Source organism: Pseudomonas sp. xss_4 (assembly GCF_043104125.1).
GTDB classification, from domain to species: Bacteria; Pseudomonadota; Gammaproteobacteria; order Pseudomonadales; family Pseudomonadaceae; genus Aquipseudomonas; species Aquipseudomonas parafulva_B.
The window spans coordinates 1-56906 of record NZ_JBICKJ010000061.1; the positions used below are offsets into that span (position 1 = coordinate 1).

Annotated in this window: 40 protein-coding genes, 1 other RNA gene and 2 pseudogenes; 26 read left to right on the forward strand and 17 right to left on the reverse strand. The window is 58.7% G+C overall.

Going from position 1 to position 56906, the window contains the following annotated elements; all coding sequences use genetic code 11:
- The first annotated feature begins 253 nt into the window (after positions 1–253).
- Both ACF8GB_RS10875 and ACF8GB_RS10880 read left to right on the forward strand, forming a co-directional pair.
- Positions 254–946, forward strand: coding sequence for a bacteriorhodopsin (locus ACF8GB_RS10875; protein WP_023534529.1), 693 nt, complete (start codon positions 254–256; stop codon positions 944–946).
- Positions 947–948: 2 nt separating this feature from the next.
- On the forward strand, positions 949–1785 hold the full coding sequence (locus ACF8GB_RS10880) for a beta-carotene 15,15'-dioxygenase, Brp/Blh family (protein ID WP_326384413.1): 837 nt from the start codon (positions 949–951) through the stop codon (positions 1783–1785).
- Positions 1786–1868: 83 nt separating this feature from the next.
- On the opposite strand, the gene ACF8GB_RS10885 is transcribed toward ACF8GB_RS10880, so the two are convergent.
- The 4 genes from ACF8GB_RS10885 to ACF8GB_RS10900 all read right to left on the reverse strand — a co-directional run bounded on the left by ACF8GB_RS10885 (position 1869) and on the right by ACF8GB_RS10900 (position 5822).
- Complete coding sequence (locus tag ACF8GB_RS10885) at positions 1869–3071, reverse strand: hypothetical protein (RefSeq protein WP_326384414.1); 1203 nt, start codon at positions 3069–3071, stop codon at positions 1869–1871.
- A 520-nt stretch (positions 3072–3591) separates the two neighbouring features.
- Positions 3592–3855, reverse strand: a complete 264-nt coding sequence (locus ACF8GB_RS10890) for a DUF3077 domain-containing protein (RefSeq protein WP_392527021.1) — start codon at positions 3853–3855, stop codon at positions 3592–3594.
- An 87-nt stretch (positions 3856–3942) separates the two neighbouring features.
- Positions 3943–4185, reverse strand: a complete 243-nt coding sequence (locus tag ACF8GB_RS10895; protein WP_145128939.1) for a hypothetical protein — start codon at positions 4183–4185, stop codon at positions 3943–3945.
- Positions 4186–4946: 761 nt separating this feature from the next.
- Positions 4947–5822 carry a WYL domain-containing protein gene (locus tag ACF8GB_RS10900; protein ID WP_326384415.1) on the reverse strand — a complete coding sequence of 292 codons (876 nt, stop codon included), beginning with the start codon at positions 5820–5822 and terminating at the stop codon, positions 4947–4949.
- 119 nt (positions 5823–5941) lie between these two features.
- Between ACF8GB_RS10900 and ACF8GB_RS10905 the strand changes: the two genes are divergently transcribed.
- From ACF8GB_RS10905 to ACF8GB_RS10930, 6 genes are all read left to right on the forward strand, one after another.
- Complete coding sequence (locus ACF8GB_RS10905; RefSeq protein WP_326384416.1) at positions 5942–6199, forward strand: hypothetical protein; 258 nt, start codon at positions 5942–5944, stop codon at positions 6197–6199.
- 351 nt (positions 6200–6550) lie between these two features.
- Positions 6551–9574 (forward strand): hypothetical protein, encoded by a 3024-nt coding sequence (locus ACF8GB_RS10910; protein WP_326384417.1) that lies wholly within the window; start codon positions 6551–6553, stop codon positions 9572–9574.
- Positions 9575–9585: 11 nt separating this feature from the next.
- Positions 9586–10284, forward strand: a complete 699-nt coding sequence (locus ACF8GB_RS10915) for a hypothetical protein (protein WP_326384418.1) — start codon at positions 9586–9588, stop codon at positions 10282–10284.
- Positions 10285–10337: 53 nt separating this feature from the next.
- On the forward strand, positions 10338–11093 hold the full coding sequence (locus ACF8GB_RS10920) for a hypothetical protein (RefSeq protein ID WP_326384419.1): 756 nt from the start codon (positions 10338–10340) through the stop codon (positions 11091–11093).
- Positions 11086–11715, forward strand: a complete 630-nt coding sequence (locus ACF8GB_RS10925) for a hypothetical protein (RefSeq protein ID WP_326384420.1) — start codon at positions 11086–11088, stop codon at positions 11713–11715. The genes ACF8GB_RS10920 and ACF8GB_RS10925 overlap by 8 nt, the downstream gene beginning before the upstream one ends.
- Positions 11716–11780: 65 nt before the next feature.
- Positions 11781–14582, forward strand: a complete 2802-nt coding sequence (locus tag ACF8GB_RS10930; RefSeq protein ID WP_326384421.1) for a hypothetical protein — start codon at positions 11781–11783, stop codon at positions 14580–14582.
- 58 nt (positions 14583–14640) lie between these two features.
- Here the strand turns inward: ACF8GB_RS10930 and ACF8GB_RS10935 are convergent, their stop codons facing one another.
- Positions 14641–16101: a DUF726 domain-containing protein gene (locus ACF8GB_RS10935; RefSeq protein WP_392527022.1), complete on the reverse strand. Its 1461-nt coding sequence runs from the start codon at positions 16099–16101 to the stop codon at positions 14641–14643.
- Between the two features lie 537 nt (positions 16102–16638).
- Between ACF8GB_RS10935 and ACF8GB_RS10940 the strand changes: the two genes are divergently transcribed.
- The 12 genes and pseudogenes from ACF8GB_RS10940 to ACF8GB_RS10995 all read left to right on the forward strand — a co-directional run bounded on the left by ACF8GB_RS10940 (position 16639) and on the right by ACF8GB_RS10995 (position 38297).
- A complete protein-coding gene (locus ACF8GB_RS10940; protein WP_298727874.1) occupies positions 16639–17382 on the forward strand; it encodes a hypothetical protein in 744 nt (247 codons plus the stop codon).
- Entirely contained in the window at positions 17379–18899 is a 1521-nt protein-coding gene (locus tag ACF8GB_RS10945) for a DUF262 domain-containing protein (protein ID WP_392527023.1), read from the forward strand. The genes ACF8GB_RS10940 and ACF8GB_RS10945 overlap by 4 nt, the downstream gene beginning before the upstream one ends.
- The gene (locus ACF8GB_RS10950; RefSeq protein ID WP_145128982.1) at positions 18889–20919 is read left to right on the forward strand and encodes a DUF262 domain-containing protein; all 2031 of its coding nucleotides are present in this window, start codon (positions 18889–18891) and stop codon (positions 20917–20919) included. The genes ACF8GB_RS10945 and ACF8GB_RS10950 overlap by 11 nt, the downstream gene beginning before the upstream one ends.
- Positions 20920–21286: 367 nt before the next feature.
- A complete protein-coding gene (gene zorA1 / locus ACF8GB_RS10955) occupies positions 21287–23479 on the forward strand; it encodes a type I Zorya anti-phage system protein ZorA1 (protein WP_145128984.1) in 2193 nt (730 codons plus the stop codon).
- Positions 23480–23492: 13 nt separating this feature from the next.
- Positions 23493–24236 (forward strand): type I Zorya anti-phage system protein ZorB1, encoded by a 744-nt coding sequence (gene zorB1 / locus ACF8GB_RS10960; RefSeq protein WP_015269894.1) that lies wholly within the window; start codon positions 23493–23495, stop codon positions 24234–24236.
- Positions 24233–25861 carry a type I Zorya anti-phage system protein ZorC gene (zorC, locus tag ACF8GB_RS10965; RefSeq protein ID WP_145128986.1) on the forward strand — a complete coding sequence of 543 codons (1629 nt, stop codon included), beginning with the start codon at positions 24233–24235 and terminating at the stop codon, positions 25859–25861. Before zorB1 ends, zorC begins: the two co-directional genes overlap by 4 nt.
- Positions 25861–29109 (forward strand): type I Zorya anti-phage system protein ZorD, encoded by a 3249-nt coding sequence (zorD, locus tag ACF8GB_RS10970; protein WP_196125425.1) that lies wholly within the window; start codon positions 25861–25863, stop codon positions 29107–29109. The genes zorC and zorD overlap by 1 nt, the downstream gene beginning before the upstream one ends.
- Positions 29110–29909: 800 nt before the next feature.
- Complete coding sequence (hsdR, locus tag ACF8GB_RS10975) at positions 29910–32282, forward strand: EcoAI/FtnUII family type I restriction enzme subunit R (protein WP_392527025.1); 2373 nt, start codon at positions 29910–29912, stop codon at positions 32280–32282.
- Between the two features lie 435 nt (positions 32283–32717).
- Positions 32718–33119: pseudogene (locus ACF8GB_RS10980) on the forward strand (HNH endonuclease); the annotation flags it as partial.
- 2 nt (positions 33120–33121) lie between these two features.
- On the forward strand, positions 33122–34606 hold the full coding sequence (locus ACF8GB_RS10985; RefSeq protein ID WP_392527026.1) for an N-6 DNA methylase: 1485 nt from the start codon (positions 33122–33124) through the stop codon (positions 34604–34606).
- The gene (locus ACF8GB_RS10990; RefSeq protein ID WP_392527028.1) at positions 34603–36297 is read left to right on the forward strand and encodes a restriction endonuclease subunit S; all 1695 of its coding nucleotides are present in this window, start codon (positions 34603–34605) and stop codon (positions 36295–36297) included. The genes ACF8GB_RS10985 and ACF8GB_RS10990 overlap by 4 nt, the downstream gene beginning before the upstream one ends.
- Before the next feature lie 29 nt (positions 36298–36326).
- Positions 36327–38297 (forward strand): DUF262 domain-containing protein, encoded by a 1971-nt coding sequence (locus ACF8GB_RS10995; RefSeq protein ID WP_392527029.1) that lies wholly within the window; start codon positions 36327–36329, stop codon positions 38295–38297.
- A gap of 406 nt (positions 38298–38703) precedes the next feature.
- On the opposite strand, the gene ACF8GB_RS11000 is transcribed toward ACF8GB_RS10995, so the two are convergent.
- The 11 genes and pseudogenes from ACF8GB_RS11000 to ACF8GB_RS11050 form a co-directional block, all read right to left on the reverse strand.
- Positions 38704–38979, reverse strand: a complete 276-nt coding sequence (locus tag ACF8GB_RS11000) for a hypothetical protein (RefSeq protein ID WP_012053760.1) — start codon at positions 38977–38979, stop codon at positions 38704–38706.
- Complete coding sequence (locus tag ACF8GB_RS11005) at positions 38976–39956, reverse strand: integrase domain-containing protein (RefSeq protein ID WP_392527030.1); 981 nt, start codon at positions 39954–39956, stop codon at positions 38976–38978. The genes ACF8GB_RS11000 and ACF8GB_RS11005 overlap by 4 nt, the downstream gene beginning before the upstream one ends.
- On the reverse strand, positions 39934–40293 hold the full coding sequence (locus ACF8GB_RS11010; RefSeq protein WP_392527032.1) for a hypothetical protein: 360 nt from the start codon (positions 40291–40293) through the stop codon (positions 39934–39936). Before ACF8GB_RS11010 ends, ACF8GB_RS11005 begins: the two co-directional genes overlap by 23 nt.
- Positions 40277–41673, reverse strand: a pseudogene (locus ACF8GB_RS11015) (YfjI family protein). The gene ACF8GB_RS11010 and the pseudogene ACF8GB_RS11015 overlap by 17 nt, the downstream one beginning before the upstream one ends.
- Positions 41674–42218: 545 nt before the next feature.
- Positions 42219–42610, reverse strand: a transfer-messenger RNA (tmRNA) gene (gene ssrA / locus ACF8GB_RS11020).
- A 98-nt stretch (positions 42611–42708) separates the two neighbouring features.
- The gene (locus tag ACF8GB_RS11025; RefSeq protein ID WP_326384358.1) at positions 42709–42999 is read right to left on the reverse strand and encodes a hypothetical protein; all 291 of its coding nucleotides are present in this window, start codon (positions 42997–42999) and stop codon (positions 42709–42711) included.
- 234 nt (positions 43000–43233) lie between these two features.
- The gene (locus ACF8GB_RS11030; RefSeq protein WP_027915438.1) at positions 43234–43602 is read right to left on the reverse strand and encodes an antibiotic biosynthesis monooxygenase; all 369 of its coding nucleotides are present in this window, start codon (positions 43600–43602) and stop codon (positions 43234–43236) included.
- A 57-nt stretch (positions 43603–43659) separates the two neighbouring features.
- Positions 43660–44355 (reverse strand): glutamine amidotransferase, encoded by a 696-nt coding sequence (locus ACF8GB_RS11035; RefSeq protein ID WP_326384357.1) that lies wholly within the window; start codon positions 44353–44355, stop codon positions 43660–43662.
- Positions 44356–44391: 36 nt separating this feature from the next.
- Positions 44392–45453, reverse strand: coding sequence for an iron-sulfur cluster-binding domain-containing protein (locus ACF8GB_RS11040; protein WP_326384356.1), 1062 nt, complete (start codon positions 45451–45453; stop codon positions 44392–44394).
- Positions 45450–46412 carry a diiron oxygenase gene (locus ACF8GB_RS11045; RefSeq protein ID WP_078477967.1) on the reverse strand — a complete coding sequence of 321 codons (963 nt, stop codon included), beginning with the start codon at positions 46410–46412 and terminating at the stop codon, positions 45450–45452. Before ACF8GB_RS11045 ends, ACF8GB_RS11040 begins: the two co-directional genes overlap by 4 nt.
- A 123-nt stretch (positions 46413–46535) precedes the next feature.
- Positions 46536–47750: an MFS transporter gene (locus ACF8GB_RS11050; RefSeq protein ID WP_326384355.1), complete on the reverse strand. Its 1215-nt coding sequence runs from the start codon at positions 47748–47750 to the stop codon at positions 46536–46538.
- Positions 47751–48006: 256 nt separating this feature from the next.
- On the opposite strand from ACF8GB_RS11050, the gene ACF8GB_RS11055 reads away from it, so the two are divergent.
- Positions 48007–49305 carry a serine hydroxymethyltransferase gene (locus ACF8GB_RS11055; protein WP_058604779.1) on the forward strand — a complete coding sequence of 433 codons (1299 nt, stop codon included), beginning with the start codon at positions 48007–48009 and terminating at the stop codon, positions 49303–49305.
- A gap of 9 nt (positions 49306–49314) precedes the next feature.
- Here ACF8GB_RS11055 and ACF8GB_RS11060 read toward each other — a convergent pair whose 3' ends face one another.
- A complete protein-coding gene (locus ACF8GB_RS11060; protein ID WP_196185697.1) occupies positions 49315–50811 on the reverse strand; it encodes a PLP-dependent aminotransferase family protein in 1497 nt (498 codons plus the stop codon).
- A 131-nt stretch (positions 50812–50942) separates the two neighbouring features.
- On the opposite strand from ACF8GB_RS11060, the gene serC reads away from it, so the two are divergent.
- From serC to glyA, 5 genes are all read left to right on the forward strand, one after another.
- Positions 50943–52025 carry a 3-phosphoserine/phosphohydroxythreonine transaminase gene (gene serC, locus ACF8GB_RS11065; RefSeq protein ID WP_392527035.1) on the forward strand — a complete coding sequence of 361 codons (1083 nt, stop codon included), beginning with the start codon at positions 50943–50945 and terminating at the stop codon, positions 52023–52025.
- Between the two features lie 119 nt (positions 52026–52144).
- The gene (locus tag ACF8GB_RS11070; protein WP_078477972.1) at positions 52145–53392 is read left to right on the forward strand and encodes a benzoate/H(+) symporter BenE family transporter; all 1248 of its coding nucleotides are present in this window, start codon (positions 52145–52147) and stop codon (positions 53390–53392) included.
- The gene (locus tag ACF8GB_RS11075) at positions 53392–54234 is read left to right on the forward strand and encodes a YggS family pyridoxal phosphate-dependent enzyme (protein ID WP_392527036.1); all 843 of its coding nucleotides are present in this window, start codon (positions 53392–53394) and stop codon (positions 54232–54234) included. Before ACF8GB_RS11070 ends, ACF8GB_RS11075 begins: the two co-directional genes overlap by 1 nt.
- Before the next feature lie 23 nt (positions 54235–54257).
- Complete coding sequence (locus tag ACF8GB_RS11080; protein WP_392527037.1) at positions 54258–55439, forward strand: aspartate aminotransferase family protein; 1182 nt, start codon at positions 54258–54260, stop codon at positions 55437–55439.
- A 23-nt stretch (positions 55440–55462) separates the two neighbouring features.
- A complete protein-coding gene (gene glyA, locus ACF8GB_RS11085; RefSeq protein ID WP_078477975.1) occupies positions 55463–56728 on the forward strand; it encodes a serine hydroxymethyltransferase in 1266 nt (421 codons plus the stop codon).
- Positions 56729–56906: the final 178 nt, after the last annotated feature.

Below are 56906 nucleotides of genomic sequence, written 5' to 3' on the forward strand. Positions count from 1 at the left end.
GCATAGCGGCCCCGGCGATTTGAGGTGCGGGCTGAAATCCTGGGGCTGCTGCGCAGCCCATCGCGGCACAAGGCCGCTTCCCACAGTGGGTCGGGTGACCTGGAAAAGATCTCAACCGACCCCCGAAACATTTTGAACCAAAAATCTCACCCCCCTCTCCATCCGTAAACGAAGCGGCTAAAAAAACCGCGGCGAACCCCGGCACCCCCTTGCATGCACCCCGGGCCTTTTACTGCTGGTAGCGGAGCCTCAAATGATCCAAACCCCCTTGCTGATCGGTTTCATCGTCATGGCCCTGGCATCACTGGCCATCTACATCAAAGGCGCACACTACGGTCCGCTGCTAGGCCACACCCTCATCCACGCCGCCGTCCCCTTCATCGCCGCCACCGCCTACCTGTGCATGTACCTGGGCGTCGGTAACCTGATCAAAGTCGACGGCAGCGTCACCTACCTGGCCCGCTACGTAGACTGGGCCTTCACCACCCCACTGCTGTTGGCAGGCGTCGTCAGCTCCGCCTACTACGGCACCCGCGACCTGTACGGCAAAAGCGGCTACATCACCGCCATCGTCACCCTCGACGTCATCATGATCGTCACCGGCCTGATCGCCTCCCTGGCCCCTTATGGCGTGATCAAGTGGGTGTTCTTCGCCTGGTCCTGCGCCGCGTTTGCTGGCGTGCTGTACCTGCTGTGGAAACCCGTCGCCAGCATCGCCAGCCAACAACCCGGCGTCAGCCCCGCCTACCGCCGCAACGTAGGCTTTCTCACCGTGCTGTGGCTGATCTACCCCGTGGTCTTCGCCGTCGGCCCCGAAGGCTTCTGGGCCGTGAGCGATGCCACCACCGTGTGGGTATTCCTGGTGCTCGACGTGCTGGCCAAGGTCGTCTACGCCTTTACCTCGGAACGTAACCTGCGCGCCGTGCCGGTAGGCCGAGGCTACTGAGCATGACCTGCACAGGGCGCAGCTGGCGCGCCCTTGTGGGGCTGGCGATAGCGGCCAGCCTTGCAGGCGGGCTGGCGCCGCTGGCCTACGTGCTGCTGGTCGGGCTCGGGCTTGGCCTGCTGCATGGGGCCAGCGACCTGTACCTGGTCGAGCACGGGCAGCGCAGGCGCTTTGTGCTCAGCTACCTGGGCGTGGCCGTGGTGTGTGCCATGGTCTGGCAAGTGGCGGGGGCGTTGGCGCTTACCGCCTTTTTATTGCTGTCGGTTTGGCACTTCGCCCATGAGGATGAGGTGTTTCAGCGGCGGCATGAGCAGATTGCGCTGGGGCTGTTCATCCTGGGCGGGCCTGCAGTGTTGCACCCTGATGCGGTAGCCGAGTTGCTCAACCTGGCGATGGCGGCCGGTGCCTCTTCTGCCTTGGGTGGATGGCTGGCGGTGACGCTGGCGTGTGCCGGGCTGATTGCGTTCGGTGTGCTGCTGATGAGTGCCTGGCAACGGCGTGACCTGCGCCTGGCGGTGACCTTGCTGCTGGTGGTGGTGACACCGCCGCTGATCGGGTTTGCGCTCGGGTTCTACCTGCTGCATGCCGAACCCCAGACCCGTGTGCGCGAGCGAATGGTAGGTGCCTTGTCGATGGGCGACTACCTGCATCGCACCTGGCCAGTGCTCGCTGGGGCAGCGGTGTTTGCCCTGGTGGGTGGGGCTGTGTTCTGGCAGCAGGAACAGACCGGTATTCGGGCGCTGTTCGTGGTGCTGGCGGCGTTTGCACTGCCGCATATGGTGGTGTTGCCGCGTTTTCTTTCGGGGCGAGCATTGCCTCAGGTGCCGGGCCCGGTTTGAGATCCCCGGCGCGTAGGTGCGCCTGGGGCAGCCCCCCTAAGGCGCGCCGCTGTTCAATCAACAATGAAACGAAGGGTGCCGGATCAATTCGGCTTGGCCTCCGTCACGGCATCGTCGCTTAATACAGGGGCGGCGACATGCACCTTGGCCTCGGACAACGCAATACAGCGATGGACGTAGCTGTCGATCTTTTTCAAACCGACATCTCGGTAGCTCGCAGGACAGATCAATAACGTATCGCCGAAGCGGAACAGACGGAACCCTCTAACACTGTACAAACCATTGGGTCCCTCATAGCTTTCCAGTTGCCACGTGGCGCTACTGAATACCTCTTTCGGGTAGTCCTTTTCGCTTAACACATAGCTAAGCTCGGTATTGTCTCTGATCTTGATCAGATTGGCGGCGGAGTAAACCCACAAGTCCACGAAGGCCGGCAACAGCATTGCATTGACGAAAACGCACCCAAGTAATGTCAATGCGGCTCGACCGATGCGGCCCATCGCATCGCCCTCTGCCCGGTAAAAGACGATGACCGGCGCCAGGTACAGCGTCATGATCAGCAAGCAGAGCACGATAGCACCAATGGCTTCCTCATCGCTCTCTCCGCCTCGCCAGGTCATGATGGCTAGCTGGGCGGGCATGACGCCACTCATCGAAGTGAATGCCAGCAGCACACCGAGCCAGCCAACGACGGCTGTGTAAAAGATTTTGCGATGAGCAGGTTTGCGGGGGCCAGGTGGCAGTTCCAGTACTTTCTCGTGCAGGGGCGGATTGCGGCGAAGCACAATCAGCAGCGCACAAATGGCAGCGGCTACGACGATAGGGAAGAAGTAGGCTGGGGCCATGGTGAAACCAAAGATTGCCCCCAGCAGGTTGAGCGATAGCAGTAAATAGCCCCCGACTACGATCAGGCCAAAGCGTAAGGCGAGCTTCTTTTCCAGCTCTCTGTCAACGTTGCATACAGACATGCTCAGCGTGAAGACCCAAGAGGGCACCGATACGATGATCAGCAGAGAGGCGAGTACCAGCAGGCTGAAGAATAACCAGGCAACCAAGTTTGAGGGGTTACCTAACGAGCTCAAAATCAACTCCGGGTGATGGATTACCCAAAGGTACTTGGTGAGGAGCAAGATTGAGATAAGTGTTGAAGCTACTGGCAGCCACCATTTGATATCGGCAAGCAGTTTGAATACTGCTTGCCGGGCGGAATTGGGGGTAGAGGGGTCGGGCGGTGGGTTGGAGGATTGGTTTTGCTGGACGGTTGTGGACGTAGATTCGGCTGTCATGGGTATGTGTTTCTTCCTTGAGTACAGTTTTGTGCTTAGGGAATGCAAAGACACGTTTAGGTGCTTTACACGTAGCCGCCCTTGATATTCCGCATGTTGGGTAGGCATTAGCGTTTCAGGGCAAGCATGGCGATAGGCAACGACACGCGAGGCTAAGGGTAGGGGCAAGGCACCGCAATAGGTACGGCGGATTTCGTGTGTCTTTGAGAAGCGGACTACAAGGAAAGAAAATAATCTGAAAGTTTCAGCTTGCTTTTGAGGTGGAGGCTGTAGGAACGCTAAACTTTCAGTGCTGAGACTACTGGCATGTTGATGCATCGCAATATCCGCGACGTGGCAGAAGGGCGCCCGCGGTGTCTGGATAGTTGTCGCTTCGCCAGAGTAGAAAGCGATAAGAAACGGTAATTGCTTGGGCTTGGGTCGTTGGATTTCACGGCTCTTTTATGAGATCCCGCAAGCTTCACCCACGAGCCATGTCCCGGCGCGATGAGCAGCCTCATTCCGCCGGGGATCTATAGGCTTAGCGCATCATGCCTAGTTCAGCGTCGTCCAGCAGCGCTTTGCCGAGTGCGCAGAGGTAATGGGCGGCCCAGATCAGTTTGGGTTTGTCTTCCATCAAGCCTTCGAGGGTGAGGTCGCGGGCGTAACCCATCAATTCCGAAGCCTGTTCGCGGGCGTGTTGGCAAGGGATGCCGGGTTCGATGCGGAACAGTGCGTGGGTGTGGTTTTCGCCCTGGTAGAAGACGGTTTGGCCGAGGGTGCGGGGGGTGTCTGGGTTGGACATGGGTGTGGCTCCCTGAAGTTTTTTGGGCTGGCTGTTTGGCTAGGCAAGTTGATGACTGCCGCTTTGCTTGAACCAGGGGCTTGAGGGTTAGTGCGTGGGGTGTCGCGAGGGAGGGTGGTGGATTTGCAGGAGGGCGGATTCCAGCAGGCGGCGCAGGGATTCCAGCTCGTGCATGGAGGCCATGATCAGTGGGGCTGCCGGGGAGCGGGGCTGCATGAGGAGGGCTTGTTGGGCCACGGCTTCGGCGCAGAGGGCGTAGTCGGCGGCTAGGGTTAGGGTGTCTTCCAGGGTGACGGGTGTGGGTGGTGGGTCGGGGACGATCTTCAGCATGTTCTGGTCCTCAGTGGAGCGACCAACGCTTGCTGTCAAACAAGTGGTGGCAGCTGTGCATGGGTTGACAGACCGGTGAAGACCAAACCGGCGCACACGAGGTGCCCCACACACAGCCGCCATAGGCAATCCGCGTGTTTGGTCGTCATCAGCCTGTCAAAGCTAGTCGTTGATGTGCAACGACGTGCTGAGACTAAGGGGGTGGAAACACGACCGCAATGGGAAAGGTGGGTTGGGAGTATCTTTGGGAAATGGACTACAGGGAAGGGGGGGATTCTGAGATTTTGGGTCGGAAGAGCTACTCGTGAACGTGTTTTCAGAGACGTCCGGCCGTTGGCGGTGCTTCACGGAACACGACATCGGGGCTCGTTTCAAGCGATATTGACCTAGCGGTTTCCAGATCCCAGGCACCAACATGCGCATAAAAGTGATCTGAAACTTCGGTGTGCCGGGGTAATCTGAATTAACTCAGTAACATGTTGATTATGTTAGGTGAATTCTATTTTGAATTTCACACTGGAATACCGATTGGAATACTGCTGCAAGGATTCCTGGCCAGCCGTTGATGGCTCGGTCGCCCACTGCAGGGCGACCCATGGCCCAAACGTGATCATTGAGCTAATCGGCCACGGTAACTCACGCCCACCCCAGAATGTGTCCGGGTCATCCAGCATCAGCAGAATAATGACCGGAACCAGCTAGCCTAGCAGGTTGGCGCAGCCCCGCAGTTTATCTCGGTTGACGCTGCGAAGAGCTAAGTGTCAGTACTTCATCAACCACGGCTGCAGTTCCTGGAGGTTGCTCACCACCAGTTGCTGAGCCTCAGGCAGTATCGCCATGCTGCGGTGGTCGATCTGATACCGCTGCAGCACATACTTCACCAATGCCCTGCGGCTGGACACCACCAACTGGCCCAGCGTCATGCCGAAGTCAATTTCGATGATTGCCTTCTGCGCCGCGTTCAAGCGCCAATCAGGCTCGAAGATGATCGGCACTTCGACATTCCAGTCTTCATCCTGCTCGCGCGTGTTCGGCGAGGCGTCGAGAAAGTCTGGCTTCCCGCGCAGGCGGCTGAGGACGAAGTCGCGGTACTGACCGTTCTTTTCGCAGTAGGCCCGCACATGCCAGCGCATGCCGGTGTAGACCAGCGTGTGCGGGGCGATCAGGCGCACCTCGACGTTGGGGGTGTTGAAGGACACGTACTCGGTTTCCAGGCGCAGGCCTTCACGGCAGGCCTTGAGCAAGGGGCGCAGCACCTCGGGCCGAATGGGGCGATCAGGCACCTCCAGTACCCGGGTGTGCGCATAGGCCAGGGCCAGCCCGTCTATGTGCGGGGCGCGCTCATTGTTCTGGTACAACAGGTGCAGGTAGGCGCTGGCGCTGTCGTCGATGAACTGCGGCTCGAACTGGTCGCTGGGTACATAGCCCTTGATCTTCTTGTCATATGTAAGGTTTTCGGGCGCATGTTCGGTGATGTAGGTGTTGATGTCCTTGGACGCCTGCTGGCGGCTGATGCCGAAGCTCTGCATCAGATGCCCCGTAGTCAGCCGGCCTTCCCACCAGGCAACGGTCTCGATCAAACGATAGCGAAGTGCCAGGTCCCAGCGAACCTGCTCGACGGATTGCTTGCGTTTCATACCCTCTCCATGTGCGCGATTACTTTACCTGTATAAGTCTACATTCTGGACGTGTAGCTTTGCATTACATATCTTTAGCGGGTCTTCGGAATACATCGGGGGCAGCAAAGGACATGAGCATGACAATGTCGGAAGTGGTTGCGACGGGCGCTTTGGTGGCGATGGGGATCATCCTGCTGGTGCTGATACAACAGGGGTTGAGGCTGGGCGAGATGGGCAAGAAGGTCGAGCTCTGCCAGAGGGATTTGCGCTGGTTGCAGATCTGGGAGATGGAGAACCGCGAGTTGCGGTCGGCGTTGCGGGCGGAGCGGGAGCATGTAGCGCAGTTGCGGCGAAAGTTGGAGTTGCTGCAGGCGTTGGTGCCGGTTGCGGACTGATGCTGGCCAGCGTTCTACAGGAGTAGGCATTCATGCCGATAAAACCTAAGCCCTTCACATTGGTGTGTGAAGACTGCAAGTGGAAGAAGACCCTCGCGCCGCGTAGCGATGCAATGAGGCCAGGGGAGTGGTTTATGGTGTGCCCGCGGTGCGGTGGTACTGATTTGAAAATGCGTGAGGCCGGGTGGCTGGAGGCTGTTGTGGCGGAGGTTAAGGCGCGGCGGCGGGGGGTGTGATGTGGAAATGAGTGAGGCTGCTGTGGTCAATCATGGCAATATGGCATTATTTGTCAGCGTCCGGGCCTGTCGCAGACCTGTGTGCTGGTTCATCCTCATGGATTGGGAATTTTGAATGAACGCCAAATACGATCCAACGCCTGCAGGCTTGAATGCCCTTGCACCGCTGGCCAACGATTTGCCCCGCATTGATTGGGACGCACCCAATTTCGCTCAGATGGTCCGCTTGCCAAAGCTGCAGGATAGCCAGATCAGCTATCGCATGTTGCATATTAGTGAGATCGGCGAGGGCAAGCCGGATGCTTATCGTCAGGCAATGACCAATGTCATTTCGTGTCTGAACAACACGTCTTGCGCCAGCGTCTACATACTTTCGGGCCGTCCCGAAGGCATCAACCTGTATCTAGGGGTGGCGACATCGTCCGACGATGTCGACATTCCGGACGCAGCAAAAATGCTGCGAGCAACCTTCGAAGGTAACTTCCTTGGTGCTCGACTGGATGACGTCAGGAACGATGACGAACAGTTCAAGCACCTTTATCGAGATAGCCGCCATCTTGGCATGATCACCGGTGTGCCATCATTCAATGATAGCGATCGTACGACTGAAGAAGATTTCCAAGGTGTCGAGCGCTTGGCCAACAGCTTGGTGGGTGAGACGTGGCAACTGACCATCTATGCCGAACCAGGTACGGACGATGAAGTTCGCGCTACACTCGACAGCGTCTACAACCTGTCCACGCTGTTGTCGGCCCATGTCAAACAGTCAGTGCAGCAATCCGAGAACAGTGGCTGGCAGAGCACCCGGACAACTGGAACGTCAAGCAATGACACCAAAGGTACCTCGGAAAATACCACCCGGGGCATCAACAAGAACGCTACCGAAAATGGCAGTAGCGGAAAGAAGTCGATCCAGGAAGGTACCAACAACTCCAAGACCTTCGGTAGGAATGACTCTGAGTCCACGGGTAAAAGCGACTCCATTGCCAACGGAACCAGTGGCGGTCAAAGCCTTGCGATGACGCGTGAGCGCACCGACAAGCGTGCTGAAGAGCTGCAAAAGCACCTGAGCGGGACATTGATCGAGCGTTTCTTGCAGGGACGTAGTAAAGGAATGTACCGCACCGCCATCTATGTGAGTGCCGAGTCTCGAAGCACCTTCGAGCGGCTCTCGCGGGGGTTGATTTCGACATTCCAGGGTAATAGCTCAAGCGTGACGCCCTTGCGTGTTCACAAGTTGCAGTCTGGCGTCAGCTTCAACCTTGCCGAGCTGCTGCAGCTACGCCGACTGAAAAACAAGGGTGTTTCTACCGATAACTGTGTCGCCCACAGTACGCCACTCATGGCGAACGGTGAGTTGCTAGGCGCGACCTGGCTCAACATCGAAGAACTGGCGTTGGTTGCTGGCTTACCGTGTCTGGAGCTGCCAGGGTTGAAAATCCGCAAAAACGTCGATTTCGCGCTTAATACCGGCACGGACCATTTCGCCGTTGATCAAACCCTGAAGATCGGGAACATCATTCAGCATGGGAGGTTGCTCAAGCACAAGCCGGTCAGTCTGCCACTTAAAGAGTTATCCAAGCACGTTTTCGTAACGGGAGTGACTGGTGCGGGAAAAACCACCACATGCATGAACCTTCTGCTTGAGTCCCGCTTGCCATTCATGGTCATCGAGCCGGCCAAAACTGAATACCGAGCACTGTATGGCCGCGGGGTTGATGTCGATTACTACACCTTGGGTCGCGAGGACCTTACTCCGTTTCGTCTGAACCCATTCGAGCTGGTGTCCAGTCGGCAGAATCTGGCGAGTCATATCTCGGTACTGAACGCCACCCTGGCGGCAGTATTTCCCATGGAGGCGGCGATGCCTTCGATTGTGGAAGAGGCGATCATTGAAGCCTACAAGCTCAAAGGATGGGATATACACAGCACTCAGAACTATTTGATTGACGATCCATGGAGCAGTGGCAGCGATGCGTGGCCGACTTTCTCCGACATGATCGCCAGGCTTGACCAGGTGATCAACTCCAAAAAAATGGGCAAAGAGTTCGAAGAGAAATATCGTGGTTCGCTGGTGGCGCGGCTGACCAGCCTGACGCTTGGTGTCAAAGGGCGAATGCTCAACTCGCGCTACTCGATGAATTTTGATCAATTACTTGATCGTCGAGTAGTAATCGAGATGGAGGAAATCAAGGACGAGAAGGACAAGGCCCTTCTGATGGGCCTGATCATCAATCGTCTAGCGGAATGCATGAAGCAGCGGCACCGGGTCCAGCCGGCTTTCCAGCATCTGACATTGATCGAGGAAGCCCATCGCCTGTTGTCGCGCGCAGAGCCTGGCGATGCAGAGTCAAAGAAAATGGGGGTTGAGATGTTCGCGAACCTGCTTGCCGAAGTGCGCAAGTACGGTGAGGGTTTGATCATTGCCGATCAGATTCCGAACAAGTTGATCGCCGATGTAATCAAGAATACCAACACGAAAATTGTTCATCGCCTGTTCGCTGCCGATGACCGCAAGATCATCGGGGATGCGATTGGCTTGAGCGAAGAGCAGCAGGCTTTTCTGCCCTTGCTCAAACCAGGGGAGACCATTGTTTATTGCGGTGGTTGGCACGGCGCGGTGCGCGTTCAGATCGAACAGATTGCTCAAACCGATGCGGCGGAAATACCCGAAGAGACCATCAAGCAGCGTGGCCGGGCCCAGCTGTGGGTGCAGCGTCAGAAGCTGCTGCCAAGGTTGGCAGCAGACCCTCTGATGAGTGGTTCGGATTATCTAGCGCAGACACTGGAAAAAGGCAGCTTGCTGATCAACATGTTTTTAAAGCTCAACCATCTGCGCTGGGAGGCGGAACGTTTTGAATCGTTGCAGGCACGTATAGCCCAGCGTTTTGGCATTGAGTTCCATGCATTGTGTAACTCCCTTGGTCAGCCCCCGGACTACGTGTCTAGATTGTTGACGAAGGTCTTCGAGGATTGCGCCAGCATTGCCGACTGGTACGAAGACGACTGGGCGCACATTCGCCCGCTACTTGATCAAGCATTCAACGCATTAGGAACGTCGCTCGAGGCCCTGGATGTGATCCTTGCCCAGCGGCCAATGAAGCAGCTTGAAAAGCTTAAATTTTACGACGCAATTTAGGAGCATAAATCATGATTCTTCCCGCATTAGCTGCCGGATTCAGTGCAATTGCCAGCGTAGTTTCTACTGTTGCGCCAGTGGTTACGTCTATTGGGTCAGCTGCGGCCTCATTCTGCACTACCGTTCTGCCCAAAGTTGTACCTGCCTTGATCAGTGGCTTGGAGAGAATCAACACCTTTGTCAGCGTTGTTCAAGCCGTGCTGCAAGTGATGCAGATTTTCCGGCCTGGGGATCAGTTGAAGGACATTGGTGACCGCTCCATCCAGGCCGCTCATCAAGATATCAAGCCCGAAAATTTCGATAGCTTTGAAGCCTACATGGAAGAAATTCGCACTTTCGAACTTGACCCGGTTGAGTCCGCAAAAATCACTGATACCGAGAAATATGCGGCGGGCCTGGCAGTCGGTGCCCATGGGCTAGATGAAAAATTCAATGTGCGCGAAGGCACTATGGCCAACCTTTGGCCGTTGGTTGCGAACAACCCAGAGTACTTCAATAGCACGCGTCTGACGTCGCTACTGCACTCTACAACCGATGTTGTCAGCTTACTCAAGTACTTCGAGGGAGGCCTCGGCCCTGCCGCCAGTGCAGAGATCGAAGCCAAGATTGTGGCTGCGGAAAAGACCTTGGCGCCGGATAAAGCCGAAGCAACCATCTACACTCAGCTTGATGCGGCCGTGGATCACTTCAAGAAGCCTGAATCAGTTTGATAACTAAACACCCTACATCATTTTGATGCAGGTGTACATTGAGTGGATAGCCCGTGTCTACCGAGAAATACGCTTTAGTGCTAAGTGGCGACCAAGTTGCTTGTTTCGAATCTACGAATTTTAGCGATGCGCATTGGAAGCCTACATTCATCGACGGTGAGCCTTGGGTGTCACTGAGCAGCCATTCGGCGAATACCGTAGGCACAGTGCTCAAGCAGTTGAGCGACCGTCGAAACCTGCGTGAGCAACTGGCGCAGGTGGCTATCACAGTGATTTATGACCGGGCAGGCGCTCACCACTTGGCTGATGTTTCCAAAGCGTTTGTCCAGTTGCACTGTTGCACTTGGGAGGTACTGCGCTATGAGCCGATGGCTGAACGCGCTCGTTTGGCGACGGGGGAATGTTTGCCTCCACAAGTGGGTAATTGGTTGGTCGAACATCTGTTGGTTCAACTGGGTTCGACCCTACCGGTAACCGAGCAGGTGAGCGCGTCGTCAAGCAATGCAGGTGACTTCTCTGCGTTGCCGGACATTGCGTTATTGCAACTTTATCTGCCGCTGATTTTTCAGAACTTCTGGTCAAGTGTTAGCCCACAGGATCTAGCTTTCATGTCTGGCTCTTTGCAAGTACCGGATGTTGAGTCGCCTTATCCCGAGCCTTCTCAGGAAGCTATCGCGGTATTGCGTCGCCGCTTCATGAGGCTGCCCGTGTATCAACGCAGCATGGTGTTGGCTTTTGCTCAGGAGCTAGCCCACAAGCTCAAGGTAAGGGCGCAACTGCGTGACCTTCTGGAGGTTTTTGATGCCTAAACTTCCATCACCTGCTATGCCCGAAGAACGAGTTCGGGCAGCGTTGATCATGCTGCTGGAGCAGGACTCCCAGGTGCGTCGATTGGTGCTTGATATCGTTACTCCGGCAGCGCACGAAGCTGATGTAAGCCTGCAAGTTCCGCCACTGCCAATCACCGAACTACCGGCCGCTGCACCGGAGCAGCCTCAAGATCCACTACGCGCACAACTGAAGGAACAGTTGGCATTGCTGGCAACTTTTGGCGCTGACCAGGAGCTGGAGGCAGCCTGGTTTCATCAAGGTGAAAACGAAGGGCAACAGCTCATGCGATTACTGGCGACTGCTGCTCAGTGGGAGCGTTTGCTTGAGCTTTGGGACTTGCTGGCCGAGCGCTGTAAAGCTCAGGAGCGGCCGGCAAGTGTTGTAGAGCAGCAAATTCTCGAAGGCTGTCTGGCTATCCACAATTTGATCTGGCGTGATCGCCAGGCACAGCTGTACAACGTGCTGGTGGGCGATGAATACGATTACCGGCTGCATCATCGGACGACACTTCGTGGAGAGCGCATCTCGGCGCAGTGGCTGCCTGGGCTGGCCAACGCCGGTGGAGAGCGTCAGCGTTTGCCGCTGGCTGCTGCCGAATAGAACATCGTGGCTTGCTCAAGCTTGCGTTGTGACTTCAGCCCGCTCTTAGCGCGTGAATCGCACCTATGACCATGATCCATGCACTGCCATTACGCACTGTACATAGCCAATTGATCCGGTTGCTGAAGCAAATCGTAATCTCTAAGGAACGCAGTATGTCACCGAGTTCACCAACTTTCATTCGCAGTGCTTTTATTGCGGATTTACGTCGTCAGTGCGCATTGAAAATTTCAGCGTCCCCGTATTGGGTGGTGGGATTTCCTGGAGACCCAGAGAGGGGTCTCTACGATACTCAAAGCTGCTTGATCTGGGATTATGGTGAACTCACAGCTGATATCTACACTCGAACCGAGACAGCGGAGATCCTTGGGCAAAAACGACTCATGGATACTGCTCCGCTGAGGATACCCTCCAGAGATGAGCTTGTTGCTTTTGTTTCGGGCGAGAGCAATCCACTTCGTGATAACTTGATGAATCAAGAGCTGTGGTTTGCACAGGAGGGGATGCTTGATCTCGAGCGCGATATTCTCTGCGTCGATGGCTTCGGTGCCTTAATAGCGTGCAGTGATGAAGTGCAGCATTTGGACACTCAAGCATTTGTAACCCATGCCATTCAGCGTGGCTGGTGCCTTAGTTCCGTCGGTGTCTACTCAAACGAGGATCCTCTAGCAATTATGAATACTCCTATGCCTGACCTGGCCAGCGTTTATCGTGATGTCGATTACAACATCTGTCGCTTGCCTCGGATCAGCGATGCACAGTTCAGCGATCCGAATCTGGGTGTTTGGGAGCTTTGCAGCGAGGATCCAGAAGTTTTGAGGCAAGCGAAGCTGCGTGCCCGTAATCCAGTTAGCGATGTGAAGGATTGGAATATCGCCATTGATTTTGGCACCAGTAGTAGTGTCGTGGCTTACGATGATAATGGCCGTTACAAACTGCTGCGTATTGGCGTAAAGGATCACTGGGAAAAAGAGCAACCCGAGCATTACGAGAACCCGACAGTACTTGAGTTCATAGACTTGCCGTCCAGCTTGGAAGCATGGAATTCAGAACCGTACCGCCCGAATTTGAACTGGGACAATCTGCGTTGCTCGCATGAAGCTTTGCATAGCCTGCGCAATAACGGCAGCGAGCCCAAGGTGGTTGCCAGTGTTCTGTCCAAGATCAAGCATTGGGCGTTGCGTCATAGTTCGAATAACCTCACACGAATTGCCGATCAGGCCAATGGCTATGAGTATCCGCTTCCCGCGCTGAGTAAGCGGGACGTGGTCAAGGGCAAGCCATTAACGGTCAGCCAGGATGACCCGCTCGATCCGATCGAGTTGTATGCCTGGTACCTTGGTATGGCCATCAACTGGCGCGGCCGTGGATTGTTTTTGCGCTACTATATGACATTCCCCGTCGCCTATACCCGGGATCTAAAAGAAACTATTCTGATGTCGTTCCGCAGGGGCTTGCAGCGTAGCTTGCCTGCACAGATGCTGGATAGTGAACTATTCAGCGAGTTCTGCGTAGAAGAACTGGCCAATGAGCCGGCAGCATACGCGGCTGCCGCACTACCGAAGCTGGGTGTAGAACCGACCGAGGAAGGTATTGCCTATGGTGTTTTCGACTTTGGGGGCGGTACTACTGATTTCGACTTTGGGCTTTATCGCTTGCCGACGGCCGATGAAGAAGACGAAGGCTGGGAGGAAGTGTTCGAGCATTATGGCAATGCTGGCGATGCTTACCTCGGGGGCGAAAACCTGCTGGAGAATATGGCGTATCTGGTATTCCGGCACAATATCGAGCTGTGTCGCAGTAAGCGAATTGGCTTTGTTCGCCCATTGGATGCCGAGGATTTCCCTGGTTCGGAGATGTTCCTGATAGACAGCCAGAGCGCCTCGACCAACAGCGTGATGCTGGTGTCACGCCTGCGACCGTTGTGGGAGCTGGGCACGTTGCCTGGCACAAGTGGGGTACTGAAACTGGCACTGCTCAATCGTGAGGGCGAAAAGATTACATGCGAACTGACGGTGCCGGTCGACATTCTGATGCAGTACCTTACTGAACGCATCGGCCAGGGAGTGCACAATTTCTTCAGTGCAATGAACAAAGCATTTACCGGTCACCCCCAAGAGCGTGTGCACGTTCTGTTGGCGGGTAACAGTAGCCGCTCTGCAATTGTGCAGAAGCTGTTCGCAGCGGTAGTGGAAGGCCCCAAGAATGATAAGGTAGCGGAAGGGGAAGCTTTTTCGCTAGCGGTTGGGAGTTCCGCATTGATGAGTGGGCTACTTCGCGAAGCGATGCGTTCTAAGCCAGTATTCGTAAGTCAGGCGCAGGCTGAGCCTCAATCAGAGCCCGTTATTATTCCACTTATTGATGGGACGGTACCCCAGATCATCGTTCATCAGCCGCTGGCCTCCAATCCGGAGCAACCCTATAGCCCCAACGGTAAGACCGGCGTTGCGATCGGTCTGCTTCGCCTAGCGCCTGGTAGCCCGGTCAAAGTGATTTCGAGTATTGCGCGCGATACCAGCGAAGCGCCGTTTGCCCACTATGTAGGTCGTATACTACGTGGCAAATTTATGCCGGGGCTGCAACAGGGTGATATTTACGGTACCTGGAAAGAGTTGGGAGTCCCACGCGATGGCGTGTTCAACCTATACCACTCTCAATCACCTAAAGCGCATACTGGTGAAATGCTTGAAGGCGATAGTGGTCTTTACAAGCGTCGTCTGAGTATCGCTGGCGATCATCAAGGACATCGGATTTATGCTAAGGCAACGGGGCCGCACCATGTACAGCTGTGCTCGGCCAGGTCACTGGAAGCGCTGCAGGCCGGGGATTGCACGTTGATTGAGGTTCTCGATTTGGCGAATGCTTAATAGGTGCAGGCCAAATGATAACTGCGCCTTGCCTGGCTAGCTGTAGAGCTGGTCAGGCTCAGAGTAGCCCTTCGTTGTTCAGATCCAACCGCGCGTAGAAGAGAACGGCAACCACCGGAATCAAGGCTGAGTAACCGGGTTTCACTGCAGTTTTCAAGTTGGTTACTGCAGCCTTTATGCGGTCGGTTGAAATCAGATTGGTCAACGATGGCAGTAGCGAAGTAGAAGCCAACGTTAGCCCTTTGCTTACTAAAGGCGGAGCCGGCTGGCGGTATTTCGGGGCAGGTACTTTAGTTTTCGAGAAATACGAAGTTACGGTCAAACTTGCCGCCAAAGTGTCAACCTGCTCAAAGTAACCCTTCTCCGACATGGTGCTCATCTGCTCAATAATGCTCTGTGGTGAAGCCAGCACATGAGTTTCACCGAAGGAGGATCGGAAGCACTTGCTGACCAGCAGTGCCTCCATTTCGAAGACTCGCGCACAGTAGTGCAGCTCATTCAGCAGATCGTAGTGCTCGGCGAGCGTCAGCAATATCTGCACATACTTTAGACCACGCCCTCGTGCCAGATTAACCAGACAGTGTCCCCCAAGAAGCTGGGTTTCCTTGGTTAGCAGGTAGAGTGAATGGTGGGTCTCGAGAGTCGTCCAGCTGCTGCTACGCAAGTGCTTCGCGACCTGGTCTCGGATGCGATCGCTGGTCAAGTCGAGTAGGTCATAGAGAAGATGGTCGGAGACGACGGGGTCGAGACTCTTGATGTTTGGTTGCGGCTGGTTTGAAGCGGGTAGGCCGCTTATGTAGCCATTAAAGCCTGAGGCACGGAGCACCTGCTCCAGGCGTGGCCAGTAGTCGGTATGGCCAAACTTCGGCATGGGTACATCCTTGCAGTTTTCGACCTTTTGTCGTCCTATGCTGGTTTCTCCAAGATTGAATCGCAGTACGTCGTCCTCGCCAGACCAGGCGTTGCAGAGTTCGCCGCTGATAATATTCTTGATAGCCAGTGCATCCTCCCCTGACAGCTCAACTGCGGCTGCCATTAACAGGACATCGTTGATTTTCAGATTTTCTTCAGCAGGCTTTTTCACCAAGTCGAGCAGAGCACTTACCACCACCCGGCCTCCGAGTGAGTGACCAACCAGGTTCACTTTCGATACGTAGGGGTGGTGTTTGAACAGGTAGTCCTCAAGCTGTAAAAGCAACGTCTTGCCCATAGTGGTGGCGCGATTACGGCTTGTATTGAAGTGACAGGCACGATCAACCACGGCTGCAGCAGCACCGGCAATGGTGCTCAAGCGGGTAAGCACCAAGACGCCTCCGCCAGACAAGCCATCGAACTGGGCCCAATGACCGGACGGCCAGAAGGCAAAGATGTTGACGCAGTTGTGTAGAGACGACGGAATACACTTTCGCAGTGCGTACCGGTCTTCCATGTCATGGCCGGCTGAGTAGCCATGGATGAAAATGTTCGCGACCTCACCAGAGGGGTGAGGGAGAGTCAGGAATTTGAACAGGTGGGTCACGGTGCTGGCGTGCTGTTGAGCTGTTGGGATACTGAATGATGGCACTTGGCCTTTGCGCTGTAAACTAAGGGGTGTCGGCTGTGGCTATGATGAAGGGGCGTAGCCGGGTTAAGTTGGTATGCGTCTTGCCAGGTCATCTTATCGAAAGAAAAACTCGTGTTTGGCGTCTTAGCAGCAGTTGCATCCCCATCGCAATTAATCCACGAATACCTCTTGCTTAGTTACGCTTAGCGCGCCCTATGCGGCAACATTGCAATTTCGCTCTCCCGCTGCGTTGGCAGACGTGTGAGCACATCCTTCGAATAGCCACACAGTTGATCCACATTGGTATGTTCCACGTGACGACCCCAAGCATGAATCCAGGTTCTAGGGTGGGATTGTAGAGTCTTATCATGCAATAGTGGCATTATGATCTTTCAAACACGCTGCTTCGGCATGGGATGGCTTTCGCAGTACCACGCTTACATCCCAACGTTTGCAATCGTGGCAAATCAATTTTTGACGCCCACACAAGGTCCCGTTCAAGGAATGAAGACAATGATCAAGAAATCGGTGACGGAGCTCGCGTTCGTCAACAGTAAATCGCCCTTACCCACAGTCGAGGTCGATTCGCAGTCCATCGAGGACGCAGGTTTCAGCATCTACCGCACGGTGATGCAGGTACTCACCCAATTGGCTGAGCAGGACGCATCACTGCGGGCGACTCTCTACATGTACGGTACTGTCAGCGTCAATTTCCGTGAGCCGTGCTGGTCTGAATTTTTGCTGGTTGCAGGCCCAGAAAAAGTGTTGCGTGCCTTGGGGGCTGGCTTTGAACGTTTGCCGGCCGTGAAGTCGCGCTTCAGTGATTACGTTCCGTCTTCCGCAGCCCTGCGCACTTTCCATGTCCAGGATGGCTTAGTGTGGGAACAGGAGGATGCCAGCACATGGTACTCCCATGCCCAGACGCTGGCTGACCTGACCGCTGAAGTCGACGAGGCTGAAGAGGCCGACGACGATGGCGAGCTGATCGAGGAGGAGGATGCGGAAGAGACCTGGGATGCCGAGGACCAGGAGGCTTCGGATGATCAGGAAGAAGACTCGACAGTCGTTATCGGAAACCGGAAGGCGGCTCGCTATCGGGCCGCGCGCTCGGATGCGAAAGTGAGCACCATCCGGGCAAGGATCGAAGACGTCTTCGGGTTGCCGGAAGGCTCTGTCGCACTCTGTGGGCCAGACGGCCGCGCGTTGCGAGGAAATGCGCTGATCAGGACGCTGCGTAAACGTTGGGACGAAAATTGATCCGGGAAATTCTACCCGCCAAGCCGAGCTCGCTTGTACGGGTCAGTACTCTGTCTTTTGCAGAATTACTCAATGCAAGCGATTGGCCGTTGGCATTGGACAGCTATCAGCGTGGTTTCGTCTGGGGGCCAGACAAGCTGACGCAACTGGTCAATGACCTAGCAACATATGCAGCACAGGCGGATACCACCCTGCCTTACTACATGGGTGGTGTACTACTGCATCGCGACGCAAGCCAGTCGAAGCGGTTCATCATCGATGGTCAGCAGCGCATCACCGCGCTGTCGCTGTTGTACCACCGCTCTACCGGCAAGTTGCCAGTGGGGCAGGCACTCAGCTATTCGGGACAATCCGCGCGACATATTGCTGAGGGGTTGCAGGCATTGAAGCAAATGGAGGCGATTGCGCCGCAGATCATCGAAAGGCTGCGACTGACAGTGATCGAAGTGGACAGCACTGATCTCGCTTTCACCTTCTTCGACACCCAGAACAACCGCGGGGTGCGCTTGGAGGCCACTGACCTGCTCAAGGCCTATCACCTGCGTGCGATCGACTACGCGCAAGGGAAGACTGAGCTCAAGTCTGCACTGCAGAGGGACTGTGCAGAGCGCTGGGAGAGGCTGCAACGCCACCCGGCGGTGCTGAGCCCAGGTCAGGACTTTGCCCCTAACTTATTCAATCGTTTTCTCTGGCGTGCGCGGCGTTGGCGCGGATCGCACACGCCTGCGGGGAAGCACGAACCGCTCCTGGCAGAATTCCAGCGCGACGCTTGGCCCCACGCCGCCGACAGCCGTAGCCGTATTGACAGCGTGCCGCTCTACGCGACCCGGCACAATCGGCTGGCGTCCTGCATGACGCTGGCGGGAGATGGTGATTATGTGCTGCAGGGTAGCCAGCTGCGAGTCGGGCAAAATCCTGCAAGCCTGCCTATGGCGTTGCGTCAGCCCATCCATGAAGGTGTTGGGTTCTTTCTATACGCAGACAAGTACGCAGCGTTGCTGCAACGGCTAATGAATGATCCTGCGCCTTGTCCGCAGGTCAGTATTTTCCGCACGATTTACAAACAGCTGCTGCGTAGTAACCAGGAGTACCTGCGCGAGATCTTCATGCTCTGTAGCCTGATGTATGTCGATCAGTTCGACGTTGAACAACTGACCGCTTTTGCCCTGCGCTTGGAGTTTTTGCTGGGCGCGATTCGCCTGGAGAAAAAACAGGTCAAGCAGGAAACCGCGGCCAATTTCTTCAGGCTGGCCGAGCTGAACCTGTTGGATGTGATTGCCCAGAGTTACCACCCGAAGCAGGTGCTGGATTTCCTTCAGCACCGACAACAAGCGGTGGCGTCTTCGTATGCTAACGAAACGGTATCAGCAGGGCAGGGGGTGCAGGGGCGATACAAGAGGGCGGTCCTGGATTTCTATCAAGGGCAGTTGGACTGCGAATGCTCGACCCTTGCGGGTAAATCGCTATGGCTCGAAACGTACTTGAAGACTTGTCAGGAAGATCGCCATGAGTATTGATTCCCGTCTCTTCACCTTGGAACAGCTGGTTAATCAAGACGACGCGGCCTGGTGCTTCAACGTGCCTATCTACCAGCGGCTGTACGTCTGGGGTGATGATCAGATCAAGACATTGCTGACCGATATGGCGAATGCTTTTGATCGGGGCGAAGACCAGTTTTTTCTGGGTGGTGCCCTGCTGGTTGAAAAACCCTCTGAGCAAGATCGCCTTAAGGGTCTGCGCCGCTTCGACCTGATCGATGGGCAGCAGCGCTTCACGACGCTGTGGATGCTCAGCACGGTCGCCATATGGAACCAAGTGATGGGCGACTTCAGCAGGGTAGTGCTGAAGGACAGCGTGATTCCACGCCTGCATTTCTCGATCCGCGAGCAGGTGAACACCTTCCTTGCCAGCATGATGCCTGGCAAAAGTGGAGCAAGCCCAGAGATCCCCGATACTCAATGCATGAGAGAAGCTCAGCAACTAATGGCTTCTTTCAAGCAGACCTACAAGCGTGCGGATGGCAAGCTTGTGGATGACGAATACCTCAAGGAACTCGCTTGCTTCGTTTATCGCAAGGTTTCGCTCGTGCTCACACAGGTGCCTGAGGGGATGGACTTGAACAAGTTGTTTGAGGTCATCAACAACCGCGGCATCCAGCTTCAGCATCACGAAATTCTCAAGGCTAGGCTACTGCGCGACATCCCCGCCGAAAGCCGCTCCCGTTACGCAGCTTTGTGGAACGCTTGTGCCGACATGAGTGGCTTTGTCGAACGTAATCTTTGCCAGGATACACAGCTGGAGGCTCACCGCTTGGGTGATCTCTATAGCAAAGGGCAGCTGCTTCACGCAGTAGCTGTGCACGGGCTGCTCTCGCGAAGAGCGGAGGCTGCACAAGCGGAGTCTGCTGAACGACTGACCTTGGAGAACATCGTCAACGGTGCAGATCCCGAGTTTGACAATGGATACGCGACCATCGCGGCGGACGAAGGGGAGGCACCATGGGCGCGCAGTATCATTGGCTTCCCTTTGTTCCTTCTGCATGTGCTGCGTATCTGGTTGAAAGAGCAAGGGCAGCCGGATCTGCCCCGTGTGCTGGATCGGCACCTGCTTACCTTGTTCGAGGCCCATTTACTGCAGCCGGCGGAGCCCGCGCAGCGTACCGTGAGGGCACAAGGGTTCATCGACCTGCTTTGGCGTATGCGAGTGCTTTGGGATGAATACGTAATCAAGTGGGTCGATCAGGGGGATGACGAGGTTCATCAAATTTGCCACACCTCGATCTCTGCCAATGATGACAAGCGTTACATCAATCGCAGCCGTGACAATGATCTGAAACAAGGCATGTCGTTACTGCAGAGCATGCTCTACCACTCCCAGGAGATCACCACCCATTATTGGTTGACTCCGTTCCTCTATTTCATCCACAAGCATGCGCAAACCGTGCGTGGCAGCGTGGAGGAGGTTGAGCGCTACTACGGCTTCCTGTGCCATTTGGATAACCAATTGCTAGGGGAAGTGACGAGCGATCCCTTGGTAGTGCGCACGCGGGCATTCATGAATGAGCCCTGGCGTACCGCCGCTGCGCTTCAATTCGAGGCAGTGTTGCCCTGCGATTACGGCGTCGACTTTGCCCATTACTGGTTCTACAAACTGGACTTTGTGCTCTGGCATGAGCAGCATCGTGATCATGATGCATGGGGCAACTTCCGCTTCACAGCCAAGAACTCGGTGGAGCATATTTCGCCGCAGAATCCACAGGCGACCGATACCAATAAGGTCACCAGCGCCTGGCTGAACCGCTTTGGCAATCTGGCGCTAGTCTCGCGCAGCATCAACTCCGAGTACAGTAATCTGCCATACAACGAAAAGCGCCAGCGATTCCTCAACAAGCGAGCTCTTGAGAAGCGGCCAGACTCTTTGAAGATGGACTTGATATATTCGAATAGCGAATGGGGTGATGCGAAGGCAGAAGCGCATCAAACTGCAATGCGGGAGGCAATGCGACGCCATTACCAAAGGGGTTTCTGCAAAGACTAGCGCGTAGCGAAGGCTTGGGGTTTCAGCGAATCCCATGCCTTCATTCAGCCGCCTGCTTGTTAAGGCATGGAGCGCCCTCGACAAGTTTTTTCGGTCTCCCAAGTCAGGGGGCCATTAGTGGTTCCCGGCTTTACGACGGTTACGGCTCAAGCTAAGGTGATAGCATAAGGATATTATTATCTGGCATTTTTCCAAGGAAGGTTCTGGGGGCGCATTGATACGCCCATTCCACTCCGAGCTTGTAGTGCCCTAAAACGTGCTTGGCAAGGTGCTGTCGCTGTCCCCAGCGGGACAGGCGATTAGCGCATCCGTGTGGGTAATGCGGTCTTGCTGAATATCACAAAATGCTTAATTGAAGGCGGAAGGTATGGATTTTTCGACGTTGTTGCACCTGTGGGGTGCAGCAAGCTCTGAGCAGCTGATCGCACCCAAAATGGTTGTTGGTCTCGTTTTCATTCTTTGCGCTTGGTATTTCGTCCGTTACTTCTGTAGGTCATTCAAGCTTAGCGCCCAGCTGAAACGTTTGACTGTTAGCTTGCAGAACGTGAAAACTCTCGCTCCACCTCTTCGGCGGTCTGAGCTTGAACGTCTGTTCAGTGGCGGCAGATTGGAGCATTCCTGGCGTGAGTATGCTGAAACGCTGCATGATCAGTTCGAGCTCAAGGAGGGCGAACAGGTTCTTGTCCGATCGCGAGCCACTGCCGGTGCTGCACACTTCTTCTCACCGCAAAGTGTGGTTGATACCCCGCTGGGGACCGAGTTCTATAAGCACCTACCGGGTATCTTGACCGGTATCGGGATCGTCGGAACCTTCTTCGGCCTGATGCTAGGTCTTCAGCACTTTGACCCGAGCACGCCTGAACAGGTTAACGCCAGCGTCGATAAGCTGTTGAAAGACGTGCTGTTCGCTTTCATCGGCTCCTTCATTTCAATCATGGCCTCTATCGCCGTCACGCTTACTGAAAAGTGGCGCTTGGGACACTGCTACAAGCTGCTTGAGGCATTTAATGAAACCATCGACGGGCTTTTTGACAGCGGTGTCGGCGAGGAATACCTGGCCGAGCTGGTGCGATCAAGTGCTGAAAGCTCGGTGCAAACCCGTCAGTTGAAGGACAGCCTGGTAACCGATCTGCGGGAAATGCTACAGAACCTGGTTGATACCCAGGTCCGTGAAAGCCTCAGATTGGCAGATACCTTGTCGACGACCTACCGTGACTCGGGGCAGCTGCTGGCCGACCAGGTGAGCGGCGCAATTGAAAATAGCCTCAAGTCGCCGCTTGAAGCCATCGCGGGGGCCGTGCAGGCCGCCAGTGGCGATCAGTCCGGGCAGGTACAGAACCTGCTTCAGGATGTTCTGGTGGCGTTTATGAACAAGCTGGAAGGTACGTTCGGCCAGCAGTTCAATGGCCTGCACGAGTTGATGGGTCAGTCGGTTGCCGCCATGCAGTCGATGCAGCAGGGCTTCTCGACGCTGATCCAGGATATGCGTTCGGCTAGCGAGTCCTCCAATCAAAACAGTTCGACCATGATTGCCCAGCTACTGGCCGATATGCAGGCCGGACAAAACGCCATGCAAGCGGGGATGAACGAGATGCTCGCCAATCTGCAGGCTTCGGTTGCCCGTATCGGCAACGAAGGGGAGGGGGCTGGCGCTCGAATGGCCGAGCAACTGGAGAAGCTGTTTGCTCAAAGCGAGGCTCGCCAACAGGCAATGGCTGAGAATCTCCAGGCTTTTGTCGAGTCGATCAAGCAGAGCATCGGCCAAGGCCAACAGGAAACCATGGCCAAGATTGCAGGCTCCGTTGAGGTGCTGGGTGAGCAGCTCTCGGCAGTCTTCAAGCAACTGGAACAGGGCCAGCAGCAGATGGATCAATCCACCCGCGCTGCCCAAGCAGACCTGCACCAAGGTACCCGCGACCTGGTCGGTGGCCTCGACGAGCAGGTCAAGGCATTGCTGCAGACGGTTGCTGAGCAACAGAAATCTGCCCAGGACACTGTCAATGCGTTGAGCGCCCAGACAGAGCAGCATCTGCACAGCATGCAGCTAGGTGCGGACAAGATGCGGGCGGCAGCTGAGCGATTTGAAACTGCCGGCCAAAGCGTTGTGCGAGCCAGTGAATCGACTGCAGGGTTGATGGGTACAGTCCAGGGCGCAGGGGCTGAACTTGCACAGGCTTCGCGAGAGCTGAATACCGTTGTCGCGGACTACCGGAACAATCGTGAAGCGCTCGCGAAAACGCTCGCTGTCATCGAAGGGGTAGTTGCCAGTGCGCAAGGGGAAGCCAGCGGGCGCAGCCAATATCTCCAGGACCTGAAGGTTCAAAGCGAGCGGATGCAGGCGCTCAACCGTGAAGTATATGAATACCTCGAAAACATCAGCGGTGTCCTGGGTAACGGCTTCAAGGAATTCGGTGAAGGTATGGACCGGGCGTTGAGACAAACCCTGGGTAGCCTCGACACCGAGCTCGATAAAGCCGTCAAGAGCCTCGCTGGCGGTGTGGAAGGGGTCAAGGAAAGTCTCGAAGATTTCGGCGACATCATGGAACGTATCAGGCGGTAACGGAGGCTAGTCGATGTTTGGTAAGCAAATGCCTTCGGCTGCCCGTTCAAAGGACGAGGGAGAGAAGCCTTTCTGGATTTCCTTCGCTGATTTGATGACCGCGATGATGATTCTGTTTCTCGTGGTCATGGTGGCGGCTTTGAGCTCCGTGACTCAGCGGATCAACCAGGCGGAACAGGGGGAGAAGCAGCGTAGCAAGGACATCAGTCAGATTTGCGAGCACCTGAGCCTCAAGGCGAAGACTGCCAGCAAGACCATCGTCGTGGACTGCAAGGACAACCGGATTAGCTTCGGCGATGCTGGCCGCTTTGGGCACAACCAGTACGCGCTGAGCAACGATGGCCAATCGGCACTTCAGGAGGTCGTGCCGATGATTCTGGACGCGGCCAACAGTGAAGAGGGGCGCAAGTGGTTCAAGCAGGTCGTGATCGAGGGGTCTACCGATACCGATGGTTCCTACCTTTATAACCTGCACCTGTCACTGCAGCGTTCGGAGTGGGTGATGTGCAGCCTGCTCGATAGTCGCAGCCCGCTCCAGGTCGGATTGTCGCCGGAGCATCAGCAGCAAATCAGATCGATGTTTCTGGCGGGTGGCGTGTCCTTCAATAATGCAAAGGACACCAAGGAAGAAAGCAGGCGAGTGGAGTTGCGCATGCAGTTCTTTGGCTTGAAGGAGAAGGAGGGCAATCTCAAGCCTGAAGTGCCGGTGTTCACTAATACTGATGTGGAAAAATGTCAGTTGGCGATGAACCGATGACCAGCTCGATCGCGAGGCTTTCCGCCGCCATTAGCCAAAGCCTGTCAGCTCATCGCACGGTGCAGGCCCCAGAACCGTTGGAGCGATTTCCCCGTCTGGCTGCTGCGGGAGTCGATCTTTACGAGCGATTCGAGCGCGCTGAAAAGGCCTTGCCGCCACCCGAAGAAAAGCGCCGTGCTGCGATAAGCAAGTTTCGCAATGTACTACCACTCAACGCCTCGGAATGGCGCTTGGTATTCGCCGGCCTTTCCGACAAGAGTGAGCGCGTCGGGCCGATACTGGACGATGACCAGCTTTATGCCCGCGTACACGAAGAAGTCCATCAGCGTATCGAGAAGCGAAGGCTGAGCCGCCGGGATTGGTTGGCGCTGTGTTTCAGCTACTTTGGCTACGACGCCGCCAAGCCTGCGCAGAATGCCAATTGGTGCCTGTTGCGCGAAGACGTTCAGCTCGGGTTCGAATGCGTCAGAGACCAGCAGAAGCGAGTGAAGGAATGGGTGCAGATCGTTCAGCAGCATCAAGAGCTTTTCTCCGAGCAGGCAGGTGCCACGCTGGGTGACCAGATGTTCAAGGGCGAGATCAGCGACCTTTCGGCATTGCAGACGATTGCGCAGATCCCTGACAACAGTTGGCTGTGGCGCAGGATTTTTACCGTACTGATTTCTCGCATTTTCATGCTGGATGACGCCGAGTTTTCTCAGCGTCTGGCTGACCTTGTCGACATCGGTCGTCAGCACCCGCGGTACATGAACGACGTTTTAAGTGCGTGCTTGTCGCGTTACCACCTGGCAGCTTATCGAGAGAAACCATCATCGCTGCTCAAACAGCTCGCGCTCGACAATTGGGGTAGTCCGCAGATCCGCTCCAGACAAAACAGCTGGTTGCAGTATGTCGATAAAGATGTCTGTGCGATGGTTGTGGCGTGGTTCGCGAAGGAGGATCTGGAGCACTTCTTCAACCTGCTCAAAGGGGAAGCAGAAGTCGATCAATCTCGTCTGCATTATTGGCTGCGTTTTGCCAACCAGATGAGTTACACCCGGATTGTCATGGGTTCGGATGCCTGGCATGACAGCGGGCGAGACTTCGTCCACTTCCGAGAGAAGAACAAAGGGCGCCTCAGCCGACTGGTAGGTGGCCCCGGTCATAACAACGCCGTCATCATGCAGATCGGGAACTACTTTTTCGTGGAGTTCTCCGGTACGGGTAATGCCTGCTATGTGTATCAAGCAGACAAGTCGCCTTTCAATCCAGACAAGTTGCAGCTCGAATTGGCGAGCGAGCTGAAGCAGCCTAATCGTGCACTGGATCGAATGCGGCATTCACCTGCACCCAGTCGCCCGGACCGCATAGAGGGTTGGCTCAGCAAATTCGATTATGCCCTCGAGCAATGGGGTATTCGTGTACAGAGTCAGGCCGCAGCGGCAGGTTCAGCCAAGCCGTTGCCTTTTGAAGACCAGGTCCGTGACGCTCTAAAGTCGGTCAAACACAAGGTCTATGATCAGCGCGGGCGCGGCGGTGCATTTCAGGTCCAGCTTGATGATCATGACCCGGCCGCAGTAACTGCGCTGCAGCGCCTGGGCTTCAGGCCCGTCAATAACCAGCCACTCCGGTTCTGGAGACAGTAATGCTCAAGCGTTTCCTCAAAGGCATTGGCCTGCAGCCGAACTCGGCAGCAGAAAATACTGAGCCGGTTTTTTCCATTGAAGAGCAGGGCATCTGTTATCCCCTGAGCTTGGCGGAGAGCACGGAGTCCTGGTCGCTGGCGAGTTACCTTGATCAGCTGGAAGAAGAGGAGTTCGTCTCCCAGTTGAGCGATCGCTGGCTCTTGACGTGGGATGAGCTCTACCGGCTGCTGGATGAGCCAGAGCACGAAACAAGCCTGCCATTATTGGGGTTGCCGCCGCAGACAGGCCTCATCCCTCAATTGAGCAGCCAGGGCAGCCTTGCCTCCGACGATTTCAAGGTCTCCATCAGTGGCTGGCGTGATCCGCAGTCCAATGCCAGCGTGCAGGTGCAGCGAACAGGGGCCATCGTTCAACATCAGGGAGCCACAGAAATGCTGCCTGAGGCGTCCTGGAAACTGACCGGTGCTGTACGACAGCTTTATCTGGCACAACAAAATGAGCCCGGTGAAGTGACCAACCAGATCGGCTGGGCCAGCATCAGAAAGCTGGCGCGCAAGGCTGGCGCTGGTATGGATGGCTTCTTGGATAAGACCGTCGTTATCAAACCCGAGAAACTGCGGCTCAACCCACGAAAGTCGAAGCTTGGCGACACACCAGTTATCGAGTTGCAACCGAGCTTTGATGGCCAGCCGGCCAACTGGCTTGAGAGCTTTGACGGTGCCAAGCAGGTTCAGGATCGATACCGGGTAACGGGTGACGATGGCTCGCTGACTCATGTTCTGATTGAGCCTGAAGTCAAATCGGTACTGGACTACGTGCGTTCGTTGCCTGGGCGTCGGGTTGCTGGTGACGATGCCCTTTCATTTGTCCGTAACCCTTACAGCACGCTCGGCGAAAGTGCCGCACATGTGCTGGATGCCGAATCCTATGAAGACGAGCTAGCCGAGGCCGGTATTTTCTTTCATCGCTTCCATCTGGAACCCAAACTGGATGAAGCGGGCCAGCGTATCGAGCAGGTAACACTGACGCTCGAACCGATTTCTCCAACCCCGCAAGCGCCTATCGAAATTGAGTTCAAAGCCGCCCATGAATTCGCGCCGCTTGTGCATGAGCTGCAGCTGAAGTTGGCCGCCGGTATGCCTGCGGGCTTCTGGCAGGGCTATGAGCTGGAGCTCAGCGATTTTGATTTGCGCCAGTTGGCAGGCATCAATGACCTGCTTAAACGGTGGCAAAACGAGGCGGCCGGTATCGAGTTTGACTCGGTCTTGGACCTTTCCCTCTACGGCGACCGTGTGACGGGCATTGGGGAAGCGGAAAGAATTACTTCGCCTTTCCTGGTCAAAGAGGCGACCGAGAACTGGTTGCCGAAGGATGTGGCAGCGCTGGGCATCGACGCAGAAATCCTGGGTCGGTGGGATCCTTCCGATCGTACTCAATTTGAAGCGTTTGGGCAGCGGCTGGATGAAGCACGCGCTGCCGGTGATGACACGGTCTGTTTGCCTGAGTCCGAGACACCACTCTCGATTGCCGCAGCAGAACAACTGTTGGATGCCTGGTCGAAGAAGATTGCACCTGTCGAGACCGGCCAAGTTGAGCAACGGGAGAAAGTTGGCCGCGCCGTACTGCAAATCGGCCACAACATTGACGAGCCGACTTACGTACAGGTACGTCAAGCAGCGTTACGCGCCGCTTTGGATGCAACGCCAGAGTTGCCTGGTTTGCTCAAGCCTGAGGTCGTTCTGCGTGACCATCAGTTGCAAGGCGTTGCGTGGTTGCAGCATTTGTTCAGCTTGTCCCCCATGGACGTATCGGGTTGCTTGCTCGCTGATGACATGGGGCTTGGGAAAACGATCCAGTTGCTCACCTTCCTGGTCTGGTACCTGGAACAGTACCCAAACGATCAGCCAACGCTGATCGTCGCTCCGGTTTCGTTGCTCGATAACTGGGAGCGAGAGCTTCACCGTTTCTTTTTTGCTGACGCACTGCCCGTATTGAAGCTGTACGGCTCGGCCTTGAGTGCGGTGAAGTTCAAGAAAGATGAAATCCCTGCGGACTTGAAAGCCAAAGGCATCAAGAACCTGCTGCGCCCGGGTTGGATGGGCGATGCCCGAATCGTCCTGACGACTTACGAGACACTGCGCGATCAGGAGTTTTCCCTGGCGCGCCAGCAATGGTCCATCGTCGTGTGTGACGAAGCTCAGAAGCTGAAGAACCCGGCGGCACTGGTGACTCAAGCGATCAAAGCTATCCCCGCACGCTTCCGAGTGGCGTGTACTGGTACACCAGTCGAAAATACCTTGATCGATCTCTGGTGCCTGTTCGACTTCATTCAGCCAGGATTTCTGGGCGGCTTGAACCAGTTCGGTCGCGACTATCAGCGCCCCATCGAAGCCGCACTGGAGCGTGATACGGATGCGCTGGAACGTCTGCGTGGGCTGATCGAACCGCAGACTTTGCGGCGGACCAAGCAGGACATCGCCAAGGACCTGCCGGCCAAAATCGAAGACGCAGCATGCCGTTCACTCGGCATGCATGCCCTGCAGCGTAACCTCTATCTGTCCGAAATATCCGCATACAGCCAAAAGCAGCAGATCGAAGAGCAGCTCGATCAAAAGACCTCCGGCATGCTGGGCTTGCTGCACAAGCTCAAGCTGATTTGTGCCCATCCTTACAGCGTTCAGCCAGACACGCGGTTGCGCGACAACTCGCCGAAGCTTCAGTGGCTGATTCAGACGCTCGAGTCGATCAAAAGGGCCGGCAACGGCGACAAGGTCATCGTCTTTACCGAGTTGCGTGATATTCAGCGGGAACTGCAGCACGCGATTCAGCAGCATTTCGGGTTTCGGGCGACGGTCATCAATGGTGATACCAGTACCAGCAGTCAGAGCGCCAATAGCCGGCAGAGGCTGATCGATCAATTCCAGGAGCTGCCAGGTTTCGCGGTCATCATCCTGTCCACCATCGCCGTCGGATTCGGGGTGAACGTGCAGGCCGCCAACCACGTCATTCACTTCACGCGCTGCTGGAACCCGGCCAAGGAAGATCAGGCGACCGATCGGGCCTATCGGATTGGGCAGCAGAAGGATGTGTATGTGTACTATCCGACGGTTCGAGATGCAGCGATGCCGACGTTTGAGGCGACGCTGGATGAACTTTTGAGTAAGCGACGGGCGTTGGCGCGGGATATGTTGAGTGGGGCTTCGGAGCTTCAGGCTTCGGATTTTGAGGGATTGCTGGGGGCGCGGTGAAGGCTGAGCCTTTAATTAATCAAAATCACAATCGAATTAGAAAGGTGACGGCCAGCCTCGACACACTGTTAATGCCTGCCTCCCTATGCGGGGTTACTTAGCTATGTGTCAATTATGCGTGCAGGTTGTTCATTACTGCATTGGCAATTGCAGAGCTTTCAGCCTCCTGAGGGGTTTCTAACGAATTATCGCCAGCGAGGCCTGCCTGGATTGTTTACCTGTGAGCTTGTCCAGTCTTGGCGCCGGCAGCTCAATGGCCTACGGTGCGCTGAAGTTTGCATCGCAGGTCGCATACGTCGAAGCAGCTGTGATGTCCATGATGCCGAGTAGGTTGAGCGAAGAGCTATCCGCCTCGGACTCAGCATCGCATTCTTCGTGACGGCGGCATCGATGGCCCATTGGATTACTCGCATCCGCTGTTCTGTGAGCGCATCTGCCTTTGCTTTCTCACCGGGGGCAGCTCCCGGCAGCTTCAGGACAGACGGGGGATAGTGATGATCCAGCGGCGTGATCCAGTCGCACGGGGGATGTTCATTTCGCCATGCTCTGACGTCACAACGCCGCTCGAGTAGCTTGAGTGGAATACTGGTGCTACCTCTGCGCAAAAAACAACGCGTTTTGATGGGACGCGAGCTTTACCCATGCTGGCGGGATAGATATTGTGACGTCGTTCGCACACAGTTAGGTCAAAGAGCCATCAGGGACGTAATCAAGGGTTCTAGCGTACACTTTTACGCCGTCCCAATAATCTCCTCGCTAACCAGATATGCGAGGTCAAGGTAGTTCAACGGGACGGATACATGGACAAGAATTCACTGACTGAGCGCGACATCTGCAGCAAATACATCACACCGGCCATCACCGCGGCGGGCTGGGATTTGCACAAGCAGGTTCGTGAGGAAGTCAGCTTTACTAAGGGGCGCATCATCGTCCGTGGCAAGCTGCACAGCCGAGGCGAATCGCGCCGCGCCGACTACATCCTATATCATCAGGCCAACCTGCCGCTGGCGGTTATTGAGGCCAAGGACAACAAGCACGCGCTCGGCGCCGGTATGCAGCAGGCGCTCGGTTATGCCGAGGCGCTGGATGTGCCGTTCGTATTCTCCAGCAACGGCGACGGCTTCCTCTTCCATGATCGCAGTGGCACCGGCGCGCAAAAGGAAACCGAGCTGAGCCTGGAGCAGTTCCCCAGCCCCGATGAGCTCTGGCAGCGCTACTGTCAGTGGAAGGGCCTGAGCGGTGAAAGCCAGCAGAAGGCCGAAGCCCCGTATTACGACGACGGCTCCGGGCGCATGCCGCGCTACTACCAGATGAACGCCGTCAACCGTACCGTTGAGGCCGTGGCGCGCGGGCAGGATCGCATCCTGCTGGTCATGGCCACCGGCACCGGCAAGACCTACACGGCCTTCCAGATCATCTGGCGCTTGTGGAAGTCTGGGCAGAAGAAACGCATCCTCTTCCTCGCCGACCGCAACATCCTCGTCGACCAGACCAAGAACAACGACTTCAAGCCCTTCGGCCAGGCGATGACTAAGATTGCCAAACGGCAGATCGAAAAGTCCTACGAAATCTACCTGTCGCTGTATCAGGCCGTGACCGGCAACGAAGAAGAGAAGAATGTCTACAAGCAGTTTTCCCGCGATTTCTTCGACCTCGTGGTGATCGACGAATGCCACCGAGGCAGCGCCTCCGAAGACTCGGCCTGGCGCGAGATTCTCGACTACTTCTCCGGTGCTACCCACATCGGCCTGACCGCTACGCCGAAGGAGACCAAAGAGGTTTCCAGCATCACCTACTTCGGTGAGCCGGTGTACAGCTACACCCTCAAGCAAGGCATCGAAGATGGCTTCCTCGCCCCGTACAAAGTGGTGCGCATCGACTTCGACAAAGACCTGCAAGGCTGGCGCCCGCCCAAGGGCACGCGCGACAAGAACGGTGAGCTGATCGAAGATCGCGTCTATGACCTCAAGGACATGGACCGCGACCTGGTAATCGAAGCGCGCACCCAGTTGGTCGCCCGAAAGGTCACCGAATACCTGACCGCCACCGACCCCTTCCAGAAAACCATCATCTTCTGCGACGACATTGACCACGCCGAGCGCATGCGCCAGGCCCTGGTCAACTTCAACCCCAAGCGCGTTGAGGAAAACCGCAAATACGTGATGCGCATTACCGGCGACGACAAGGAAGGCAAGGCCGAGCTGGACAACTTCATCAACCCAGAGTCGCGCTACCCGGTGATCGCCACCACCAGCAAACTCATGACCACCGGCGTTGATGCCCAGACCTGCAAACTGGTGGTGCTCGACCAGCACATCAAATCCATGACAGAGTTCAAGCAGATCATCGGTCGTGGCACCCGTATCAACGAGGATTACGGCAAGTACTGGTTCACCATCATGGACTTCAAGAAAGCCACCGAACTGTTTGCCGACCCGGCCTTCGACGGGGAGCCGGTGGTAATCTACAACCCCGAGGGCGACTCCTTACCGGTGCCGCCGGAAGAAACCGAGGGCGAAGAGGGTGACGTGATCGACGGTGGCGCTGGGCCAACCGCAGGTGACGAAACCACCGGCGGCGCTGACGACGATGGCGGCAAGAAGCGCGTCAAATACGTGATCAACAACGTCGCCGTGCACGTCATTGCCGAGCGCGTGCAGTACTACGGCCCGGACGGCAAGCTGATCACCGAATCACTACGCGACTACACCCGCACTTGCGTTAAGAAACAGTTTGCCTCGCTGGATGACTTCCTGCGCCGCTGGAGCGATGCCGAACAGAAGAAAGTCATCATCGATGAACTGGCCGCTCAAGGCGTGATGTGGGAAGCCTTGGACGACGAAGTCTCAGCCAAGCGCGGCCAGCCGCTCGATCCGTTCGACCTGATCTGCCATATCGCCTTCGACCAGCCGCCGCTCACCCGCAAGGAGCGCGCCGAGCAGGTGAAAAAACGCAACTACTTCGCCAAATACTCCGGCGCCGCCCGCCAGGTACTGGAAGCCCTGCTCGACAAATACGCCGACACCGGCGTCGAGCACATCGAAGACATCAAGATTCTTCGGCTGGCGCCATTCAGCCAGATCGGTGCGCCGATTGAGCTGGTCAAGGCCTTTGGCGGCAAACCGGGCTATCAGCAGGCCATTCAGGAGCTTGAGCGACAGCTCTACGGATAACCGATGCCCAAACTTAATTCATTTGAAATCGCAGCTGCACTCATCCGTAAGGGCTTTGTTCTGACCGTAAAAAATCAACATGCTAACGGGTATGAGCAACCTGATTTTAACGGTCGTGTATTCGTCAAAATGAGCAAAACGGGTGCTCCTGTTGCCAAGCAGCCCTTCCTCATTCATCCAGAACATGCCACCGCAGGTAAATGGGACTCCATCAAGGTACTTTCCCCTTCGTTGCCAAATACCGGGTATCGAAACACCAACATGACGGGTTATCCCACCGTAGCTGGCTCTGACAGTAAATTAGCAATTGCTTTGGATATCGCTACAGAGGCCGACCTTCATCAACTGCTTGATCTACTCGGTTATAAATCCTCTGTTTCTGCCCTCCAGTCCGCGACTCCTAAATCTTCGGTCTTAACAGAGGAATTTCTAAACGATCCCAACCTCACCGACACCGAACGCGATGCCCTGATCAAAGCGCGCATCGGCCAGAGCAGCTACCGCGACGACCTGCTGGCCTACTGGGGCGGCTGTGCGATTACCGACTGCTGCGTACCGGAGTTGTTGAGGGCCTCGCATATCAAACCCTGGCGTGCTGCCAGCCCGGCCGAGCGACTTGATCCGTTCAACGGGCTGTTGCTCACCCCCAATCTTGATCTGGCCTTCGACCGTGGCCTGATCAGCTTTGACGGTCAGGGGCAGATTCTCCTTGGCGAGGATCTCGACCCCGACAGCGCCCGTGCGCTCAACATCACCCCTTGTCTGCGCTTGCGCCAGATCAAGCCGCAGCATCGCGACTATCTGGCCTGGCACCGTGAACACCTTTTCAGGAAGTAAGCATGTCCATCAGCAGCACCATCAAATCCATCCAAGACATCATGCGCAAGGACGTCGGCGTCGACGGTGATGCACAGCGTATTGGCCAGCTTGTGTGGATGCTGTTCCTGAAAATATTCGACGACCGCGAGCAGGAGTGGGAGCTGCTCGATGACGACTACCGTTCGCCGATTCCGGAGAGTTGCCGCTGGCGTACCTGGGCGGCCAACCCGGAGGGCATCACCGGTGATGCCCTGAAGGACTTCATCGACAACAACCTGTTCCCGCAGTTGCAGAACCTCCACGAATACAGCACCACGCCGGCCACCTATGTGGTGCGTGGCGTGTTCGAGGATGCCTACAACTACATGAAGTCCGGCCAGTTGATCCGCCAGGTGATCAACAAGATTCAGGAGGGGGTGGACTTTAACAAGGCGCAGGAGCGCCACGCCTTTGGCGACATGTACGAGCAACTGCTGCGCGACCTGCAGAACGCCGGCAATGCCGGTGAGTTCTACACCCCGCGCCCGGTCACCGAATTCATGGTGCGCATGGTCGACCCCAAGCTGGACGAAAAGGTCATGGACCCGGCCTGCGGCACTGGCGGCTTCCTCACCTGCAGCATCGAGCACAAGCGCAAGCGCTATGTGCAAACCGCCGAGGACGAGCGCGCCCTGCAGGCGAGCATCTTCGGCGTGGAGAAAAAGCCGCTGCCGCACCTGCTGGCCACCACCAACATGATCCTGCACGGCATCGAAGTGCCCAACCAGATCAAGCACGACAACACCCTGGGGCGCCCGCTTATCAGCTGGGGGCCGGCTGAGCGGGTCGATTGCATAGTCGCCAATCCGCCGTTTGGTGGCATGGAAGAAGACGGCATCGAAACCAACTTCCCCACGGCCTTCCGCACCCGTGAAACTGCCGACCTGTTCCTGGTGCTGATCATGCACCTGCTCAAGGACGGCGGCCGCGCCGCCGTGGTGCTGCCCGACGGCTTCCTCTTTGGTGAAGGCATCAAGAGTCGCATCAAGGAGAAGCTGCTGACCGAGTGCAACCTGCACACCATCGTTCGCCTGCCCAACGGCGTGTTCAACCCCTACACCGGCATCAAAACCAACCTGCTGTTCTTCACCAAAGGCACGCCCACCAAGGATGTATGGTTCTACGAGCACCAGTACCCGGCCGGTTACAAAAGCTACTCCAAGACCAAACCCATGCGCGTCGAAGAGTTTGCCGTCGAGGAAGCCTGGTGGGGCAGCGAAGCCGATAGCTTTGCCGCGCGGCAGGAGAACGAGTTTGCCTGGAAGGTCAGCTTCGACGAACTGCAAAACCGCAACTGGAACCTCGACTGCAAGAACCCTCACGTCGGCGAACAGATCAGCCACGACCCGGACGAACTGCTGCGCGACTACGCCGCGCTGCAAGGCGAGATTGGCGAACTGCGCGACCAGCTCAAGGCTGTGCTGGCCGAGGCCTTTGCCGCTCAGGCGGCGGAGCGTGACGCATGAGCGCCGTGTTGACCGACAATCTGCCGCTGCTGGCCGGCGCGCCCAATGGCATCAAGAAGCTGCGTGAGCTGATTCTGGAGCTGGCGGTGCGCGGTAAGCTGGTGCCGCAAGATCCGAGTGATGAGCCGGCCAGTGAGTTGCTAAAGCGGATTGCTGAGGAAAAAGCGCGGCTTGTGGCGCAGGGGAAAATCAAGAAGCAGAAACCGTTGGCTGGCGTTGAAGAGGCAGCACTACCGTTTGAATTGCCAGTGGCCTGGGTTTGGGCTCGTCTTGGCGAAATTACCAACTTTGGTACTACAACCAAAAAAGACGAAATCCCAGATGACGCTTGGGTGCTCGATCTTGAGGATATTGAGAAAGACACTTCAAGACTTTTACAAAAGGCTTGCTTTTACGAGCGTAACTCTCTCAGTGACAAGAACAGCTTCGCTAAAGGCGATGTGCTCTATGGCAAGCTCCGTCCGTATCTGAATAAGGTTCTAGTAGCTGAGGATGACGGATTTTGCACAACCGAAATTCTCCCGTTTAGGTGCCACGGACCTTTTGTAGCGCACTACTTTATGGTCGCGCTGAAAAGCCCGTACTTCCTCAGCTATGTGAATGCTAAAAGCTACGGTATGAAAATGCCTAGGTTAGGAACTGAAGACGGTAGGCAAGCCCTTTTTCCTCTACCCCCTCTCGCCGAACAACACCGCATCGTCGCCAAAGTCGATGAGCTGATGGCCCTGTGCGACCGGCTGGAAGCCCGGCAGGCCGATGCCGACAGCGCCCATGCCCAACTGGTGCAAGCGCTGCTGAGCCGCCTGACTCAGGCCAGCGATGCCGAAGACTTTGCCCAAAGCTGGCAGCGCCTGGCCGAGCACTTCCACACCCTGTTCACCACCGAATCCAGCATCGACGCCCTCAAGCAAACCCTGCTGCAACTGGCGGTGATCGGCAAGCTGGTGCCCCAAGATTCTAGAGATGAGCCTGCGAGTGAGTTGCTGAAGCGGGTTTCGGAGGAAAAGGCGCGGTTGGTGGCAGAAGGGAAGCTCAAGAAGCAGAAGCCTCTGGGCGATATTGCTATTTCCGATATCCCGTTTGATGTACCAGATAATTGGGCTTGGTCTCGAATTGGAGAAATTGCGCTTAATACGGAGTATGGCCTGTCTGAGAAAACCTTTGACCTACAGGATGGAGTTCCCGTTTTGAAAATGGGTGACATACAAGAAGGAAGAGTTTTACTTGGCGGGCAGATGGCCGTAAGCAAGAATACAGAGGGTTTACCAGGGCTCTATTTGGAAACGGAAGATTTGCTTTACAATCGAACAAACAGCGCTGAACTGGTCGGTAAAACTGGAGTTTTCTTGGGGCAAGCGGGGGAATACTCCTTTGCTTCTTACTTGATTCGTATCAGATGCCTGAAGGAGCTGTTTTCTCCGCTCTACCTGAATATTTCGATGAATGCGCCAGGCTTTCGTGAAACCCAAATAAACCCACATTTGAAGCAACAATGTGGGCAGGCAAACGTTAATGGGACGATCATGAAAAACATGCTGGTTTCCGTCCCGCCTCTCCCCGAACAACACCGCATCGTCGCCAAAGTCGATCAACTGATGGCCCTCTGCGAGCAACTCAAAACCCGCCTTAATCAGGCCCAGCAGGTGCACGAACATCTGGCCAGTGCGCTGGTCGAGCAGGCCGTGGCCTGATTTAACAAGAATACCGATAAGGGCATCCTATGCGTCCCGACAAGAAAGCCGTCACCGACCTGTTTACCGAGCGGGCGCAGTACCTGATTCCCTTGTTCCAGCGCGGTTACGTGTGGACGCTGAACGAGCAGGTGCAGCCACTGTGGGAAGACTTCGTTGATCGCCTGGAGGCTATCGTCCAGCATCAGGCCGATGCAGCCATGGTCGGAGCTGGCCGGCTCAGGCCGCTACGCCGGCACTTCCTCGGCACCGTGGTGATCGGGAGCCTCAAGGGCGGCAGCAGTGATGCTGTGGGCAACCGCGATGTGATCGACGGCCAGCAGCGTATCACCACCCTGCAGATTCTGTTGCTGGCGTTTCGCGACCTAGTCGCGCCGCTGAAGGACGAAGCGCTGAGCTATGACCTCAAGCCGCTAACGCAGAATATCGGCCGCTACCGCCTTGCCAGCGATACCCTCAAGGTACTCCCGACCAATGTCGGTCGCGATGTGATGCAGGCACTGGCCGAGCTGGGCAGCGCCGAAAAGATCTGCGAGCGCTTCCCGGCCAAGGTCGGTCGGCAGTATCAGGAGCGTCCGGCCATGGTGCGCGCCTACCTGTTCTTCCACGCCATGCTGGCCTGCTACCTGCGCGGCCTGCGCTACGATGACCTGTTGCCGGACGCGGCTGCAGATGAAGAGCGCACTGTGGCCCATTCGGTGATTCGCTCCATCGACGCGGATATCTATCTGAAACTGCCTGGCGCCGACCTACCGCTGCAGGTTGAGCGCGCCCATGCGCTGCTGGTCACCCTGCGCGAAGGCTTCCAGATCATGTCACTGGAGCTGGAGGACGAGGACGACCCGCAGATTATCTTCGAAACCCTCAATGCCCGGGGCGCGCCGCTGTTGCCGAGTGACCTGATCCGCAACTTCATCTTCCTCCACGCCACCCGCAACGGCGAGGACGTAGATGAGCTGTATCACCAGGGCTGGCAGCATTTCGACGAGACGGTAGACACCAGCACTGGCAAGGGCGCCAAGTTCTGGAAGCAGCAGGAGCGGCAGGGCCGCCTGAAGAACTCGCGACTGGACCTGCTGCTTTACCACTACGTGGGCATGCGCAAGTGCGAGGATCTGAAGGTGGCCCACGTATTCAACGAGTTCAAGGACTGGTGGCAGGATGAGCCGCGCGACACTCAGTGCGAGCTGGCGCGCATCACGCACCTGGCGGGGTATTTCCAGACCTTTATGGTGCCGGGGCAGGCGAGTCGCCTCGATCTGTTCTGCCGGCGTCTGAAGCTGTTGGATGTATCCACGGTGACGCCGCTTGTGCTTTATCTACTGGAGCACCATAAGCCGGACTCCGCGGAGCTCCTGCAGGCCATTGGTGATCTGGAGTCTTACTTGGTGCGCCGCTTTATCTGTGGCTACACCACCAAGAGCTACAACCGCACCTTCCTCAACCGCTTGCTGGCGGAGATGGTGCGCGAGCAGAAGACCGATGCCGCGACCCTGCGCGACAAGCTGCTGTCCCTGCAGGGCGACAGCCAGTGCTGGCCGGATGACGAGGCCTTCGCCCGTAACTGGTGCCATCGCGCTCTTTACCAGGGCCGCAACACCAGCAAGGTCCGTGCGGTTCTCGAGGCGCTGGAGCTGTCCATGCGCGGTAGCAAGCAGGAGACCCTAGTGCTACCTGATGGCCTGACTGTGGAGCATGTATTGCCGCAGAAGTGGCAAACGAACTGGCCGCTCGCCGAGGACACACCAGAGAACCAGGAAAGGCGCCGCCGCCTACTGCACAGTATTGGCAACCTCACACTGGTGACCCAGGCCTTCAACTCCGCCCTGAGCAACGAACCCTTTGCCGTGAAGCGGCAGGAGATCGTGACCACCAGTCTGCTGATGCTCAATATGCACTTCCAGGCGTTTGGTGAGAACGATGGCTGGGAAGAAGAGCAAATCGTGTCGCGCGCCGACAAGCTGTTTTCCTATGCCCTGAGCCTCTGGCCTAGGCCGTAACCCCCTCAACGTTGAGTTTTTGTAATTACGTCTTGGATGACTTGAAATGTTGGATCTTCTAAAGCTTCTCTGACCGGATTTTTTCGTTGCTGTTCTCAGCAGAAAGCAATGGCGTCAGTGCCTGGCTATGGATTGCTACGGCAGCAATCTTCGCTATTTCTGTGATATTCGTCGGGCTTTACGTAGTGTCTTGGAGGAGCGATAAGCTGCTGGTCACAAAAAGTTGGATGGCGATCGGCACCAATTCTTTAGCATTTCGTCGCCCATGCTGACGGCATTTTGCCTTTATGCCAGTAAGGTTGAAAGAGTGGATTTTGAACAGGTTCACTCAGCGATAGAATGTCCACGCTAAGATAGTTGAAGGGGAACAGAGAGCCCTGTGGACTGCCTACTCTCGATTCGAGCGTCAGATCAGCAATCCTTGGCCGCTCCCTAATCGCTTCCAGATCAATAGCGCGGTAAGTCGATAGTAATACCGGGTGGCGTCGGAATGGTCTTTCAGGTGCTGAGTGAGAAACCAGCGCACATGCTTGAGCTGCCAGGTCCAGGGATTATCGCGTTGCCATCGTTGTTGAATGACCGCTTGCATGACTCGTGCTTGGCGTAGGTGACGTTGCTGCGTGGCCTTCGAACCCGTCAGTACGCCGCTCAGGAACAGCGTCATATCGAAGGGTTTGCTCATATTCTCCCGCCAATGTAGTCCGACACCACATCGATCCGGTTATGCCCGAGCTCTAGGCTGATTTGTTGGCGCGCCTGTTGATCAAGGTCACGGTCACTGCGATAGCAGTGGCCGCCATTGACCGGTACGGCCTGGCCCGTGAGCTGCTCGTAACGTTCGCAGGCGTAGGCTGCGCGCAGTTCATGAAAGCCCTTCAGCCCGTGTGCATGCAGCGTTTCGCGGGCGGGGAGCACGGTTTGGTGCAGAAATATGGCGTAGCTTTCGTCTCGGGCCAGCAAGTTGCGGCTGCCGGTCGGCGATGCCTGACGAACCAACTGCAGGGCCGCTTTCACCGCTTCATTGGCCACGACCCATCGCGGCGCTGATGAGCCTGAACGGCCTCCTTTGGTGCCGTCTTGGATGTTTATGCGGCCTAAGCGTTCGGCTTCGCGGTGTAAGCGTGGCAGGTCAGCCAGGATCGCTTCGCGCAGGCGCATGCCGGTTGCTTGAGCTAAAAGGACTATGGCGGCCACCCGATCGTGTTGCTGTTCGCCAAGCACCTCAGCCAGTCGCCGCACTTGTTGGTGATCTTGGCCATCCGGCGCGCGAGTGCGTGCGCTCGAGCGCTGCTGTCCCAACGCCTGACTCGGGCTGGCGATCCTCACATCCTGATCACCGCGCAGCGCAGCAAGGGTGCGGTTGACGCTGCTCAGGCGGTTCTGCGCGGTGGCGATGCAGAGTGCACCTTGCTGGATCTGCTGGCGCAGGTATGCGACGTAGTCCTCCAGCGTCTGTCGATCAATCTGGCGTGCATCGTTGTAACCGGGGCCGTCCTCCGATCGGCACCAGCGCACGAAGGCTTGCCAGCGATCGCTGTGTGCTTTGACGGTGGCGAAGTGGCCGCCGGCAAACAGATCTTCCAGTGCCTGCCGACCTGCGTAGCTCAGTTGGCGACCGTAGCCAAAGTTGCGACCCTCACGCCGACTGATCAGCGCCATTGTCTTCACCTTGATAATTGGTTTGAAGGAGCAGCAGCAGGGCTTTCCAGTGGGGGCCGATGGTGTCCAACTGTCCCCAGTGTGCTGGGCGGACGAGAAGGGCATTTTCGCTGTGTTGCAGCAAAGCCCCTTCTCCTTGCAATTGCTCGATGAGCCGAGCGAGGTCGATTGACTCAGATGTCGGAGCGGCGACAGCGGCGACACTGGCGACAACCCTCGCCGCATCTGGATTGGTCCGTGGCGACAAAGTGGTGGCAGTGGCGGCGACACTCCTTAGCTCGTTCGGCAAGCGATGCTGCGCCCGATAGCGGCGCACGGCGTCATTGAGGCGGAACATGGCGCACCTCGAATATGTCTCCGACATTGTTCAGCCAGTTATGGGTAACCAGCTGCAGCAATAACTCGAAGGTGTGCCGCGTGCTTTTACGGGCAAAGCGAGGGCCGTTGCGTGTGATGTCGCGGAGGCGAAACGGTGGCCAGTTCTTCTTTATCAACCAGCGCAGCAGGCAGTCGGCCTCTGCGCGAAGCTTATTCAGAGGCTCCTGTTCAGTCAGTCTTTGGTTTTCGGCCAGGTAGTAATCCATCAGCGTAGAGGCGCGCTGAATGTGCATTTCTTCCAAGACAGTCGATTCTTCAACCACCGCCATCACGCCAGCCATGCGTAGAACGTTCGCGGCGGCTTTGCCCGCAGCAGCTTGCACGTTGACCAGCTCGCCGAATTCCCCAGACTCGCATTCAATGGTGTCGTGAATGGCAATCCATCTTCACGGGCGTGGGGGCTTAACTCTAGGGTTACAGGGTTGAGGCCGCCGTCTTTATGGCGTGACCAAGGCTTCTGCATGAGCGCGGCAATGCGCTGCTGGTACAGGTGCACCTTTGGATCTCGGGTCAGGTCGATGGCTTTGTACCGTCGTTGTCCAACCAGACGCTCCGGCCAACTGATCAGGAAGCGCCCCAGGATGCCCTGGTCTTTGATATTTGCGTCCTGAAGTAAGCGGTCTGCCAGGCGGGGTTGAAGCATCAAGTGCATGCTGAGACGCCGATCATAGGCGCGCAGACTTTCTCCAGTCATCGCGCGCGACCGATCAATCGGGCTACCGTCCCACAGCGTCGACAAGTGAGTGATGGCCTTGATCCTGTTGTCCTTGCTCATGGTGCTGCCGCCCAAGAATTGGCCGCCTTCATCGCTGAACAGCCCCATGCTGGGCAAGCCGTTGCAGAGACTTTTGACCAGGCCCTCAATGGTCGGCTCAGCACTGAGGAGTCTCGGTTGGACGGGTTCAGGTTGGGCGTCCAGCGCTAGCTGTGCTGACTTTTTCGAGGTCGGTGACTTCGCGGTGAGGCTCATTGCAGCTCGGTGCGCCTTGAGCTGTTCGCCATAGGCGATCCTCTGCTGTCTTTCCCAGTCGCGTACGGCCTGCAGCGCAATATGGTCCACCGCGCTTTTGCGATCACCCGAGCAAGCCACCGTCAGCAAGTACAGCGACAACGGATAGATGCGGCCGTCGAGGTGAACATTGGCGTGCGCCTGGCTCGCTAATGCAATTGTGGCCAGAGCGGATTGCGCGGCCATGGCGCAGGGTACGCCGATCACATCGGCCATGCGTTCCACGGCAGGCCCCAATAGATCGCCCAGCGCCGCGGCCGGGTAGGGTAGGGGCGCTATCTGCTGTTCCAACAAGGGGCGTGGCGGCCCTTGTACTTCGCGCAGTTGCATAGCCTTCCTCCATCAATTACCCATCTCTCCCTCACGTCATCCCGCCAAGAATGCTGAGTGTTATCAGGGATCAAGGCCCCTGCGACCTGTGAGGGTGTCTACTGGCGCGGGACTGGCGGCTCCTTGCGTCCGGGAGCAAGGGCATCTCATGATCTGGCCTCCTGAGCACCGTTACCGGTGGGCGGGTGGAGGCTGCATTGGCTGACGAGACCAGTGCCGCGAGATCCTGAGCCAATTGCAAGCAGCAATGCGATGACCGGGGCATGCCTGACTGTCAGTCAGGTGCAGTCCATTCCTTGGTCTGCGGCACCATCATCTACATGGCTGTTGCTGGTCGCATCGGCGTTTGTAACGAGGGGAATTGCGCTACGCAATGTGCTATGAGGGCAGGAACAGCGGAAGGCGCGCTCCTCTCATTGCTGGGAAGTCGGAACGGTTGAGTGGCCGAGTGCGGCGAACTGAAACTCCATTACACCGAACGGTTGAAACTTTACTGAATCGCAGACACAAAAAAAGACGCCCATAGGCGCCTTCCTTCGTCAATTTGGTGGAGCCGGGGGGATTTGAACCCCCGTCCGCCAGTACTCCGCTGTCGGTACTACATGCTTAGCCGTGTCTACTGAGTTAATCCGCAGCCGCCCGACGGGCAGGGTGCTTTGGACGAGTTGGGTAAGTTTTAGTCGCTTTGCCCCCAACGTGCTACACGACGATCCTGTTCTGTATGACAATCACTTCGGGTTTACAGGCATCCCCTGGTGATTGCTGGAGCCGAAGCTACCAGGAGAGCGGGCTCAGCTGCTTACGCAGCGAGAGCGTAGCCCTCGTAGTTTTCGTCATTGGCAACTATAGAAAGTTGCAACAGTGGATTTACGAGTTCTGTTACCAACTCGGCATGCACCTAGAGTTTCGCTACCGGCGTCGAATCCTAATCGGCCCCACACTAGCTCTAAGCTAACGCACCTTACGGCACGTGAACCGGAGTATACGGCATTGCGCGGGCGGCGTCGACAGCTGAGCGCTCACCCGCGCGATGCATCAGGCGCCGCCGCTGCTCGAGCCGCTGCCTTTGTTGGTTTTGTCCAAACGTTCAACGACTTTGCTGGTGATTTCGATGCATTTCTTGGTGTCGCCGGAAGCCTGGGCTTGCTTGGCTTCGTCCACTTTGTTCTGGACGGCGGTGTCCAGGCCTTCGGAGGTGGCACCGGCGGTGGCCATGCTGTCGTTGATTTTCTGCAGGTTCAGGGCGCACAGGTCTTCGGCAGCGAAGGCCGGCGAAGCGAGCAGGGTAGCGGCCGCGAACAGGGCCGAAAGCGCGGTACCTTTCATGGGAGTCTCCTCTGTGGCCTCTGGTAGGTGGGCCTGTAAAGGTGGACTGTGCCGTTTGGCTGACAGTTCCGTTGTGATGGTGGCGGGATGGCATGAGGGTTTGTGGCGGGATGTTGCTGGGGTGTGGGGAGGGGGGCGTCGGGATGGGTATGACTCATTGGCGGGGGAAGGGGCCGCTTTGCGGCCCATCGCGGCGCGAGGCCGCTCCCACAGGGAGAGGCGCCTCATCGGGGGTTAGGCTACTGGGCAGGCGGTTGGGCGGGTGCCGTCTACGACTTCGTTGTAGGGCGCTTGGTCGCGGTCGCGTAGGCCGTAGTCGCGGATCACCGAGGTGACGCGCACGCGGTAGTCGTCGAAGATTTTGTCGCGGCCGGCGCGTTGGGCGGAGAGGTGGGCGGTGACGTTGCGCCACTGCACCACGGCTTCTTCGTCGCGCCAGGTGGTTACCGACATCACTTTCTTGGGGTTGAGGGTGCTCTGGAAGCATTCCACCGAGATGAACCCTTCCATGGGCTTGAGCAGGGGGGTGAGCTTGTTGACCAGGTCTACGTAGGTCTCGCCCTGGCCGGGCAGTGCTTGCAACTCGAACAATACGACGATCATGGGTAGTGCCTCATCCTTGATGACTTTGTTGTTTTCATGCGGTGGCGGTGCAGCGGGTTACTTCAGGTTGGCAAGCCAAGCGCGCATCACGCGGGCGGCGGCCTGGGTCAGGCGCTGGCCGAGTTCGGAGGCCGCTGAGCGCAGGGCGATAGGGTCCAGGCCGGTCTGGCCGACTTCGTTGGCGTGGCCTACCAGCCACTGCTCGATGCGGGCGGGGTCGGCTTCCAGGTGGCATTGCAGGCCCAGGATGCGGTTGTCCACGGCAAACGCCTGGTGCGCGCAGATGTCGGTCTTGGCCAGCAGCACGGCGCCCTCTGGGATGTCGAACTGGTCGCCGTGCCAGTGCAGCACGGGCACGTCGCCCAGTTCGGCGAGCGGCGATTGCTGGCCTTCGGCGGTGAGGGTAAGGGGCGAGAAGCCGATTTCCTTCACGCCCATGGGGTAGACCTTGGCGTTCATGGCGCGGGCGATCAGTTGTGCGCCCAGGCAGATGCCCAGCATGGGCTTGCCCGACTCGACGCGTTGGCGCACCAGCTCAAGTTCGGCCTTGAGGAAGGGGTAGGGCTTTTCGTCATAGGCGCCGATGGGGCCACCCAGCACGATCAGCAGGTCGGCCTGCATCACCTGTTCGGGGTGAAGGGTTTCGACGGTGGGGTCGATGTAGGTCAGGGTATAGCCGGCTTCGTTCAGGACGGGGGCCAGGGTGCCGACGTCTTCGAAGTGGATGTGGCGCAGTGCGATGGCTGTCTTCATGTGCAAACCCGATGATGAAAGAAGTGAGGGCGCGGTTTACGCCGAGGGGTTGAGGTCGACTTTGATCGTACCGGCCTTGGGGAAGGTGCAGCAGGCCAGGGCATGGCCGTCGCGCTTGTCCTGGTCGGTCAGGCAGAAGTCGGGTTCGACGCTATACTCGCCTTCCGACACTTTCAGCCGGCAGTGGCCGCAGATACCGGCGCGGCACAGGCTGCGTACGGCGATGCCGCTGGTTTCCAGCATCTCCAGCAGGCTCTTGCCCGCGGCGGGCTCCAGCACTTGGTCGTTGTGCTGAAGGTGCAGGCGCAAGGGGCTTTCGGCCTGGGCATCGTCTGGCGTGAGCGGGGCAGAGGCGGCTGGCGGGGTGAAGGATTCGATCAGCAGGGGGCAGGCGGGGAACAGCGCCAGCAGGTGCTCGCGCATGCCTTGGGCGAAGCCGTGGCTGCCACAGATCACCACGCTGTCCGGGTTGCCCAGCGCTTGCAGGTCCTGGGCTTGCGGGCGGCCGGCCTTGAAGTGGCCTTTGCCGTGCACCGCTTCGCGGGTGACGAACACCTGCAGGTCGAACCAGGGGCAGCTCAGTTCCAGTTGCAGCAGTTCGTGCAGGAACGGGATGTCGGCAATGGACGGCACGCACAGCAGCAGGCTGACCTGCGGCACGCTCAGGCCGCGCTGGGCGCGCTCGTGCAGCCCGCGCAGCAGGGCGATGGGCAGGGTGATGCCGATGCCGCCGGCCAGCAGGCCAACGTGGCGGCAGGCCTGGACCGAGGCCAGGGTGATGTCACCTGCGGCGAACTGCACATCGAAACGCGAGCCGGGTTGGCAGGTGGCGTGCAGCTGGTCCGAGACCCCGCCGCGCCCTTCGCGCTTGATCGCCAGCTCGAACTGGTCGTTGCCGAGCCTGCGGGTGATGGAGTACAGCCGTTGCTGGCGGGCGCCGGACAGGTCCGTTGCCTGCAACGCCACGTGCCGGCCGGGCACGAGGTCTGCCAGAAAGGCGCTGGAGGCGTTAAGTACGCGCAGGCCGAATACCTTGATCTGCGCGGTCTCGCTGCTGACGTGCTCGCACACGGCTTCGAAGCTTGTCGGGGTACTCATGCGCTAGCCCTCTCGCGCAGCTGTTCGACGGCTTGTTCGGCGCTCTCCAGGCCATTGCCGGCCAGGCCGATGCGGTTGACCAGGGCTTCGAGGGAGTCGGTGTAGACGCTGATCTCGTTGTTGTCGCCCACGTCGTGCAGGATCTCGTTGCCGTTGGGCAAGCCCAGCATGTCGAACACCCGCGCCCAGGCGCCCATCTCGTTGTTGGCGAACATCTGCACGGTGCGCAGGATGATCGAGCGCAGGTACAGGCGTTCCTTGCGGGTCAGGCCGTTGACGATGTCGGTGGCGACGAAGCTGAACACGCTGGAGTGGCTCCACTCGTCCATGGCGTGGGTGCGGGTGACTTCGTGGCAGACCGACTGGATGGTGCTGTCTTCGGCCATGGTCTTGAGGTAGTCGGTGATCAGCGTTTCGCTGGCGCAGGCGATGCCGAAGCGGGTCAGGCGGCGTTCCCATTCGGCGGTGCAGTTGGCCAGCAGCGCTTCGCGCCAGGTCACCAGGTTGAAGGCGCTGAAGTCCAGGGGGGTAAGTTGGCGCATGTCATAGATGTAATTGCAGGCCATGATCGACATACGGGTATGCAGGGCTTCATCGAGCAGGGCTTGTGACATCACATCTTGCAGCAGTGCGCGGTTATGGCTTTGCGGCGGGGTCTTGATAATGTCTTCACACGCCGGCACTACCACATTGCATTCAATATAAATGGTCTTGAGGTTATAGATGCCCCAGGCGTAGGACATGCACTTGGACTGCAAGTCCTTGGGGGCTTCAAGCCAGGCCTGGTGGTTGCGAAACGGTAGCAGTGAATGGCTGAAGTCGTTCTTGTTGGCATCGAACGCCAGGCCCCAGTAGTCGGGCTGTGGCTGGTTTACAGCAGCGCGGGTTTTCCACAGGGTTGAAAGTTTGGCCAGCATGCCCTTAACTGCATCATCGGTACCGCTATGGTTAACATCCATGTTAAAACTCCAGGCTATCGGTTGTAGTTGTTAAGTTTGATTACGCCGGTGTGGTTGCACGCGCAGGTGCGGGCGGCGCCCTTCAAGTTTGCGGTACAAATGTTTCGTTATTATTGCTTCAAGTCATTTAAATGAAAGTTGCAGGGCAGTGACTTTGCGCTGCCGCGCCATTACCCATTCCTGCAGCAATGTCAGGGCCACGGTCAGGCCCATGAACGCGGCACTTGCCCAGAGAATCGCGTTGGGGTGGCCCTGGTCCAGCAACCAGCCGAACCCGACCGGCCCGATGGCACCGCCGATGTTGAAACCCGTGGACACGATGCCGAAGGTTTTACCTTCTGCCCCTTTGGTGGCGGCGGCCCGTACCAGCATGTCCCGTGACGGGGCGATCACGCCGGTCAAAAAGCCTGCCACGCCCAGCACGGCGAGCAAGAGCGGCTCGCTCAGGCCCGCCGTGGCTACCAGCAGCATCAGCACGCACGCCACCCCAAAGGCACTGGCCGCCACCACCCCATGACGCTGGGTGCGGTCGGCCAGTGCACCGCCTGCCAGCACGCCGAAGGCGCTGGCGAACAGAAAGGCAGTCAACGCTGAGTTGGCCCAGTACAGCGCCACGCCCTGGCCTTGCATCAGGGCCGCGACAGAAAACTTTTCGATGGCCCCGGTGCTCAGGTTCAGCAGCACGAACAGCAGGGTCAGGCTGATGATCATGGGCGAGAGCAGTGCCACGCGTTGCGCCTGCACGGGCTTGGGTGCCGGGGCGGGCGGCGTGTCACTGACCTGGGCCAGTGCCGAGCCGGGTATCAGGAGCAGGGCCAGTGCTGCAAAGCCCACCAGTGCTGCGGTCGCAAAGGCCATGGCCGGGCCGCTAGCCACCGCCACCCCCAGCAACAACACCGGGGCCACCGCCGCGCCCAGAAAACCTGCAAAGGTGTGCACCGAAAACGCCTTGCCGATGTGCGCAGGGTTGATGTGCCGCGACAGCAGGGCGTAGTCGGCAGGGTGGTAGACGGCATTGGCCACCCCCGCCAGTGCCATGCCCACCAGCAGGCAGGTGTAGCCGGGCAGCAGGGCAATGAGCAGGAAGCTGCAACTGCCCAAGGCCAGGGCCATCAGCAGCAGGCGCCTGGCGCCATGGCGGTCGACGGCGAAGCCCATGGGGGCCTGCACCAGCGCGGTGATGATGTTGAACACGCTGAGGGCCAGGCCCAGCGCTACATAATCCACGTTCAAAAAAGCAGGCAGCAGCGGAAAGAGCGCCGCCAGCACCATGATGTGCAGGTGGCTGACAAAGTGTGCTGCGGCGACTTGCGGCAACAGGCCGATACGTATCGTCATGGTGAAACCTGTAGGGGCATGAGCTGAGTCGGCGCAGAGCTTAATGAGGCTATGGTCTTGTCGGGTAGTCCAGTTAATGGCATTAGGCCAGACCACTTTGGCCCATCTTTCGCGCGTTCTGGCATGCCCAGGGCAGACGCCTGCTTGCCGGGCCAGGACAGGTGGTCTGCAACAGTGCGGGCAACCGGTACGGTCGCAGGCGCCGCAGGCCGCTAGGGTAGTGCGGTTATTGCCGGCGTTCAGACAAGGAGTACACATGCCGCATTTCGCTTATAAAGAGGGTCACGCGCTGCCGGGCATCAGTGCCGCTGCGCTGCCGCAGGTGGACAGCGAGGTGTGGACCGCCATCGATGCCGAGCGGCTGCGCCAGGTGCAGTCCATCGAGCTGATCGCCGCCGAGAACGTGGTCAGCCGCGCCGTGCTCGAAGCGCAAGGGTCGGTGCTGACCAACAAGTATGCCGAGGGGTATCCGGGGCGGCGCTATTACGCCAGCTGCGCCAATGTGGATGTGGTCGAGGACCTGGCCACCGAGCGGGCCCGGCTGCTGTTCGACTGCAGCTACGCCAACGTGCAACCCCACTCTGGCAACCAGGCCAACCAGGCGGTGTTCCTGGCGCTGCTGGAGCCGGAGGACAAGATTCTCGGCCTGGACCTGAAGTCGGGCGGGCACCTGTCCCACGGCGCGGCGTTCAACGTGTCCGGGCGCTGGTTCCAGGCGGTCAGCTACGGTGTGCACCCGCTGACGCACCTGGTCGACATGGACCAGGTGGCGCACATCGCCCGCCGTGAGCGGCCACGGCTGATCATCGCCGGGGCGTCGGCGTACTCACGCGCGCTGGATTTCGCCCGTTTCCGCGCCATTGCCGACGAGGTGGGGGCGTACCTGATGGCCGACATCGCCCACGTCGCCGGGCTGGTCGCAGGCGGCGCCTATCCCTCGCCAGTGCCTCATGCCCACGTCACCACGCTGAGCACCCACGCGACCCTGCGCGGCCCGCGCGGAGGGATGATCCTGTGCAACGACCAGACCCTGGCGCGCAGGATCAATGCGGCGGTATTCCCCGGGCTGCAAGGCGCTGCGCTGATGCACACCGTCGCGGCCAAGGCCGTGGCCCTGGGCGAGGCGCTGCAACCGGGCTTCGGCCCCTACGCCCATGCGGTAGTGGCCAATGCCCGAGCTTTGTGCGGGCGGTTGGCCGAAGGCGGCTTGCTGGTGGTCTCGGGCGGCACGGACTGCCACCTGGGGGTGATCGACCTGCGGCCCTGGGGCCTTGCCGGTAACGCCGCCGAAGGCGCGCTGGAGGCGGTTGGCATCACCGTCAACCGTAACGTCGTGCCCGGTGACGAGGTCAAGTCCAGCGTCACCTCGGGCATTCGCCTGGGCAGCGCGGCCTGTACCTCCCGGGGCATGGGCGAGGATGAGTTCCGCGAGATCGGGGACATGATCCTGGCCATGCTCGGGGGCGTGCGCAGCGGTGCCATGGACAGCCGCACCGAGCGCTCGATCCGCGAGGGCATCTTCGATCTGACCCGGCGTTTCAAGCTGCCTTACTGAACCCGGCGCTCAAAGCTTGAGGGCGTTGGCCAGGCGCAGCATGGCTGCTTCGATCTCATAGGCCGTGAGCGAGGAATACCCCAGCAGCCAGCCATGGCTCTGTGGCTCGCCCAAGTACAGGCTGCTCAGGCCCGACAGCTGCACGCCGGCCGTGGCCGCCTGGCGAATGGTCTTTTCTTCGGACCAGCCTGGCTTGAGCAGGCAGGGGATCTGCAAGCCACCTGGCGGCAGGTGGGCGGTGACCACCGGGCTCAGGTACTTGGCGATGGCATCGTGCATCACCGCCCGGCGCCCGGCGTACAACTTGCGCATGGCGCGCACGTGGGCGTTGTAGTGTCCGTCCTCCATGAAGCGCGCCAGGGTCAACTGCAAGACCTGCGGGGTGTGGCCATCCATCATGCTGCGGGCATAGGCGAAGGGCTTGACCAGTTCGGGCGGCAGCACGATGTAGCCCATGCGCAGGCCAGGGTAGAGGGTCTTGCTGAAGGTGCCGATGTACAGGGTGCGCTGGTACCGGTCCAGGCCCTGCACGCAGGCGGTGGGCTGGCCGTCGTAGTGAAACTCGCTGTCGTAGTCGTCCTCGATGATCCACTTGGCTTTTTGTGCGGCCCAGTTGATCAGCTCCAGCCGGCGCTCCAGGGGCAGGGTCGCGCCCGTGGGGTACTGGTGCGAGGGGGTGACGTACACGCAGTTGGCGCCGCTGCGGTCGGCGAACAGCAGGTCGGTGCGGATGCCCCGTTCGTCCACGTCGATGGGCAACACCTTGGTTTCGGCGATGGCGAACGCCTTGCGGGCGCCGTAGTAGCCAGGGTTTTCCAGCAGGATGGGTTTGCCGGCATCTACCAGCAATTGCGCGCACAGGTACAACGCCTGGCGCGTACTGCTGAGCACCAGCACTTGGTCGGGTGTGCACGTGGCCCCGCGTTCGAGGTTCAGGTAGGTGGCGATGGCCTTGCGCAGGGGTTCGGCGCCTTGTGGGTCACCGTGCAGCAGGACGCTGGCGCGGTAGTCCTTGACCACCTGGCGTTGCAGCCGCTCCCAGACGTCGGTGGGGAAGCTACGGGTTTCCGGCAGGCCGGTGGCGAAGGCCTTGATCACTTGCTGGTCACGCACGCCACCGGTCTCGAAGATCATGCGCCCGCGTTGGCTGAGTTCGGCGCCGGGCGCGACCACGCTGCGCCGCACCTCTTGCGTGCGTTGCCGGCGTGGCCCGGCCCCGCGCAATTCGGCGCCCACCGTGTCGCACACGTAGCTGCCCGCGCCGCCGCGGCGCACGATGAAACCGTCCCGGTGCAGCTGCACGTAGGCGTTTTCGACGGTATCGCGGGCACAACCCAGGGACTTGGATAGCACACGGGTGGAGGGCAGTTTCAGGCTCGGGCCCAAGGCGCCATCCAGGATCAACGCACGCAAGGCGCGCTGAATGCGCTGGTGCAGGTCCAGCAGCTGAAATTCGGCGTCGTTGAGCCGAATCTTCAGGGTGTCCAGCGCGAAGGTCTTCGCCATGTGGTCTGCTCTCCATCCATGAACTGGCAGGTAAGGGCAGGCCAGTTTATCCGTAGACTCCGGCCTTCGCCAGCCAGGCCAGGCCTGGTATTCACCGCGTCGGCGCGTTCACGCACAGGAGTCCACCCCCCATGGCACGGTCACACAATTTCAGCGCAGGCCCCACCGCAGTCCCCCTGGAAGTGCTCAACCAGGCGTACGACGAGTTCCACGATTTTGCCGGCACGGGCATGTCCATCATGGAGATGAGCCACCGCTCGCCCATCTTCCGCGCCATTGCCGAGCAAACCGAGGCCGACCTGCGCGAGCTGCTGGAGGTGCCGGCGCACTATCGGGTGCTGTTCGTGCAGGGCGGCGCTTCGTTGCAGTTCGCCCAGGTGCCCATGAACCTGGCCGGTGAAAACGGCAGCGTGGACTACCTGCACACCGGGTTGTGGTCGGGCAAGGCGATCGAGGCGGCGCGCCAGTATTGCGAGGTACGTGTGGTCGCCAGTGCCCAGGGTACCGGTTTTGACCGGGTGCCGGCGGTCGAGGACTGGCAGTTGAACCCGAAGGCTGCCTACCTGCACTACACCGAGAACGAGACCGTGCATGGCGTGCAGTTCGCCGACCCGCCTGCCAGCGAGGCGCCGCTGGTGTGCGATGCCTGTTCGAGCCTGCTGTCCAAGCCCATCGACATCGCCCGCCATGGCCTGGTGTATGCCGCCGCCCAGAAGAACATGGGCGTGGCCGGGCTGACGGTGGTCATCATGGACCCGGCGCTGCTGGACCGCTGCCATGGGTTCACTCCGGACATCCTCAACTACGGGTGCATCAGCGATGCCCAGTCGATGCTCAACACGCCCGCCACCTTCCCCTGGTACCTGACCGGCCTGACGCTGCAGTGGATCAAGCGCAGCGGGGGCTTGCAGGTGCTGCACCAGCGCAACCAGACCAAGGCCAGCCTGCTGTACGAAACCCTCGACGGCAGCGACGGCTTCTACCGCAACCCGGTGCAGCCGGCCTATCGCTCGATCAACAACGTACCGTTCCGGCTGGCCGATCAAGCCCTTGAAGCGGCTTTCCTGCGCGAGGCCGAGGCGGCCGGGCTGCATGGCCTGAAGGGCCACGCCAGCGTCGGCGGTATCCGCGCCAGCCTGTACAACGCCATCTCCGTCGAAGCGGTGGCCGCCCTTTGCGAATTCATGGGGGCGTTCGCCCGCAGGTACGGTTGAGTGCACTGAAAGTGGTCTGGTCTGCCTAGGCGAAGCGTCGGGGTAAAACCAGCCAATCTGCGGCTATAAATGACTGCCTACCGCAGCCGGATACAGCGTCTAGCAAGGAGCCAAGACCTATGTCATCTACTCGTACCCCCTCGCCCCTGCGCTTGCAGGACCTGCTGCACCCGGTGGTGGCCGGGCTCATTTCGGTGATCGTCAACTATGGCGGCACCTTCATCCTGGTGTTCCAGGCTGCCAAGGTCGCAGGGCTCAGCCCCGATCTGACCGCCTCCTGGGTGTGGTCGGTGTCCATCGGCGTGGGCGTGACCGGGCTGCTGCTCAGCTGGGTCAGCCGCGAGCCGATCATCACCGCCTGGTCCACGCCGGCGGCGGCGTTCCTGATCGTGGCCCTGGCCACCACGCCCTACGCCGAGGCGGTGGGAGCGTACATGGTGTCAGCGGTGGCCTTCGTGCTGCTGGGCGTGTCGGGCTACTTCGAAAAAGCCGTGCGCCTGATTCCGCCAGGGGTGGCCGCAGGCCTGCTGGGCGGCATCCTGTTGCAGTTCGGTATCGGCGCCTTCGCCAGCATGAGCGTCGACCCGCTGCTGGTCGGGCTGCTGATCGGGGCGTACATCGTGTTCAAGCGCCTGAGCGCCCGCTATGCGGTGGTCGGCATCCTGGTACTGGGGCTGGTCTACCTGGTGATGCAGGGGCGGGTCGATTTCGCTGGGCTGTCCCTGGAATTCGCCACGCCGGTGTTCACACGCCCCGAGTTCTCGCTCAACGCACTGCTGAGCGTGGCGCTGCCGCTGTTCCTGATCACCCTGACCGGCCAGTACATGCCCGGCATGCTGGTGTTGCGCAACGACGGGTTCCGCACCAGTGCCAACCCGATCCTCGGCATCACTGGGCTGGGCTCGCTGCTGATGGCGCCGTTCGGCTCCCACGCCTTCAACATCGCCGCCATCACTGCCGCCATCTGCACCGGCAAGGAAGCGTCCGAAGACCCATCCAAGCGCTGGGTGGCGGGTGTGGCCGCCGGCATCTTCTACATCCTGGTGGGCATCTTCGGGGTGACCCTGGCGGCGGTGTTCATGGCCTTCCCGGCTACCTTCATCACCACCCTGGCGGGGCTGGCCCTGCTGGGCACCATCGGCGGCAGCCTGGCCAATGCCATGCTCGATGCAAAAGCGCGCGAGGCGTCGTTGATCACCTTCCTGGCCTGTGCGGCCAATATCACCCTGCTGGGTATCGGCGGTGCGTTCTGGGGGCTGGTGATCGGCCTTGTGGCCTACGCCGTGCTCAACGGTCGCCTGCCTCGCCGGGCCAAGGCCGTTCAGGCAGAACCGGCAGCAGTGCCCACCAAAGGAGCGACAAATTGATGAGCGAGTACGCCGAAGCCCTCACCACCCTGCATGCGCGCCACGGCCGCTACCCGCAGGCCAACACCGTCGAGGATTTTCGCCGCAACCTGGCCGCCGTGCATGAGCGCATCGCCCGGGCCTGCGAGCGGGTCGGGCGAGACCCGGCCGAAGTGCGCCTGCTGCCGGTCAGCAAGACCTTCGACGAAGCGCACCTGCGCCTGGCCTATGCCGCCGGTTGCCGCCTGCTGGGCGAGAACAAGGTGCAGGAGGCCCAGCGCAAGTGGGAAGCCATGGCCGACCTGCACGACTTGCAGTGGTCGGTGATCGGCCACCTGCAGACCAACAAGGCCAAGCAGGTGGCGCGCTTTGCCAGCGAGTTCCAGGCGCTGGACAGCCTGCGGGTCGCCGAGGTGCTGGACCGCCGCCTGCGCATTGAAGGGCGGCAGATGGATGTGTTCGTCCAGGTCAACACCTCGGGCGAAGCCAGCAAGTACGGGCTAGTGCCTGATGACGTGGCGGCATTTGTGCAAGCGCTGCCAGCGTTCCCGGCGCTGCGTGTGCGCGGCCTGATGACCCTGGCGCTGTTTTCGGCCGACGCCGCGCGGGTACGCCCGTGCTTTGTGTTGCTGCGCGAGTTGCGCGACCGGCTGCGCGCCAGTGCGCCTGAAGGGGTGTCGTTGCAGGAGCTGTCGATGGGCATGTCGGGTGATTTCGAAGTGGCCATCGAGGAGGGCGCCACGGTGGTGCGCGTCGGCCAGGCGATCTTCGGCGCCCGCGCCATGCCCGATGCCTACTACTGGCCCACGGCCGATGCCGCGCCGCACCAGGAAGCCACCCCGTCGCTGGCCACCAGCCACTGACCCCTCTGTACAGGAAACCTGCAATGTCTGCTGCTCCCGCTTACCTGATGCACACTTCAGCCCGCCAACCGGTTGCGTTCAGCCGGGGCCAGGGCGCCCTGTTGTGGGATTCGCACGGGGTCGAGTACCTCGACGCCATCGCCGGGGTGGCCGTGACCAGCCTGGGGCACGCCAACCCCGAGATCGCCTCGGCCCTGGCCGAACAGGCCGACGTGCTGCTGCACACCACCAACATGTTTCGTATCCCGTGGCAGGAACAGCTTGGCGAGCGCCTGTGCCGGCTCTCGGGCATGGAGCGGGCGTTCTTCTGCAACTCCGGCGCCGAGGCTAACGAGGCCGCGCTGAAGCTGGCGCGCTTGCACGCCACGGCCCGGAACGTCGCCCAACCCCAGGTGCTGGTGATGGAAAACAGTTTCCATGGGCGCACCTTGGCAACCCTGGCCGCCACCGGCAACCCGGCCGTTCACCGCGGCTTCGAGCCACTGATGCCAGGCTTCATCCGCGTGCCCTACGATGACATCGAGGCCGTGCGCCAGGTCGCGGCCAACTCGCCCAACGTGGTGGCCGTGCTGGTCGAGCCCGTGCAGGGCGAGGGCGGTGTGCACCCGGCGTCGGCGGGCTATCTGCAAGCGCTGCGCCAGCTGTGCGACGCGCACCAGTGGCTGATGATGATCGACGAGGTGCAGACCGGCATGGGCCGTACCGGCACCTGGTTCGGCTTCCAGCACGCCGGCATCGAGCCCGATGTCATCACCCTGGCCAAGGCCTTGGGCAATGGCTTCCCCATCGGCGCGTGCCTGGCCCGTGGCAAGGCCGCCGAGCTGTTCTCCCCTGGCCACCATGCCTCCACCTTCGGCGGCAACCCGCTGGCATGCCGCGTGGGCTGCACGGTGGTGGACATCATGCAGCGCGATCACCTGCCGCAGCGGGCTGCGGTGCTGGGCCAGCGTTTGCTGGCGGCCCTGCGACTGGCGCTGGCCGGGCACCCTGAGGTGGTGTCGGTGCGCGGCCTGGGCCTGATGGTCGGCATCGAGCTCAACCGCCCCTGCGCCGAACTGGTGGACCGGGCCCGGGACGAGCAACACCTGCTGATCACCGTCACCCGAGGTACCACCGTGCGCCTGCTGCCGCCACTGATCTGCTCCGAGGCGCAGATCGACGACATCGCTTCACGCGTGACCCGCTTGCTGTCATCCCAAGCCTGATTCAGAACAAGGACGCTTAATACATGTACGACTCAACGCTGACCCTCAACGCCTTCGATCCAGAGCTGCACGCCTCGATTCGCAACGAAGTGAATCGCCAGGAAGACCACATCGAGCTGATCGCCTCGGAGAACTATGCCAGCCCGTTGGTGATGCAGATCCAGAGCACGGTGCTCACCAACAAGTACGCCGAGGGCTATCCCGGCAAGCGCTACTACAGTGGCTGCGAATACGTGGACGTGGCCGAAAGCCTGGCCATCGAGCGGGTCAAGGCCCTGTTCAACTGCGACTACGCCAACGTGCAGCCCCACGCTGGCGCCCAGGCCAACGCGGCGGTGTTTTTGGCGCTGATCCAGCCAGGCGACACCGTGATGGGCATGAACCTGGCCCAGGGCGGGCACCTGACCCACGGCAACCCGGCCAACTTCTCGGGCCGCCACTACAAGATCGTGCCCTACGGCCTGGACCCGAAGACGGGCTTTCTGGACTATGACGAGATGGAGCGCATCGCGCTGGAAACCCGCCCGAAGATGCTCATCGGTGGTTTCTCGGCCTACTCGCGCTACAAGGACTGGGCACGCATGCGCAGCATCGCCGACAAGGTCGGGGCCATCTTCTGGGTGGACATGGCCCACGTGGCCGGGCTGGTTGCCGCTGGCGAATACCCGGACCCGCTGCCCCACGCCCATGTGGTCACCAGCACCACCCACAAGACCCTGCGCGGCCCACGCGGCGGCCTGATTCTGTCCAAGGGGCAGGACGAGAGTTTCTACAAGAAGCTCGATTCGGCGGTGTTCCCTGGTGTCCAGGGCGGCCCACTGATGCACCAGATCGCGGCCAAGGCCGTGGCCTTCAAGGAAGCGCTGTCGCCGGCATTTCGCAGCTACCAGACCCAGGTGGTAACCAATGCCCGGGCCATGGCCAAAGTGTTGCAGGCGCGCGGGTACAAGATCGTGTCGGACGGGACCGACAACCACATGATGCTGATCGACCTGTCGGCCAAGCCCTACACCGGCAAGGAAGCCGATGCGGCCTTGAGCAGCGCCTATATCACGGCCAACAAGAACTCGGTGCCTAACGATCCGCGTTCGCCGTTCGTGACCTCGGGGCTGCGCATCGGTACGCCGGCAGTGACCACCCGTGGGTTCGATGTCGAGGCGTGCGAGCAGGTGGCGGGCTGGTTGTGCGATGTGCTCGATGCCTTGGAAACCGGGCGCAGTGACGAGGTGGGGCACCATGTGCGTGAGCAGGTGGTTGCGCTGTGCCGTCGTTATCCGGTTTATGGCTGAGAGGGTCGGGACCTGGCACCGGAGGTGTCGGGTTTTGATGCAGGTTTTATAACCTGTGTGAAAGGGCTGCCTGGCAGCCCTTTCTTGTTGCTGAGTTTACTGTGCCGTTAGGTATCGGATGAAGATCACCGGGGCCGCTGCGCGGCCCATCGCGGCGCAAGGCCGCTCCCACTGGGTT

Coding starts and splice junctions, on each gene's coding strand:
- ACF8GB_RS10930 (WP_326384421.1), top strand. CDS start 11,781: ATGACCATGATCCATGCACTGCCATTACGCACTGTACATAGCCAATTG.
- ACF8GB_RS10885 (WP_326384414.1), bottom strand. CDS start 3,071: ATGACAGCCGAATCTACGTCCACAACCGTCCAGCAAAACCAATCCTCC.
- glyA (WP_078477975.1), top strand. CDS start 55,463: ATGTACGACTCAACGCTGACCCTCAACGCCTTCGATCCAGAGCTGCAC.
- ACF8GB_RS10995 (WP_392527029.1), top strand. CDS start 36,327: ATGCGTCCCGACAAGAAAGCCGTCACCGACCTGTTTACCGAGCGGGCG.
- ACF8GB_RS11035 (WP_326384357.1), bottom strand. CDS start 44,355: ATGAAGACAGCCATCGCACTGCGCCACATCCACTTCGAAGACGTCGGC.
- ACF8GB_RS11060 (WP_196185697.1), bottom strand. CDS start 50,811: ATGGCGAAGACCTTCGCGCTGGACACCCTGAAGATTCGGCTCAACGAC.
- ACF8GB_RS11080 (WP_392527037.1), top strand. CDS start 54,258: ATGTCTGCTGCTCCCGCTTACCTGATGCACACTTCAGCCCGCCAACCG.
- ACF8GB_RS10910 (WP_326384417.1), top strand. CDS start 6,551: ATGAACGCCAAATACGATCCAACGCCTGCAGGCTTGAATGCCCTTGCA.
- ACF8GB_RS10925 (WP_326384420.1), top strand. CDS start 11,086: ATGCCTAAACTTCCATCACCTGCTATGCCCGAAGAACGAGTTCGGGCA.
- ACF8GB_RS11055 (WP_058604779.1), top strand. CDS start 48,007: ATGCCGCATTTCGCTTATAAAGAGGGTCACGCGCTGCCGGGCATCAGT.
- hsdR (WP_392527025.1), top strand. CDS start 29,910: ATGGACAAGAATTCACTGACTGAGCGCGACATCTGCAGCAAATACATC.
- ACF8GB_RS10890 (WP_392527021.1), bottom strand. CDS start 3,855: ATGTCCAACCCAGACACCCCCCGCACCCTCGGCCAAACCGTCTTCTAC.
- ACF8GB_RS10940 (WP_298727874.1), top strand. CDS start 16,639: ATGATCAAGAAATCGGTGACGGAGCTCGCGTTCGTCAACAGTAAATCG.
- ACF8GB_RS10895 (WP_145128939.1), bottom strand. CDS start 4,185: ATGCTGAAGATCGTCCCCGACCCACCACCCACACCCGTCACCCTGGAA.
- zorC (WP_145128986.1), top strand. CDS start 24,233: ATGACCAGCTCGATCGCGAGGCTTTCCGCCGCCATTAGCCAAAGCCTG.
- ACF8GB_RS10950 (WP_145128982.1), top strand. CDS start 18,889: ATGAGTATTGATTCCCGTCTCTTCACCTTGGAACAGCTGGTTAATCAA.
- zorA1 (WP_145128984.1), top strand. CDS start 21,287: ATGGATTTTTCGACGTTGTTGCACCTGTGGGGTGCAGCAAGCTCTGAG.
- ACF8GB_RS10880 (WP_326384413.1), top strand. CDS start 949: ATGACCTGCACAGGGCGCAGCTGGCGCGCCCTTGTGGGGCTGGCGATA.
- ACF8GB_RS11040 (WP_326384356.1), bottom strand. CDS start 45,453: ATGAGTACCCCGACAAGCTTCGAAGCCGTGTGCGAGCACGTCAGCAGC.
- ACF8GB_RS11005 (WP_392527030.1), bottom strand. CDS start 39,956: ATGGCGCTGATCAGTCGGCGTGAGGGTCGCAACTTTGGCTACGGTCGC.
- ACF8GB_RS11010 (WP_392527032.1), bottom strand. CDS start 40,293: ATGTTCCGCCTCAATGACGCCGTGCGCCGCTATCGGGCGCAGCATCGC.
- ACF8GB_RS10905 (WP_326384416.1), top strand. CDS start 5,942: ATGACAATGTCGGAAGTGGTTGCGACGGGCGCTTTGGTGGCGATGGGG.
- ACF8GB_RS11070 (WP_078477972.1), top strand. CDS start 52,145: ATGTCATCTACTCGTACCCCCTCGCCCCTGCGCTTGCAGGACCTGCTG.
- ACF8GB_RS10875 (WP_023534529.1), top strand. CDS start 254: ATGATCCAAACCCCCTTGCTGATCGGTTTCATCGTCATGGCCCTGGCA.
- ACF8GB_RS10985 (WP_392527026.1), top strand. CDS start 33,122: ATGTCCATCAGCAGCACCATCAAATCCATCCAAGACATCATGCGCAAG.
- ACF8GB_RS11030 (WP_027915438.1), bottom strand. CDS start 43,602: ATGATCGTCGTATTGTTCGAGTTGCAAGCACTGCCCGGCCAGGGCGAG.
- ACF8GB_RS11025 (WP_326384358.1), bottom strand. CDS start 42,999: ATGAAAGGTACCGCGCTTTCGGCCCTGTTCGCGGCCGCTACCCTGCTC.
- ACF8GB_RS10990 (WP_392527028.1), top strand. CDS start 34,603: ATGAGCGCCGTGTTGACCGACAATCTGCCGCTGCTGGCCGGCGCGCCC.
- ACF8GB_RS11075 (WP_392527036.1), top strand. CDS start 53,392: ATGAGCGAGTACGCCGAAGCCCTCACCACCCTGCATGCGCGCCACGGC.
- ACF8GB_RS10900 (WP_326384415.1), bottom strand. CDS start 5,822: ATGAAACGCAAGCAATCCGTCGAGCAGGTTCGCTGGGACCTGGCACTT.
- ACF8GB_RS11000 (WP_012053760.1), bottom strand. CDS start 38,979: ATGAGCAAACCCTTCGATATGACGCTGTTCCTGAGCGGCGTACTGACG.
- zorB1 (WP_015269894.1), top strand. CDS start 23,493: ATGTTTGGTAAGCAAATGCCTTCGGCTGCCCGTTCAAAGGACGAGGGA.
- serC (WP_392527035.1), top strand. CDS start 50,943: ATGGCACGGTCACACAATTTCAGCGCAGGCCCCACCGCAGTCCCCCTG.
- ACF8GB_RS11050 (WP_326384355.1), bottom strand. CDS start 47,750: ATGACGATACGTATCGGCCTGTTGCCGCAAGTCGCCGCAGCACACTTT.
- ACF8GB_RS10915 (WP_326384418.1), top strand. CDS start 9,586: ATGATTCTTCCCGCATTAGCTGCCGGATTCAGTGCAATTGCCAGCGTA.
- zorD (WP_196125425.1), top strand. CDS start 25,861: ATGCTCAAGCGTTTCCTCAAAGGCATTGGCCTGCAGCCGAACTCGGCA.
- ACF8GB_RS11045 (WP_078477967.1), bottom strand. CDS start 46,412: ATGGATGTTAACCATAGCGGTACCGATGATGCAGTTAAGGGCATGCTG.